At 39.4% G+C, this 57,671-nt stretch carries 63 protein-coding genes, 1 tRNA gene and 1 riboswitch; of the genes, 7 read left to right on the top strand and 57 right to left on the bottom strand.

The annotated features are described in order from the left end of the window. Positions 1-84 precede the first annotated feature (84 nt). From AC13EX_RS18700 to AC13EX_RS18430, 55 genes are all read right to left on the bottom strand, one after another. Entirely contained in the window at positions 85-570 is a 486-nt protein-coding gene (locus tag AC13EX_RS18700; RefSeq protein WP_014022542.1) for a hypothetical protein, read from the bottom strand. A gap of 4 nt (positions 571-574) precedes the next feature. Next, positions 575-1,408, bottom strand: a complete 834-nt coding sequence (locus AC13EX_RS18695; protein ID WP_014022543.1) for a universal stress protein — start codon at positions 1,406-1,408, stop codon at positions 575-577. After that, complete coding sequence (locus tag AC13EX_RS18690; protein WP_014022544.1) at positions 1,405-1,749, bottom strand: P-II family nitrogen regulator; 345 nt, start codon at positions 1,747-1,749, stop codon at positions 1,405-1,407. Before AC13EX_RS18690 ends, AC13EX_RS18695 begins: the two co-directional genes overlap by 4 nt. Further along, the gene (locus AC13EX_RS18685; protein ID WP_014022545.1) at positions 1,746-1,958 is read right to left on the bottom strand and encodes an SHOCT domain-containing protein; all 213 of its coding nucleotides are present in this window, start codon (positions 1,956-1,958) and stop codon (positions 1,746-1,748) included. The genes AC13EX_RS18690 and AC13EX_RS18685 overlap by 4 nt, the downstream gene beginning before the upstream one ends. Before the next feature lie 226 nt (positions 1,959-2,184). Next, positions 2,185-2,412 carry a YHS domain-containing protein gene (locus AC13EX_RS18680; protein WP_157466845.1) on the bottom strand — a complete coding sequence of 76 codons (228 nt, stop codon included), beginning with the start codon at positions 2,410-2,412 and terminating at the stop codon, positions 2,185-2,187. Between the two features lie 51 nt (positions 2,413-2,463). Beyond that, positions 2,464-2,853, bottom strand: coding sequence for a DUF302 domain-containing protein (locus tag AC13EX_RS18675; RefSeq protein WP_014022547.1), 390 nt, complete (start codon positions 2,851-2,853; stop codon positions 2,464-2,466). A gap of 16 nt (positions 2,854-2,869) precedes the next feature. Next, on the bottom strand, positions 2,870-3,178 hold the full coding sequence (locus tag AC13EX_RS18670; protein WP_014022548.1) for a hypothetical protein: 309 nt from the start codon (positions 3,176-3,178) through the stop codon (positions 2,870-2,872). Between the two features lie 405 nt (positions 3,179-3,583). Then, positions 3,584-4,447, bottom strand: a complete 864-nt coding sequence (locus AC13EX_RS18665) for a helix-turn-helix domain-containing protein (protein ID WP_014022549.1) — start codon at positions 4,445-4,447, stop codon at positions 3,584-3,586. Positions 4,448-4,830: 383 nt separating this feature from the next. Continuing rightward, positions 4,831-5,265, bottom strand: a complete 435-nt coding sequence (locus AC13EX_RS18660; RefSeq protein WP_339714102.1) for a hypothetical protein — start codon at positions 5,263-5,265, stop codon at positions 4,831-4,833. Positions 5,266-5,411: 146 nt separating this feature from the next. Beyond that, positions 5,412-6,068, bottom strand: a complete 657-nt coding sequence (locus AC13EX_RS18655) for a DUF2231 domain-containing protein (protein WP_014022551.1) — start codon at positions 6,066-6,068, stop codon at positions 5,412-5,414. 250 nt (positions 6,069-6,318) lie between these two features. Beyond that, positions 6,319-7,230 carry an ion channel gene (locus AC13EX_RS18650; protein WP_482893868.1) on the bottom strand — a complete coding sequence of 304 codons (912 nt, stop codon included), beginning with the start codon at positions 7,228-7,230 and terminating at the stop codon, positions 6,319-6,321. Between the two features lie 68 nt (positions 7,231-7,298). Beyond that, positions 7,299-8,810 carry an FMN-binding glutamate synthase family protein gene (locus AC13EX_RS18645; protein WP_482893867.1) on the bottom strand — a complete coding sequence of 504 codons (1,512 nt, stop codon included), beginning with the start codon at positions 8,808-8,810 and terminating at the stop codon, positions 7,299-7,301. 11 nt (positions 8,811-8,821) lie between these two features. Further along, positions 8,822-10,129: an APC family permease gene (locus AC13EX_RS18640; RefSeq protein WP_149394680.1), complete on the bottom strand. Its 1,308-nt coding sequence runs from the start codon at positions 10,127-10,129 to the stop codon at positions 8,822-8,824. Positions 10,130-10,236: 107 nt separating this feature from the next. After that, positions 10,237-10,800 carry a DUF305 domain-containing protein gene (locus tag AC13EX_RS18635; protein WP_149394679.1) on the bottom strand — a complete coding sequence of 188 codons (564 nt, stop codon included), beginning with the start codon at positions 10,798-10,800 and terminating at the stop codon, positions 10,237-10,239. Positions 10,801-10,847: 47 nt separating this feature from the next. Continuing rightward, positions 10,848-13,172, bottom strand: a complete 2,325-nt coding sequence (locus AC13EX_RS18630) for a multicopper oxidase domain-containing protein (RefSeq protein WP_482893866.1) — start codon at positions 13,170-13,172, stop codon at positions 10,848-10,850. A gap of 158 nt (positions 13,173-13,330) precedes the next feature. After that, positions 13,331-13,909 carry a helix-turn-helix domain-containing protein gene (locus AC13EX_RS18625; RefSeq protein ID WP_482893865.1) on the bottom strand — a complete coding sequence of 193 codons (579 nt, stop codon included), beginning with the start codon at positions 13,907-13,909 and terminating at the stop codon, positions 13,331-13,333. A 1-nt stretch (position 13,910) separates the two neighbouring features. Next, a complete protein-coding gene (locus AC13EX_RS18620; RefSeq protein WP_482893864.1) occupies positions 13,911-14,300 on the bottom strand; it encodes a hypothetical protein in 390 nt (129 codons plus the stop codon). Between the two features lie 89 nt (positions 14,301-14,389). Continuing rightward, positions 14,390-14,917: a DUF3347 domain-containing protein gene (locus tag AC13EX_RS18615; protein WP_482893863.1), complete on the bottom strand. Its 528-nt coding sequence runs from the start codon at positions 14,915-14,917 to the stop codon at positions 14,390-14,392. A gap of 195 nt (positions 14,918-15,112) precedes the next feature. Further along, complete coding sequence (locus tag AC13EX_RS18610) at positions 15,113-15,565, bottom strand: heme-binding domain-containing protein (RefSeq protein WP_198249240.1); 453 nt, start codon at positions 15,563-15,565, stop codon at positions 15,113-15,115. 3 nt (positions 15,566-15,568) lie between these two features. Continuing rightward, entirely contained in the window at positions 15,569-16,147 is a 579-nt protein-coding gene (locus AC13EX_RS18605) for a DUF3347 domain-containing protein (protein WP_482893862.1), read from the bottom strand. A 140-nt stretch (positions 16,148-16,287) separates the two neighbouring features. Continuing rightward, complete coding sequence (locus AC13EX_RS18600; protein WP_482893861.1) at positions 16,288-18,087, bottom strand: efflux RND transporter periplasmic adaptor subunit; 1,800 nt, start codon at positions 18,085-18,087, stop codon at positions 16,288-16,290. Between the two features lies 1 nt (position 18,088). Further along, positions 18,089-19,336 carry a TolC family protein gene (locus AC13EX_RS18595; protein ID WP_014022567.1) on the bottom strand — a complete coding sequence of 416 codons (1,248 nt, stop codon included), beginning with the start codon at positions 19,334-19,336 and terminating at the stop codon, positions 18,089-18,091. Continuing rightward, on the bottom strand, positions 19,333-23,157 hold the full coding sequence (locus AC13EX_RS18590; protein WP_014022568.1) for an efflux RND transporter permease subunit: 3,825 nt from the start codon (positions 23,155-23,157) through the stop codon (positions 19,333-19,335). The genes AC13EX_RS18595 and AC13EX_RS18590 overlap by 4 nt, the downstream gene beginning before the upstream one ends. Before the next feature lie 102 nt (positions 23,158-23,259). Continuing rightward, the gene (locus AC13EX_RS18585; RefSeq protein ID WP_014022569.1) at positions 23,260-23,679 is read right to left on the bottom strand and encodes an HYC_CC_PP family protein; all 420 of its coding nucleotides are present in this window, start codon (positions 23,677-23,679) and stop codon (positions 23,260-23,262) included. 152 nt (positions 23,680-23,831) lie between these two features. Then, complete coding sequence (locus tag AC13EX_RS18580; RefSeq protein ID WP_482893860.1) at positions 23,832-24,407, bottom strand: YceI family protein; 576 nt, start codon at positions 24,405-24,407, stop codon at positions 23,832-23,834. Positions 24,408-24,431: 24 nt separating this feature from the next. Next, positions 24,432-24,620: a hypothetical protein gene (locus AC13EX_RS18575; RefSeq protein ID WP_482893859.1), complete on the bottom strand. Its 189-nt coding sequence runs from the start codon at positions 24,618-24,620 to the stop codon at positions 24,432-24,434. A 59-nt stretch (positions 24,621-24,679) separates the two neighbouring features. Next, positions 24,680-25,948 carry a hypothetical protein gene (locus AC13EX_RS18570; RefSeq protein ID WP_482893858.1) on the bottom strand — a complete coding sequence of 423 codons (1,269 nt, stop codon included), beginning with the start codon at positions 25,946-25,948 and terminating at the stop codon, positions 24,680-24,682. Positions 25,949-25,961: 13 nt separating this feature from the next. Further along, entirely contained in the window at positions 25,962-26,504 is a 543-nt protein-coding gene (locus AC13EX_RS18565) for a YceI family protein (protein ID WP_482893857.1), read from the bottom strand. Positions 26,505-26,832: 328 nt separating this feature from the next. Beyond that, complete coding sequence (locus tag AC13EX_RS18560) at positions 26,833-27,171, bottom strand: mercuric transporter MerT family protein (RefSeq protein ID WP_482893856.1); 339 nt, start codon at positions 27,169-27,171, stop codon at positions 26,833-26,835. A 16-nt stretch (positions 27,172-27,187) separates the two neighbouring features. Beyond that, positions 27,188-27,670 carry a heavy-metal-associated domain-containing protein gene (locus AC13EX_RS18555; protein WP_482893855.1) on the bottom strand — a complete coding sequence of 161 codons (483 nt, stop codon included), beginning with the start codon at positions 27,668-27,670 and terminating at the stop codon, positions 27,188-27,190. Positions 27,671-27,688: 18 nt separating this feature from the next. Then, positions 27,689-28,525 (bottom strand): hypothetical protein, encoded by an 837-nt coding sequence (locus AC13EX_RS18550; RefSeq protein WP_482893854.1) that lies wholly within the window; start codon positions 28,523-28,525, stop codon positions 27,689-27,691. 9 nt (positions 28,526-28,534) lie between these two features. Continuing rightward, entirely contained in the window at positions 28,535-28,846 is a 312-nt protein-coding gene (locus tag AC13EX_RS18545) for a hypothetical protein (RefSeq protein WP_482893853.1), read from the bottom strand. Between the two features lie 94 nt (positions 28,847-28,940). Further along, on the bottom strand, positions 28,941-29,267 hold the full coding sequence (locus AC13EX_RS18540; protein ID WP_482893852.1) for a four-helix bundle copper-binding protein: 327 nt from the start codon (positions 29,265-29,267) through the stop codon (positions 28,941-28,943). 85 nt (positions 29,268-29,352) lie between these two features. Continuing rightward, positions 29,353-29,622: a thioredoxin family protein gene (locus AC13EX_RS18535; RefSeq protein WP_482893851.1), complete on the bottom strand. Its 270-nt coding sequence runs from the start codon at positions 29,620-29,622 to the stop codon at positions 29,353-29,355. A 217-nt stretch (positions 29,623-29,839) separates the two neighbouring features. After that, complete coding sequence (locus AC13EX_RS18530; protein ID WP_482893850.1) at positions 29,840-30,211, bottom strand: metal-sensitive transcriptional regulator; 372 nt, start codon at positions 30,209-30,211, stop codon at positions 29,840-29,842. Positions 30,212-30,287: 76 nt separating this feature from the next. Then, a complete protein-coding gene (locus AC13EX_RS18525) occupies positions 30,288-31,631 on the bottom strand; it encodes a dihydrolipoyl dehydrogenase family protein (RefSeq protein ID WP_482893849.1) in 1,344 nt (447 codons plus the stop codon). Next, entirely contained in the window at positions 31,628-31,849 is a 222-nt protein-coding gene (locus tag AC13EX_RS18520) for a GDCCVxC domain-containing (seleno)protein (RefSeq protein WP_482893848.1), read from the bottom strand. Before AC13EX_RS18520 ends, AC13EX_RS18525 begins: the two co-directional genes overlap by 4 nt. A 1-nt stretch (position 31,850) precedes the next feature. Then, positions 31,851-32,765 carry a mercuric transport protein MerTP gene (merTP, locus tag AC13EX_RS18515; RefSeq protein WP_482893847.1) on the bottom strand — a complete coding sequence of 305 codons (915 nt, stop codon included), beginning with the start codon at positions 32,763-32,765 and terminating at the stop codon, positions 31,851-31,853. Beyond that, the gene (locus AC13EX_RS18510) at positions 32,762-33,136 is read right to left on the bottom strand and encodes an ArsR/SmtB family transcription factor (protein ID WP_482893846.1); all 375 of its coding nucleotides are present in this window, start codon (positions 33,134-33,136) and stop codon (positions 32,762-32,764) included. The genes merTP and AC13EX_RS18510 overlap by 4 nt, the downstream gene beginning before the upstream one ends. Before the next feature lie 654 nt (positions 33,137-33,790). Next, positions 33,791-34,081 (bottom strand): DUF4221 family protein, encoded by a 291-nt coding sequence (locus AC13EX_RS18505; RefSeq protein WP_482893845.1) that lies wholly within the window; start codon positions 34,079-34,081, stop codon positions 33,791-33,793. 102 nt (positions 34,082-34,183) lie between these two features. Beyond that, complete coding sequence (locus tag AC13EX_RS18500) at positions 34,184-34,480, bottom strand: hypothetical protein (RefSeq protein ID WP_482893844.1); 297 nt, start codon at positions 34,478-34,480, stop codon at positions 34,184-34,186. Between the two features lie 38 nt (positions 34,481-34,518). Continuing rightward, positions 34,519-34,752 (bottom strand): DUF4221 family protein, encoded by a 234-nt coding sequence (locus AC13EX_RS18495; RefSeq protein ID WP_482893843.1) that lies wholly within the window; start codon positions 34,750-34,752, stop codon positions 34,519-34,521. Positions 34,753-35,325: 573 nt separating this feature from the next. Further along, positions 35,326-36,246, bottom strand: coding sequence for a helix-turn-helix transcriptional regulator (locus tag AC13EX_RS18490; RefSeq protein WP_198249242.1), 921 nt, complete (start codon positions 36,244-36,246; stop codon positions 35,326-35,328). A gap of 6 nt (positions 36,247-36,252) precedes the next feature. Further along, positions 36,253-36,816 (bottom strand): GNAT family N-acetyltransferase, encoded by a 564-nt coding sequence (locus AC13EX_RS18485; protein ID WP_149392922.1) that lies wholly within the window; start codon positions 36,814-36,816, stop codon positions 36,253-36,255. A 584-nt stretch (positions 36,817-37,400) separates the two neighbouring features. Beyond that, complete coding sequence (locus AC13EX_RS18480; RefSeq protein ID WP_149392921.1) at positions 37,401-38,276, bottom strand: toprim domain-containing protein; 876 nt, start codon at positions 38,274-38,276, stop codon at positions 37,401-37,403. A gap of 211 nt (positions 38,277-38,487) precedes the next feature. After that, entirely contained in the window at positions 38,488-39,723 is a 1,236-nt protein-coding gene (locus AC13EX_RS18475) for a VapE domain-containing protein (protein WP_482893842.1), read from the bottom strand. A gap of 84 nt (positions 39,724-39,807) precedes the next feature. After that, entirely contained in the window at positions 39,808-40,089 is a 282-nt protein-coding gene (locus tag AC13EX_RS18470) for a helix-turn-helix domain-containing protein (protein WP_014022577.1), read from the bottom strand. A 663-nt stretch (positions 40,090-40,752) separates the two neighbouring features. After that, positions 40,753-40,839 (bottom strand) — tRNA-Ser (locus AC13EX_RS18465). Positions 40,840-40,999: 160 nt separating this feature from the next. Continuing rightward, positions 41,000-42,076, bottom strand: a complete 1,077-nt coding sequence (locus tag AC13EX_RS18460) for an asparaginase (protein ID WP_048642765.1) — start codon at positions 42,074-42,076, stop codon at positions 41,000-41,002. Continuing rightward, positions 42,066-42,848, bottom strand: a complete 783-nt coding sequence (locus AC13EX_RS18455) for a TatD family hydrolase (protein WP_482893841.1) — start codon at positions 42,846-42,848, stop codon at positions 42,066-42,068. The genes AC13EX_RS18460 and AC13EX_RS18455 overlap by 11 nt, the downstream gene beginning before the upstream one ends. Next, on the bottom strand, positions 42,845-43,945 hold the full coding sequence (locus AC13EX_RS18450; protein ID WP_482893840.1) for a glycosyltransferase: 1,101 nt from the start codon (positions 43,943-43,945) through the stop codon (positions 42,845-42,847). Before AC13EX_RS18450 ends, AC13EX_RS18455 begins: the two co-directional genes overlap by 4 nt. 3 nt (positions 43,946-43,948) lie before the next feature. Continuing rightward, positions 43,949-44,575 carry a polysaccharide deacetylase family protein gene (locus AC13EX_RS18445; RefSeq protein ID WP_482893839.1) on the bottom strand — a complete coding sequence of 209 codons (627 nt, stop codon included), beginning with the start codon at positions 44,573-44,575 and terminating at the stop codon, positions 43,949-43,951. 1 nt (position 44,576) lies between these two features. Then, positions 44,577-45,794, bottom strand: a complete 1,218-nt coding sequence (locus AC13EX_RS18440) for a PP2C family protein-serine/threonine phosphatase (RefSeq protein ID WP_482893838.1) — start codon at positions 45,792-45,794, stop codon at positions 44,577-44,579. Between the two features lies 1 nt (position 45,795). Continuing rightward, positions 45,796-46,047 (bottom strand): hypothetical protein, encoded by a 252-nt coding sequence (locus AC13EX_RS18435; RefSeq protein WP_482893837.1) that lies wholly within the window; start codon positions 46,045-46,047, stop codon positions 45,796-45,798. A gap of 43 nt (positions 46,048-46,090) precedes the next feature. Continuing rightward, positions 46,091-47,206, bottom strand: a complete 1,116-nt coding sequence (locus AC13EX_RS18430; RefSeq protein WP_482893836.1) for a glycosyltransferase — start codon at positions 47,204-47,206, stop codon at positions 46,091-46,093. A gap of 52 nt (positions 47,207-47,258) precedes the next feature. Here AC13EX_RS18430 and ruvC point away from each other — a divergent pair, with 52 nt between their 5' ends. The 4 genes from ruvC to AC13EX_RS18410 all read left to right on the top strand — a co-directional run bounded on the left by ruvC (position 47,259) and on the right by AC13EX_RS18410 (position 50,329). Then, entirely contained in the window at positions 47,259-47,834 is a 576-nt protein-coding gene (gene ruvC, locus AC13EX_RS18425; protein ID WP_482893835.1) for a crossover junction endodeoxyribonuclease RuvC, read from the top strand. A gap of 69 nt (positions 47,835-47,903) precedes the next feature. Beyond that, positions 47,904-48,320, top strand: a complete 417-nt coding sequence (locus AC13EX_RS18420) for a nucleotidyltransferase substrate binding protein (RefSeq protein ID WP_482893834.1) — start codon at positions 47,904-47,906, stop codon at positions 48,318-48,320. 134 nt (positions 48,321-48,454) lie between these two features. Next, on the top strand, positions 48,455-49,732 hold the full coding sequence (locus tag AC13EX_RS18415) for an LVIVD repeat-containing protein (RefSeq protein ID WP_482893833.1): 1,278 nt from the start codon (positions 48,455-48,457) through the stop codon (positions 49,730-49,732). Continuing rightward, entirely contained in the window at positions 49,733-50,329 is a 597-nt protein-coding gene (locus AC13EX_RS18410) for a hypothetical protein (RefSeq protein ID WP_482893832.1), read from the top strand. Positions 50,330-50,734: 405 nt separating this feature from the next. Here the strand turns inward: AC13EX_RS18410 and AC13EX_RS18405 are convergent, their stop codons facing one another. Both AC13EX_RS18405 and AC13EX_RS18400 read right to left on the bottom strand, forming a co-directional pair. Continuing rightward, positions 50,735-51,778 (bottom strand): YncE family protein, encoded by a 1,044-nt coding sequence (locus AC13EX_RS18405; protein WP_482893831.1) that lies wholly within the window; start codon positions 51,776-51,778, stop codon positions 50,735-50,737. Continuing rightward, positions 51,775-53,661 carry a TonB-dependent receptor gene (locus AC13EX_RS18400; protein ID WP_482893830.1) on the bottom strand — a complete coding sequence of 629 codons (1,887 nt, stop codon included), beginning with the start codon at positions 53,659-53,661 and terminating at the stop codon, positions 51,775-51,777. Before AC13EX_RS18400 ends, AC13EX_RS18405 begins: the two co-directional genes overlap by 4 nt. A 185-nt stretch (positions 53,662-53,846) precedes the next feature. Continuing rightward, a riboswitch (cobalamin riboswitch) is annotated at positions 53,847-54,059 on the bottom strand. 115 nt (positions 54,060-54,174) lie between these two features. On the opposite strand from AC13EX_RS18400, the gene AC13EX_RS18395 reads away from it, so the two are divergent. Genes AC13EX_RS18395 through AC13EX_RS18385 form a run of 3 tightly spaced genes read left to right on the top strand, consistent with a single transcriptional unit; the run spans position 54,175 to position 57,363 of the window. Next, entirely contained in the window at positions 54,175-55,308 is a 1,134-nt protein-coding gene (locus AC13EX_RS18395) for an ABC transporter substrate-binding protein (protein ID WP_482893829.1), read from the top strand. Positions 55,309-55,351: 43 nt separating this feature from the next. After that, the gene (locus AC13EX_RS18390; RefSeq protein WP_482893828.1) at positions 55,352-56,335 is read left to right on the top strand and encodes an iron chelate uptake ABC transporter family permease subunit; all 984 of its coding nucleotides are present in this window, start codon (positions 55,352-55,354) and stop codon (positions 56,333-56,335) included. 11 nt (positions 56,336-56,346) lie between these two features. Next, entirely contained in the window at positions 56,347-57,363 is a 1,017-nt protein-coding gene (locus AC13EX_RS18385) for an ABC transporter ATP-binding protein (RefSeq protein ID WP_482893827.1), read from the top strand. The last annotated feature ends 308 nt before the right edge of the window (positions 57,364-57,671 follow it).

The raw sequence follows: 57,671 nt of genomic DNA, 5'->3' as shown, positions 1-57,671 counted from the left end.
CCGGCAATAAGAAGAGCAGCAGGAAGATGCCCAGGCATCCAACCAGCATCCATATCATATGATTATTTCTCATAGTTTAGTTTTTTAGTGGTGACCAGGATGAATATCTACTCCCATATTTTTTTTATTTCTCATCATTGTTTCTTTGTCCATCATGCCTTCTTTGTGCATCATGTCCATCATCTGTCCCATCATATTGGGTTTACCTTTCATCGTGGTCATCATGTGGGCACACATGGACGAATCCGAGTCAGCCATGTTCATCATTTTGGTCATCATACTATGCATCATATCAGGCTTATCTTTCATCATAGTCGTCATTTGATCATTGTCCGACATCATCGCATTCATCATCTGCTCATTGCCTTTCATCATCATTTGGGTATGATCATCCTCCATCATTTTGGTCATCAATTGTTCAGCGTATTCATGATCGGAAATGATGGTATTAAATATTTCATTTCGGGTGTCATCATTCTCTAACATTGTGCTTACGTCCTGTTGCTGACAGGCAGATAAAGCCGCTATCAGTAAAGTGAGTGTCACCACTGTTTTTAACATATTTTTCATATCGTTATCGGTTAAGGTTAATACTTAGTATAGGTATATCGGCATGGTTTGCCAGGTTTTCGGTAATGCTCTTTCCTATCAGGTTAAAAAAGCCGGTCCTCCCATGTGTAGTTAATGCAATAAGGTCAGCATTTACAGATTCGGAAAACTTTAGAATGCCGCGTTCTTCATTTAGCGAATTGTAGATGTTGGTGGTGCAGGTTCCTCCGCGAGGACAGGTTTCATGAAAAGCATGCATTTTCTCAAGGCTCCTGTCCGTCTCCTCAAATGAAAACGGCACATTGACATAAAGAAGATGCATATTGGATTCGTTGAGATCAGCGAACTTCACCACTGTCTTGAAAGGTTCTTTGACATCTTCTTCAAAATTGGATGCAAAAACCACATTGTTAACGGGCCACTTAGACTTTTCTTTGATGATCAAAACGGGTACAGTAGCATCTCTTAGTACCTTTTGCGCATTCGATCCGATAAACATTTCTTTTGCACCCGATGCACCATGCGAACCCATGACGACAAAATCATGATGGTGGAATGGGATATGTTTGAGAATTTCCTCTCTACCCACATCAAATACGAGAAACTGTTTGCCCTTCAAACCTTTGGTTTCCACTTTATTTACCAGCTTATTAAGCTCGCTCTTCGCATGCCCGATTTCCTTTAATGTTTCGGGAAATCGCTGCTCCTTCTCCTTATCAAGTTTAACCCACGGCACAGGCGTGATTTGTAGGTGCAAAAAATGAATTTCCGCACCTGATTTTTCTGCTATGGCAATGGCAATATCTGCCGCTCGATTAGCTGTTTCTGAAAAGTCGGTAGGTACTAAAATATTTTTCATAAGTCTCTGTTCTCCAAGTCGGGTTCTAATGATTTTACTTTGACCATCTCACTAACCTCTGTGATATAAATAATGCCGTCCCCTGAGTGGGCTGTTTTTCCATTTTGATGTATAATCTCTAGTGCTGTCTTCACTTCCTTATCTGGTAAAACAACTTCCAGTTTTGCTATTTTAGCATGTGAAAATGGGTGCCTCAAAGACGGAAAATCCTTGCGCTCATCCGTGTAGTGCCCTGTTCCCTCTCCTTCAAAGACGGTTAGGCAACAAATTCCTTCTTGACGCAAATGATTTACAATATCAGGTAATCGATTCGGCCTGACGAAAGCTTTTATTTCCTTCATTTTAACAAGGTCTTTTTTATGTCTTCATATTCTTCTTTACTGATTTCTCCTTTAGCGTACCTCTTTTTCAAAAGATCCAATGGAGTTTCCTTTTTCGTTTTTTGCCCTGGTATTTCCCAGGGCGTTGCAAAAATCCAAACGATAAAAATCACCCAAATCACCCACCAGATGATGTGCATACCGCCATAATGTCCTTCAAACCAATGCATAATATTTATTTTTAAATTTTATTAACTTTTAAAATTACAGTATCAAGCCACTAAGGACTTGCACTTATTCAAATTTAGCATATTGCCCCGCTCTCTTTTTTTGAAATCTTGACTTTGATGTATGATATTCTGCTATCAAAACATCAATAGCTTAGTGGTTATAATCACCCAGGATCATAACTGTACCCATACCTACTACCCTCAATCCGGCCATTACAGGAACCCTTCATTTACCACGAAAAAGTCCGGGTCTGCCCCCTAGAGCCATACTGAATTTTTCAGGATTCTTCTTAAATACCTGGAGACATTCTTCACTGTTGAAGTAATACATCTCATCATTATTTGAATACAGAAGTGCTGCATTTACGTCAACGCTATTCTCACAAACAGGATCAGCATGTTTCTTAGATGTCTGGTGATGATGACCCACCGAGCAGGAGGTATTTATGATCATTGTAAACCACGCCAAAGTATATAATATTGCTTTTCTTAAGGTTAACATGACCTATACATTTTGTAAGACATCGAGTAATTTCTGGCGAGTATTCAAAGCCACTATTTCAAGTTCTTCATTGGCAATTGCCTGCATAGAGCTTATCGGGTCTACAACTGACACCTCGATATGACCATCCATAAGATCCTGCACAAACACATTACAGGGTAACATGGTGCCTATTTTATCTTCGGCCTTTAATGCTTTAAATGCGTACTCGGGATTACATGTCCCTAATATCTTGTAGGTATTAAAATCAATGTTAAGTTTGTGTTTCATAGTTTCCTGAACATCGATCTCGGTTAATACTCCAAAACCCTCTCTGCCCAATTCTTTAACCACATGATCTACTACATCCTGAAAAGAACTGTTTTTAACAAGTTTACTGTGATAATACTCCATGAAAAATCTTAATAAATTATAGTGTTAGATCTAATACCAACTGGTGAATATGTACTTTAATATTTTTGCTTTCCGAAAGCCTGTTTTGAAGAAATTCTGCACTAACCTCAAATGTTAACCCAAGCACACATTTGAGGTGTGACCCTCCTTCAATATGTTCCAGGGAACCTATTCCACTTATTGGCAGATCTGACGTTTTATAGTTAAGGGTTGCCCTAAACTCAAAAGTTTTAGGTGAATGCTTGCCTGTATCTATCTTATCTTCACCTTCACCACTTTTTGTGATGTTCAGCTGCCCCGCCAATATAATTTTAGCATCCTCCATAGAGGAAATGACGCGTCCAGAGAATCTACACCGGAATACAAAGAATTGGCGGGAAGGGTCATTTTAAAACAAGCCTCTTTGTAACCCAGTTCTGCAATAGTTCTTGAGAATGCAGGTTGATTACAGAGTCACCAACTGGAACAATCAGCAACACACGGCCATTAGCTGTATGATATAAATCCTGAGCTTTTGCCATATTTACGCTAAAGAAAATCATACATATAATAGCCAATGTGTAAAGTATATTCCTTGTAAAAGAGTCATTTCCCCTTTATGACCGAAATGTTAAAATTGGTTTGATTCATAGCTTTTCTTTTTATTCAGTCTTTATCAAAAATAAGTGGATTAATGCATGATCTTTTTTCGAAATCTTGTCTTTATTGTATGAGAGTAAGGTTATCATTTTCAACCCATTTTTTCACCAGACCCATCTCTCAACTTGTCAGAAAGTCTCCTGAATAGTGCCTTGTTTTGAAGGTTACTATTGTCAATGAGTAGTCCTTTCAAACCATCTTTTGTTTCGATCCCATAAATAACAGACTTACCTGCTGCATCTTCATTTTCATCAAACCGGTAGAACTCTGAAATATTCAATTCCTCAATTTGAAAGCTGGCACACAGATCCTTACATTCCAGGCAATCTTCCTTCCTGTTGAAATTATAGGTGTAGCCTTTTTCTCTTAAGTCGCCCAGTGCTTCAGATAAGTTCTTGTAGTACCGGTTCTCGTTTTTCATTACTTCTTTATAATCAGATACAGAAAGACCGGTAACACGCTTAAATTGACTGGATAGGTAATGGACGGAACTGTATCCGAGCTTAACAGCAATCTCACTTAAGTTCAGTTCATCATACTTTATCAGTTCTTTCACCCTGTCCACTCTTTTGTTTATGTAGTAGGTCTCTATCGTAAGCCCCTCAATTTTTGAAAAAAGCTTGCTAAGAAAATTGTAGTTTTTACCTATTTCGTGTGCCAGAAAATCAGACAACATCACCTCTTTGGTAGATTTTTCAAGGATTTCTATATAGTGTTGAATTCCAAGCTTAATCTGTTCCATCAGGACTTCTTCTTTGTCTTCAAGAAGTTCAAATCCATACGAATTTAATCTGCTGGCTATTTTTTCCTTGCTAAGATTATCTGGCACTTGGATAGCAACATACCCAAGCCGTATCGTTGAAATTAATGCTCCAAGTTCCTCTAATTCATTTTGTACAACCAAAATACATCTTGGGCATACCATATTTTTTATATTAAGAATTAATGTTTTCATCTGTTCAATGGGTTAAACTGAAAATATGCAATCGCCAATATTACTCGTGCTTAAATCACATTAAATCAACAAATTCCTTGCTGTTTTCCTGTGATTGCAATGCCGCTCCATTCAATACTAGGAAGGCTATTACGAATACGATTGCATAATTCGAGTTAATCTTTTTCTAATTCTGAATAGAATCCAGTGATCGCGAAAGTCTATAACCGGTCAAAATTATATTTTTCATTCACAAATGAATGTTTTTAACGATAACTTAAGGCCGAAAATACTTTGCTCTGCATAGAAAAAACGGTTAAGAATAATTGAATAAATTTAAAAATGACGGCAAAGTTTCCGAAACAGGATAACGCAGACTTCACCACCTACTTAACAGATGAATGCTAATTGAGGAAGGATTGAATAAAAATACGAATATGGATACCACTTAAAGGTGGGGGCAGATTCGTAAATAAAAATGGAAGTAATTGTTGATTAAAGGTTTTTTCTTTAAAATTTATTGCAAAAACCTGATAAAACATGTGAAAGACAGGAGTCTCCACAGGCAGTTCTCTTATCTCATATTTGATCAACGAAGCATATAGGTTTTTCACTTCTTCGTCACAGCACTCGTCTTCCTCGCTACCATCATCTGGCTGACTATCTTCGTGATGATGATCATTAGCCACATCATATTGCTCATGCTCCTGGTCTTTTATAGAATGATGATCCGCTTCTTTAACAAAAGTAGGGTAATTTCCCCAAGAAATTAATCCAAAATCACAAAGGGCATCGCAAACAAACACACTTATAAACCCAGCAAGAAGCAGGGTTATCACAATTTGTTTTATATTATGCAATTTCTTTATCAAAACCGTTGGGCATTAAATAATTATAGCATAAAGATCGTGAAAATCAGGTATAAATCAAAAGATGAAAATTATGTAAAAACATGATTATTGTCACTGTTTCGAAGCATTATCCTTCAATGACTATGACTTTCTTCTAAATCAAGGAAATTGCCTTGGGGTCCTACCGCTTCTATATGTACCAATTGAGCCCCATAATGACCTGCACGTGACACAGAATAGCCAGATACAATAAGAAAAAAGGCAACCACTACAACGGCCCAGCGTTTTTGTTTGAAGATAAACTGACTGATGATTTGTGTCACAAAACCAATTATACTTAAGTATATGGTCCAATCGGCCCATAAATCATGCTGTGCGAGCACTTGCTTGGCATGCAAGGTTAAATCATGGGTATGTGGGTGAAAAGTTCTTCCCGAAAGATAGGCTCCCAGTGCACCAAAAAAAACAAGCCCGGTGATTACCCAATCTATTTCTATTTTTAGAAAAAAAACATTCACAAAGGCCAAAATAGCACCAATTAATAATAATACTATAGGAAAATGAACCATGAGCGGATGCAGATTTGGGAAATCATTCAAACTCGCAGTTAGTTTTTTTTCCTCATTTAGGATAGTCTTCTCCTCTGGTGTATCTATAGAATGTGAATCGTTTACTAGCCTTTCAGCGTTGATGGTGTCTTGATGAGCATTTTCCTCATGCTGCTCGCCATCATGGGCCAAAACTGTAAAAAGCGTAAAAGTTAAAAATATTATGGTCCAAAACTTCTTCATATCTGTTGTATTTTATTTACTTATAAATATACCCTTTTTTATAAGTAAGCCCTTTACAAAATCCCATTTAAAATGTATAATATTACTACCTATCTACGACTACCTGGCATTTATTTGGATTCACTTGCCCATCTTAAAATTTCTTCAATATAAGCTCCTTGATCCACTCTCAATCCATTTAAATTACCCTCTTTTATACTACTGGTCTAGGCCCCTTTAAAAGGACAATTTGAGAAGAAAGCTGTAATTTTCAATACATTTCTATTTGATTAAGATGCCAACCATCACTTTTTAATAAATTCTGAAGTTGTTTTCTACGTTTCTTTACCGAATCTTCTCCTTCATTTTCACTATTGCTTTGAACTTTAGGAATAAATGCCTCCCCCATTGAACTTAAATAATTATCAATAGCCTGATTGAGAGGTTTCAGTTTATTTAATGGTTGAGTAGGATCATTTTGAAGGGAGGTAAGCATTGCATTTAGCTCCCACAAGCCAACCGAAAAAGAAGCTTTTTTATCTAAACTATAAAAGTAATTCACCACAGGGTAGGCCAAATGATTCTGATTATGTTGGTTGATCCTATTTCTTATGTTATCTGTGTTTTCATATAAGCAGTTTATCCTTTCATCATAATTATCAAGCCCCATTATGTCGGTAATAGAATGTGCAAGTGACCTTTTAAAAATAACAGCAGAAGACACAGAGATAAGATAGGTCATAGCAGTGGTGATAAAAATAAATCCGGAAAAAGGAAAGAATGCAATAACTATTTGCCAAGTAGACGAACCAGGCTTAAAGTCTCCATTGCCCATAGTAGAAAGTACGTACCCACTGTAGTAAAATTTATCTGAAATAGAAGCCATTTCATGAGTAGAAGTGTTCACAACTGAATCGCTATCGCTTACAAGAAGTAAAAAAAAACCAAGCCACAACCCACCAATCCACCATATAATAAGAGAGAGAATTACCGAAACCCCAGAATAATTAAGCACTTCCCTATTCTTCAGCAAACGGCTTAATTTTAGAAATACTGTCGATATTAGGGCTGATATCATCGATGAAACAAAACCTGCTCCACTTATGGATAGAACTGTAATGAAAAAATCCCATATAATTATTAATAGAAGCAAAGTTGCCAAAAACAGTAAAATAGTGTTCATTCTCGTTAAATTCTATTTTTATGTTAAGCAATGTACTCAATGGTTTCAAATGTCGAGTTTATAATTTGTTAGCATAATACATCATTATCCAAAGGATATATTTCGCTTAATAAAACTGTTTCCCGCTCATTCAACTTTCTAGCAATCATAGCTTTGGAAATTTGTTGGATATTTGTGATTCCTGTGGCTATCAATATTTCCTTCAATCCATCAATGGTGTTTTTGTGATAATTAGCCACTTTTTGCTTTTTATCACTGACTACAAGTGAAGCTACCCGACCAGCATTCATTGTAGTGATCCCTGTAGGACAGGTATTAAGGTTACACTTCAGTGATTGTACACATCCAAGAGCAAACATCATTCCCCTTGCACTGTAGCATGCATCTGCGCCAAGTGCAAAAACCTTAAATATATCAAAAGAGGAAATGATTTTTCCACCAACAAATAATTTTATTTCCTTTCTTAGACCATAGCTAATCAATGTTTGGTTGGCCAAGTGTAGGGCTCCATCTAAGGGTGAACCAACCCATTGAAGTGAGTCAAGATTTGCTGCTCCAGAACCACCTTCCCCACCATCTATCGTGATAAAATCAGGAAATTTACTTTGTTTTGAAAAGGCTTCTATCATAGACTTGAAATCAGATTCTCTTCCTATGCAGAGCTTAATTCCAATAGGTTTTCCCTTAGATAAATGTCGACGTTTGTCCAAAAACCTGATTAACTCATCATTTGTTGAAAAAGAACTATGGTAGGCAGGAGAATAAATTTCTGTATGTGCTTTAATTCCCCGGTATTTGGCTATTTCATCAGTGTTCTTTTTAGCTGGTAAAATGGCACCAAAACCCGGCTTAGCGCCCTGTGAGATTTTTACTTCAATCATTTTAACAAATTCATTTTGACAAATCTGTTCAAACTTTTCATCATCAAAGTCTCCATTTTCATCCCGGCAGCCAAAATATCCAGTACCAAACTGGAAGATGAGATCTGCCCCATATTTATTATGGTAGGCTGTTAGACCTCCTTCTCCTGTGTTCTGAGCGAAACCACCAATTTTTGCACCACCATTTAAAGCAAGCGTTGCGTTTTTACTTATAGAGCCATAACTCATCCCTCCAATGTTTAGAATACTACATAGATAGGGTTTTTCACAGAGTGAACTGCCTACATTTATTTTAAAATTCTCTTCAACATTCTGTTTTGGATATTGCGAATGAAGGATCCACTCCCGTCCAAATTTCTTGTATGAAATTTGGGTACCAAAAGGTTGGCTTACCACTGTAATGGAAGCACGCTTGTATACTAATTCCTTTTGAATCCAATTAAAGGGTTTTCCTTCAGTTCTATTTAGAAGCAATACTTCCTGCAATACATGTCTTTGTTTTTCGAGGAAATTAGATAGTCTTCCGAACAATGGGTAAGTTCTTCGAATGGTATCGCCCCTTTGAAAGAAATCAATAGTCCCTAAAATAATAAGGGGTACAAATAAAAGTGCGAGCCACCAATGATAGGGCTTCCAAATAATTAAAATGCCAATAATCAGCAGGACAAAAATGGTAGTAGGAATAAAATATTTTCTCATGGGTCTAATTATCAATTTTCTCTATTATTGCTATTCGTTTTTAAAAACCATTTCTCATAAAAGAAAACTAAAAGCAGGAAAATCATAGCTACAGCAATTAAAAATAAATCGGTATTACCTTTGTTCCATATAAAAGCACTTAACACCACAAAGTCCAAGACTATTGTTGTTAAAAGAATGGCTCCATTTGCTTTAATTTCTTTCCTTAAGTGTTTAAATACGCCCCATTGAATAATTACATCCATAATCAGGTACAAAATTGCCCCTAAAGAGGCAATACGACTCAGATCAAAAAAGATAGTGAGCACGATAGCTATTACCACAGTATAAACCAACATGTGTTGCTGGACGTTACCAGGCATCCCAAAGTGACGATGAGGAATCAGTTTCATGCTTGTTAACATTGCTGTCATCCTGGAAATCGCAAAAATATTAGCCAATACACTAGATACGGTAGCGATAATGGCAATCCCCACGGTAAACCACAAGCCATACTTTCCAAATGCAGGTTTTGATGCTTCCGCCAAAGAGTAATCTTTCGCCTCAATTATTTTTGGAACCGAAAGGTTTATGGATACTGCAAAGGCTACCAACAAATAAACCACTGTGCAAATTATGAGTGAAATCACTATGGCCCTACCTACATTTTTGTGTGGTTTTACAATTTCTTCTCCACTATTTGTAATGGTGGTAAAACCTGCATAGGAAAGAATGGCTAAGGCCAATGCACCCAAGTAGTTAATCGTTGAATAATCGTTTGAAACACCTTTTGGTACAGCTTCTGAGAGTGAAAAGCCTGCTACCCATAATCCCCCTACAGCAAAAATAACGATACCACCAATTTTAACAATGGCCATAATGAAGGAGACCCTATCGACTACTTTATTACCTAATATATTGATAATAAATACAATCACTAACAAGGAAACCCCTAAGGTAGGGATCCATGGGCTATTTTTACCCACATCAAATAACTGAAGTGTGTAAGAACCGAAAGTTCTAGCTACCAAGCTTTGGTTGATAATCATTGCAAATGCCATTAAAAGAGCAGCAAATGCAGTTGTTAATCCTTTTCCATAGGCTTTATTGAGGTACATGGCGATTCCACCTGCTGAGGGATAGGCGTTTGACAATTTAATATAAGCATAAGCACTTAAACCCGAAATAATTGCGCCTACCAAAAATATGAAGGGGAACAATGCACCGGATAGTTCCGCCACCTGCCCCAATAAGGCAAAAATGGCTGCTCCAATCATAACCCCAGTTCCAAGCGAGATAGCTCCTGTGAGTGATAGGCTGTTCTTTTTATATTTTCCCATAATTAAATTGACAACTTATTTATGTTCCAATTGTAGAGGGAATCCCAGTGTAAACCAGTCATGCATTTCTCCTCTGTAGTTCAATATTTTATCGGGAGGATTGCCTGCTATTCAGTAAGGTTTTGTGTTTCTTTTTGAAGGGAACCTTCAAACTTAGGCAAGGGTCTATTTTTCTTTTCCGCTTCTGTTGCTACTACCCCATTTTTTCGGATATCGTTAATCAACCATTGCATTTCCATAATTTCCCTACGTTGTGCTTTAATGATTTCATCAGCGAGTTTCCTTACTCTTACATCCTCTATTTGAGCACGCTCACTTGTCAAAATAGCAATTGAATGATGCGGAATCATTCCTTCCATATAGTCTACCTCAGTGACGGTGACCTGACTTCTTACCAATCCTATACCACCGATAATAAATACAATGCCCAACCCGATTATTGCTATGTTTGCCCCTCGGTTTTGATACATATTCAACATATACAAGAGCATTATGATAATCATGGCTCCAGTCATTATTATCGTCATAAAAAGCCTTGTTTCGCTAAACCAGAAATGATCAATAATCTGGTAAGAATGGGTGTACATTAAAAAGAACATGGCCACCATTGATGTAGCAATCATTGCAAAAAACTTAAAATAATTGCTGTTTTGATTTTGACTATTTTCCATCTTTTTAAAATTTTAGAGTTTAATTAATTTAAAATATAATAAATTCGTTAAAACCTCATCGATAATCCTCCACCAGCACCAAAGCGATTGTCATAACTACCCATAAGTGAAAAATTTCTGGATAGAAAATATTCCACACCGGCAGACCAGGTTGTTTCTCCTCTATAATTAATTGGTTCATTGGTGCCTTCCTTGGTGAGTGTGTTTACCCAACCAAAATCGGCCTGATATTCGTAGTTACCAAAAATCACCGTACGAGGAAAAACCATGATTTCCCGGTTTATTCTTATCCCTGGACGAAGCAAATTATCCATTCTGACATCCAAATTGAACATGTATGGTGTGAAAAAACGTATTCCAGCAACTGCTGTAGTAGAGAGTTCATCAAGACTGTTCGCTATTTCATTCTCCATATTAACCCCAGCAAACACGCGAAAATAATCGTACAAATAGCGTTCATACGTAAATTCCAACTCCATATTTTGGTTGTAGCCAAACTCAGCAGCCAGATTGAACTGATTTCTTATATTTGAAGCTACTAAATTGAGTTCAGTCATATGAGAAGCAACATCCACCATACCCCATTTGTAAAACTGATCTGTTTCATGAATAAGTTTAGAAACAGGAAACTCGGCCATTCTTGAGTCTCTCGGTGTATCGTAACTATAAATACGTGCCATGCCACCCATCATGTGATACAGTACGTGGCAGTGAAAAAACCAATCACCGTATTCATTGGCATCAAATTCTATTACCATTTTTCCCATGGGAGGCACATTCACCGTATGTTTTAAGGGAGAATACTCTCCATTCTCATTAATTACGCGGAAAAAATGGCCATGCAGGTGCATAGGGTGATGCATCATGGTGAGGTTGTTTAGGGTTATACGTGTTACCTGACCTTTTTCAATTTTAATTTTATCAGCTTCTGCTAAAGGCACGCCATTCATGCTCCAGATGTATCTCCACATATTACCCGTTAAATTTAACAGTACTTCTTTAACTGGTTTATCATCCTCAAAGTCTGTTTTCGCAGCAGATTTCAGGTAGTCATAATTGTATTCAGAAAACATATTCATACCTTCCATCGGATCTTCTGTTACAGACTTATCCATGACCATGCTCTTTTCATGATTCATTTTGGAATGATCCGTATCTTCCTTATCTGGTCTCATTTCCATTCCTTCACCTTCTCTCTTATTATGCTTCATATTAGAATGATCCATGCTTTTCATATCCATTTCATCATCCATCTGCATACCCCAATTATCCATCATTTGGTAAGGTTCCTCATTCCCTGAATTAAATTTCATGGCAGGAGCACCCATACGCATATCCATTTTAGCCATATTCATCATCATCAATATTTTATCTGGTCTTTCGACCACTGGTGCAGAAAGTATTTCTCCCTGCCCCAGGTATGCTGTGGAGTAACCAGAACCATCCTGCGCCATGGCCCTAAACTCTATTTTACCTTTTTGAGGTATCGTAACGATAAAATCATAGGTTTCAGCAATTGCAATAAATGTCTTATTATGCTCAATGGGCTCCACGTTTAATCCATCTGCAGCTACCAATAGTGGATCCTTACCTCCAAAAGTCATCCAGAATTGGGAAGAAGCAGAGCCATTTATGATGCGTAGACGTACTTTATCTCCAGGTTCAAATTGAGGATATTCCTGAACTTCCTGCCCATTGTTTAGAAAAGCCGGGTAATATATATCTGCTATATCGGCACTTTCCATACGTTGCTTCCAGAAATTGAGCTGAGCCCCAAAACCTCCTCTTGCAATGACCTGATTTAATGGGGTAGCAGTCCCTTTTTTAATATTGTACCATTCATTGCCTCGTTTAAGGTTTCTCAATACGTTCATTGGCTTTTGATTGGTCCAATCAGAGAGCACCATAACTAATTCTTTATCATATTCTAAGGTTTCCTCAATGGGATCTATAATTATGGAACCATACACGCCACTTTGCTCTTGCAGCATAGTGTGGCTATGGTACCAGTAAGTGCCAGATTGTATTAGTGGAAACTCATATTTTTGAGTTTCACCAGGTTTAATGGGCGGAGTGGTAAGATAGGGCACCCCATCATAAAAGTTAGGCAATAACAGACCATGCCAGTGAACTGATGTTTCCACATCCATTTCATTTTTCACATAAATCACGGCATAACCACCTTCCTTAAACCTGAGGTTTGGTCCGGGAATATCACCATTGACCGTCATTCCCTTGATTTCCTTTCCAGCCTTATTAACTAGTTCCTGTTTAATAGTCAGGTTATAAACTGAAGTATCTGATTGTGCTGTTACAGCTACCCCTGATAGTAAGAGTAAAATTGTTAAAGCAAGGCTGCGTTGTAATGGCATAATTAATTTTTTTATTCTTTTAGTTATACAATAAGGTTTTCAGTAAATCAATAATCATTCCTTTATTCAATTTTAAAGATGTAAATGAATCAATCTTTCCTTATATTTTTTATGATATTTTGATTTAAATGTATAAAATTTTATCTTTTTTTTAAAAATTAGTTTTTTGGCAAACCTTCCCGAGAATTAGAATCAGTTCCTCTGCTTTTTTTATACGCACTAATAGAAAAACCAGTAACTTTTTTGAATTGGTTAGATAAATAATGAACGCTGCTGTACCCCAATTTTATGGCAATTTCGGAAACATTAAGCTGACCATATTCCAGAAACTCTTTTACTTTTTCAATGCGAATATGGATATAATATTTCTCCAGGGTATAACCTATTTCTTTAGTGAACACTTTGCTGAGGTAATTGTAATTCTTACCAATTCTTGATGAAATGTATGCTGATAATTTTATATTATTTTTAGGTTTTTTTTGCACGAGCTTCAGGTAATCCAATACTGCGATTTTGATCTGCTCTATTAAAATTGTCTTCTTGTCATAAATAAGTTCAAATCCAAACTTTTTTATTCTTAAATCGATTTCTTCCAGTGAGACGGTAGCCGATATTATCACTTCGGCACAACCCAACCTAACAGAGTGTATATCAATATCAAAAACCTCCAATTCATTTTTGACAACCAAAATGCAGCTTGGAGAAACCATATTTTTTATATGGAGCTTGGTTATCATATTATTTAAAATAAGACCGCATGTTTTTTTCAGAAATGAAATAGTAAACCCCTTTATCCTGACCAGGCCTTAGTGTTATAAATGCATTTGCTTTATTTACTTTTTCACCCGAAAAAGGATCTGTAGCGTACCGAACATTATCGGAGTTCTCTTGGATTTTACTTTTACACATTTGGCAGCAGCCATAGTAAGTTTTACCTTCTGCTTCAACAGGAATTTGTTCTACTCCCATAAAGGCATCATTCACCATGCAAACCAGTTCCCTAGGTATTTGCTCATTTTCATTCACACCCACCGGAATTTGATTAAACGCATTTGAAAATTGCCAGAAAAGGCCTCCCATGATTAAAAGGCCAAATCCAGAAAGTATTATTATTGATTGTCTGTCCATAATTGAAAAGATTTATGGTATCTGTGGGAATGCAATGACCATCATCTGATTGATGAAATAACTGCAACCTTTCCCACAGGGTTTGAGATTTAATTGATCGTTTCCTTCACACTTCCACATTTCAACATTTTGTCACCGAAATAAGGATTTTTGATCTCCTTCTCATTTGATAACCAAAAAGCACCGGTGTTTCCATTGGCCATCGGGCAATACTCCAGGTATATTTCACCCATTGAGAGTGTACTGGCTTTAACCAATGTTGTCATTTCATTACTTAACACGGCAAAGGCTTTTCGCTGCTCATCCAGGATAGAAGCCGAAGCTACCTTACCTGCTTCGGCCTGTGCAGATTTAGTATTCCCTAAGGAAGCCAAAGACTTTTGAAGCTTATCAGCAGCCCCTTTAGCTTCATCCGGATGAGATGCTACCAATGCTTCTTTGGGGTGAATATAATGGCCGTAAGCTTTGCTCATCGCTTCATCTTTGAACATTGGATCCATCTGTTGTCCATCGGATTGTTTACCATGCCCTGCATGATCGTGTTGTGCCAAGGCCCCGAAGGTTGCGAAAGCCAGAGCCATCATTAGAACTGCCTTTTTTCTCATTACATTTTTCATATTATTGATTTTTAAAGGTTAAACATTTGTAGAATGGCTATCCCGACCACTATAAGAATGACGATTCCCCAGATGATCCGAAAACCCTAATTTTCTTTCCGTTTTGCAACATTCATTTGATTTTTTCGTCTGGTTTTGTTGATATGTATAGAACTAGTGGCGAGCAGTAGTTTCCAGAGTATGATTTTTAGGTTATTAGTCGTTTCCATCATTGTTGATCTGAGTCAAAAATTCTGTCAATTGCTTTTTTTCTTGTTCATTCAGGTATGCCTCAGGGTGCATCCAAAGGTATTCCTTCAGAGGCATCTCTCCATCTCGTATTTGCGAAATCATAGAGCGGATCTTTTCTCTTTTCATCCGGTCAGAATACTCCTGAAAGGTGGAAAAGTTGAGCTCTTCCTTACCTTCATCTATGTGCTTTTGAAGGAACCAAGCCAAAGGACGAACCCTGCCATACCAAGGATAATCGGTATTCTTGCTATGACAGTCATAGCAAGAAGCCCTTATCATATTTCGGATGTCAACAGGAGCTCCTACTGACTGGAAAAAGTCCGTTTCTGGTAGTTCATCACTTTGATTTTTGGGCACGGGAATAAACTGCATTCCCACACCCACTATCAAAATGGCTATTAATACTTTTTTCAGCATGGTTTAAAGGTTGATGACCTCTTCTACCTTACCACACTGGAGCATCTTTGAGCCAAACAATGGATTTCTGATTTCTTCCGATGCGCTCAGCCACATTCCTCCTTTGTGGTCATTGTACATTGGGCAATATTGCTGGTAAAGCTTGCGATCGGTTCCGGTAAAGGCGATGAGATCTTTCATGTCTTTACCAAGTGCTTCGAAATGCTCTCGCTGGTGATCAATTTCGCTTTCAGCTATGTGCTCACCATGATTTTTTGCCACGTCTATGATCTCCTTGGCTTCTGCCGTTTGATCTTCTGCCACCTGGCTCATGTTCATTTCGCCCAAAGCATTGGCAAGTGTTTTACCTGCGGAAGCGGCTGTTTCCTGATCGTCATTGACCAGTGCGTCTTTGATGGAGAGGTAAGCCTCAATTACCGCGCTTACATCTGCGTTTTTGTCTGCCGAAGATGCTTCTTCCTCCATCGCTGTCTGTTCAGATTTTGCAGTGGTTGTTTGCTCGGCTTTTTCTTCTGATTTGTTGGATGATCCACAGCTTGCAAGAACTGCTGCGATACCAAGTGTTAAGATTACATTTTTCATAATAATTGATTTTTAAAGATTAAACATTTGAATGATGGCCACACCGATTACCAGGAGAATCACAATCCCCCAGATGATCCGAGAAAACCATATTTTTAATTTTGATGGGGGCTTTTCATCCTCCGTTTTACAACATTCTTTCATTTAATTGTTGATTTCACTTCACCACAAGTAAGCATGGCCTCTCCGAAATACGGATTGCGAATCTCCTCTTCGGTGCTTAGCCAGTTAGCTCCTTTATTATTATCCGCCATAGGACAAAACTGGACATATAGGGTTTGGTCCAATGGGTTGAAAGCTTTGGTCAAATCAATCATCCCTTCAGACACCTGTTGGAATGCTTTACGCACAGCCTCAATATCTTTCAAATGCTGTACGTGTTGCAAGGCATTTTTCAAATCACTGCTATGGTCCATCCACGCATTATGTGATGCTCCGGTAAAAATTGACATATTCACTGCATCCAGTTTTGCTTTCAACTCATTAGCCGCACTCTGAGCCTCAGCTAAATTATCAGCCACTAGTGCATCCTTGAAATTCAGGTATTCCTCATAAAGAGGCTTTAATGCATCTTTAGCTTTTTGGTTGATTGAAACAGATTTTACTTCCGCTTTTTTTCCAGGTGTGGAGGTTGAAGAAGAAGCCGACATCTCCATACCCCCATGATTATGGCCTGTCATGGCCGGGCCACCTTCAGGGTTCATCATGCTCGGTTTCCCTGCCAGTTGAGCCGCTGCGTCTATACTGAAGGTACCATTCACGGCTATTTCCTCACCTTCCTCCAGGCCACTCTCCACAATAAAGCTGTCACCTAAACCCGGCCCAAGCGTTACATCACGCATCATGAAACTTACTCCACTGCCGGAGGTATTTTTCACATAGACTACAGAGCGTTTACCCGTCCACATTACGGCTGTTTTCGGAACGATAACATTGTTGGACTTTTTCGGCAATGTAGCTTCTACCGTACCGGATGCAAACATTTCAGGTTTTAGCTGATTGTCTTTATTGGGTACTTCCACCCGGGCCTTGGCTACCCGGGTTTTTGGATTAATTACCGGATCTAAAAAGCTTATCTTGCTTTCAAACGTTTGGCCCGGGAGTGATTGAACTGTAAACCGCACCTGGTCTCCCTTATTTATCCAGGGCATATCCGACTCATACACATCAAACAGCACCCATACGCGTGATAAATTTGCAATCTCATAAATAGGTTCCCCTCGCTTGATGTAGTCACCCACATTAACATTTTTGCTCAACACATAGCCTGAAATGTCTGCCGTAATTGGAAATTCATCGGAAGGGGTACCACTTTCTAATATTTTATCTATCTGACCGTCTGAAAGCTTCCAGTTTTTGAGTTTTGCCCGGGCTGATTTAAATAATTGTGGTTGTGTATCTTTGATTTTTTGCGCTTCAAACAATTCCTCCTGAGCAGTAACTAAATCAGGCGAATAGATATAGGCAATTACCTGTCCCCTGCGCACATATTCACCTGTGAAGTTAACATTCAGTCGTTCAATTCTACCTGGAATGTGACTGGATTGAGAGGAAACAAGCCGCTCATCTTCCTGTACCTTCCCGTTTAATCTAACTGTTTTCACTGGATCCATGGTACCCACAGTGGCAGTTCTAATATCAGCTAGTTGCATGGCGGTAGGCGACATACTTACTGCCATTGGGTCAAGTACTTCATCCTGATCATCCTCCAAAGGAATGAGGTCCATTCCACAAATAGGACAGTCTCCGGGTTCACTCTGACGGATCTGTGGGTGCATAGAGCAGGTCCATACGGTCTCTCCGGCTATTTCTGTCGTGTGCTGGTGCTCATCATCCATTTTACTCTCAGATGATGAACCACCAAAAATCAACCAACCCAGCAATAACCCTATTGCCAGTGTTGACAGTGCTATGATTATTATTTTTTTATTCGTATTCATCTTAATATGTTTTTGCAGTTAAGTAATTGAGTCTGGCCAGGGCAATTTGATACTGTGTTTCGGCCGTTGCCTTCATCTTTTCATATTTTAGTAACTGTTGCTGCATACGCAGCACTTCTTCAAACTCCTTTCCCGAATTGCCATATGCAGTAAAAAGCAGGTTAAGTGCTTGATTGGATTCCTGAATTTGCTGATCATACAGCTCAAGCAACTCTTGCTGTTGTTGAATTTCAAACCAAGACATTTCATAGTTTGACGTAAGGGTATTGGCAAAATCCTCTTTTTGGAGCGCAAAGCTTTCCTGCATGAGCTGTGCTTCTTTTACAGCCGCTTTATATTTGCTTCGGAAAATGGGAATGCTGACAGAAACCATCGGCATCAAGGCATTTTTACCATTGTCTTGGGGAGCTGCCATATCAGAAGCCAGATCTGTACGTTCTCCGACCATTACATAATCCAGCCCTACTCCAAACTTTGGAAGCCCTTGCTTATAGGCTACCTCCTCACTTGCCTCACTGGAGGCTATTTTTAAGTCCAATTCTTCCAACATAGGGTTGTTCGTAAGCAAAGAGTCCTTTCTAAAATTATCAGGCAAGGCTTGAGCAAAGAGAGAGTCCTCTACAATTACCAATGCGTCTTCCTCTCTGTTGAGCAGTTTATTAAACCGGGTCAGCAGAGGAACTTCCTTATCGTTCAGAATGGAAAGGTTGGTTTTGGCATCTTTCAACATAATATCAACACGCAAGAAGTCAACCATAGTACCCGCTCCATTTTCAAACTTCTTATTGGTAATGGTTTTATAAGACTCCAGTATTTCAATATTCTCCCGCTCAATCTCTTTCCATTGATTGAGCTCATAAAGCGGATAGTATGCTGCTGCGACCTGATAATACAAGCGGTTCCTGGCATCCAGAAAAGACTGGTATTTAGCTTCAGCCATCAAAGCCGCAGCATCACCCTGTGCTTTCAAGGTACCAAACCAGGGAAACATCTGTGTTAAAGAAAACCTGGCCCGTTGCGGTCCCACCCTCGTTTCTACCGGTGAAATGAAATAGCCAAAAGAGAAATTAGGATCCGGCAAAGTATTTACCTGTTCCACTTTCTGAATAGCCGCTTCAAATTCCCGGTATTTCGCTTGTAGACCGGGATTGTTTTCTGCTGCTATTTTTAAATAGTCATCCAGGGTCTGCGCTTCACTCACGCTGGTTCCGAAAAAAACAAGTATTATGATATTTACAATGATCTTCATGATTGTATCTTATTAAGTTTTCTTTCCTCTCTCATACAGTATAAAACCGGCACTATAAAGTAGGTGACCGCAGCGAAGAACATACCTCCAAATGCGGGAATAGCCATCGGGATCATGATGTCCGCACCACGTCCTGTTGAGGTTAGTATAGGAAGCAAAGCAATGATGGTTGTGGCAGACGTCATCACAGCTGGTTTTATTCTTCGTTGACCAGCTTCCACTGTTGCCGCTCTTATTCCTTTCAGATTATCTGTTTTATTTCTATCAAAACTTTGATCTAAATAAGTTGCCATTAACACACCATCATCTGTAGCAATGCCAAACAAGGCAATAAAGCCTACCCAAACAGCCACGCTCAAATTGATAGTGTGTATCTGGAACAGGTCACGGAAATTGGTGCCGAATATGGAGAAGTCCGCAAACCAGGTCTGGCCATACAGCCATAACATGATAAAGCCCCCGCTAAATGCCATGGCAATACCAGTAAATACCATCAATGAAGTGGCTACAGATTTGAATTGGAAGTAGAGAATAAGGAACACAATACCTAGAACGAGCGGTACTATAATAGTCAGCCTTTTCTCTGCCCGCACCTGATTTTCATAGCTCCCAGAGAACTTATAGCTGATCCCGGCAGGAACAATTAATTCCCCTGAATCTATCTTGGCCTGGATAGCCGCTTGCGCGTCATTGACTACCCCAACTTCAGAGTATCCATCCCTTTTATCAAACAGTACATAGCCTACCAAAAAGGTTTCCTCACTTTTGATCGCCTGTGGCCCCCTCACATACTCAAAGTCCACTACCTGGCTGATCGGTATTTGTGCTCCTGTAGGTGTAGGCAGCAGGATTTTACCTAATGACTCAGGGTCGTCCCTGAGTTCACGGGGGTAGCGTACCCTCACTGGAAAACGCTCGCGTCCTTCCACGGTAGAAGTAATCTTCATTCCTCCGATAGCAGTTTCAATGGTTTGCTGTACATCTTCCACATTCAATCCATAGCGAGATATTTCATCACGGTTAATATTCAAATGAAGGTAGGGTTTACCTACAATCCGGTCGGCAAATACGGCCTCTGCTTTTACCGAAGGAACATTCTTAAGTACTTCTTCCAGTTGTAGCCCGAAATCTTCAATGGTTTTCAGGTCAGGGCCGTACACTTTGATTCCCATTGGGGCTCTCATACCTGTTTGAAGCATGACCAGTCGGGTTTCAATAGGCTGCAGCTTAGGTGCTGAAGTTACTCCCGGTATTTTGGTGACCTTCACGATTTCATTCCAGATATCATCCGGGGACTTTATCTGTGGCCGCCAGTTGCGGAAATAATTCCCGTTATCATCAGGTATGAGTTCCTCCAAGATAACCCCTCGGTTAATGGCTTCCTCATTAGAAAGACTATCACCGCTGTTTAGTATGAAGCGATCTTCCTTATCAACTTTAAACCTTACCCGATGCCCTTTTTCACTGAGCATGTACTCCGGTTTATAGTTGATAATATTTTCATACATGGAAATGGGTGCCGGATCCAAAGCAGATTCTACACGTCCAAGTTTTCCCACCGTGAGATCTACCTCGGGAATATTAGTCAGTAACATATCAAGTTGTCCAACCACTTTGCGGTTATACTCAATGCCGGAATGAGGCATGGAGGTAGGCATAAGTAGGAAACTCCCTTCATCAAGGGAAGGCATAAATTCTTTGCCCACACCCGGGAAGGTATGGGTCAGGCCAGACCAGACTGTAGTAGTCTGAAGATCCCAGCCGAGCTTATCAAACGCTTTAGGTATAAACCCAAAAACAGTATTAAAACCCAACCAGACATTAGCGCCAAGCAAAATCAAGAAAGTAGGTATTAATAGAAACTTAACTTTATTATCCAGGCACCATTTTAATATAGATTTATAATAATACTCTAAAAGCGTAAACGACCCCAGGATAAATCCTACCAACAAGGTCACAAATATAAAGTTGAGTAATAGAGACTTTGAGGCTCCTAGTGGTAGCCAATATTTGGCTAAAAGCCATGTTGCACCAATGAGTACAATGATCAGCTCGGCATAATTGTAGAGAAATAATACAGGTTTAGAAAAGTTTGCTTTTTTAGTGTCAAAAATATTCTTTAAAATTCCGATTGTACCAAATAGTACCAGCAATACGCCACCCCATATCTGACCGATAACAAGTCCTATAATTCCCAGTACTACTAAAGCGTAGCCGCCATATTTCTTTACAAATTTATTATTGATTTTGAACCCAAAGAACCAATGTGCCAAAGTAGGCATGATCAATAGACTCACCAACAGGGCAGCTATCAAGGCAAAGGTTTTAGTGAATGCCAAAGGCCCAAAGAGCTTTCCTTCGGCAGCTTGCATGGTAAAGACCGGAATGAAGCTGACAATGGTGGTAGAAACAGCAGTGAGAATAGCAGTACCCACTTCTGAAGCTCCATTGTAAATGGTTTCTATCAGTCTTTGACCGGGAGGAGCTTCATCTATATGCTTGATAATATTTTCGGAAAGTATAACGCCCAAGTCCACCATTGTACCAATTGCAATGGCAATTCCTGACAAGGCCACTATATTGGCATCCACGCCAAAGTAGCGCATTGCTATAAACACCATCAAGACCGCGATAGGCAAGATACTTGAAATGAGAAATGAAGCCCTAAGATTATACACCATCACGATCACTACCAAAATGGTAATGAGCACTTGAAGCGAAATAGCTTCTTCCAGGGTTCCCAATGTTTCATAAATGAGTTCGGAGCGGTCATAAAATGGAACGATAGTCAACTGGCTTTCCCTTCCATTTTCCAACGTTTTTTTAGGCAGGCCTGGGGCAATTTCTTTAATCTTATCCTTGACGTTGTTAATGACCTGTAAGGGGTTAGCACCATAGCGGGCCACCACTACTCCACCTACCACTTCAGCACCATCTTTATCCAGCAGTCCTCTTCGGGTGGATGGGCCCAGGGTAACTACACCAATGTCTTTAATACGGACGGGAACATTTTCCTGAACAGCAACTACGGCCTTTTCAATGTCTTCCACTTTTTTGATGTAACCCAAACCACGCACCAGGTATTCTGCCTGGTTGATCTCAATGGTTTTAGCCCCTACGTCTTTATTTGATTTCTGTACTGCCTGCATTACTTTATGCAAGGGGATATCATAAGCTTTTAGGGCATCGGGATTAACATCAATCTGATATTCCTGTACAAAGCCTCCTATGGAAGCTACTTCCGAAACGCCTTCCGTTGCATTTAGTCCATATTTGACGTAGAAGTCCTGTACGGTACGGATTTCGTGCAAATCCCAACCCCCAGTAGGGTTTCCATCTTTATCTCTGCCCTCAATGGTATACCAATACACCTGGCCCAGGGCAGTGGCATCAGGCCCGAGTGCCGGCTGTACCCCTTCCGGCAATAAGCCTGAAGGCAAGGAACTGAGTTTCTCAAGGATACGGGAGCGAGACCAGTAAAACTCTACATCTTCACTGAAAATGATGAAGATACTGGAGAAGCCAAATATGGAAGAACTCCTTATAGATTTTACGCCCGGTATACCCAATAGATATGTAGTCAATGGATAAGAAATCTGATCCTCAATATCCTGTGGAGACCGGCCTTGCCATTGGGTAAATACAATTTGCTGATTCTCCCCAATATCTGGTATGGCATCCACGGGGACGGGGTCGGAAGGCAATGCCCCTATTTGCCAGCCGAAAGGGGCGGTAACAATGCCCCAGGCAATAAAGCCAATTAATATGAGAACGGTAACCAACTTGTTCTCAAGAAAATATCTTATAATTTTATTAAGCATATTATTTACATTCAATTTTTAAATTGATTTAAAAGGCATAGAAATAATGCCTCCAGGCCTTAGCGAGCTATGCCCTTGATCACGATTAATTGAATGAAATGCTTAAATAAGGAAGGACTGAACGAGTATAGGTATATCGCGTTCAATCAAAGGAGGGGAATAGTTTTTATATTCTGTTTTGTCTGCTTCAGAAGAATATGTTATGCCGATAAAGGTTGCAAAAAATGCGGCTACAAATTCTAAGCTTAACGAACTACCAATAACCTGAGCTTGAAATTCATCTTCTACCTCAAGAGATTGATACTCATTTTCACAGCAGGGTTTTTTCTTGAATTGATTTTCTTTTGACGTTTCGGTTTCACAACCGCTTTCCATATCGGACATACCACAATGTAATTCTGTATGGCCAACTACTATTTGCGTTTCCATTGCCATTCCTCCACAATAGTGTGTTACCATTGCAAAGCCGGAATTGCCAGCCAGAAAAATTAAAAGTAGCGATATGGAAATTATTCTTTTCAAGAAATTATCTTCTTTAGTAATTTTGATATACGCAAAGTAAACCTAAATGATTCCTGTTCCTGTTCAATATCTTGTTTTAAATGTATGAAATTTCTCTTCCTTTCAGGTAGCAAAGGTAAACTCACCTTGTTTTAAGCATTTTAAGCAATTAATCAAGTATTACATTTTTTCAATTTCAAGTGAAAATCCACAGATACTTCATCTCTCACTTTTATCGTTCCAAATAGCTTTTGAGGAGGTTGCAGACCAAAATCTGAAAAAAGAAAAGTCCGGCTGCCCTCCAAATGCTTATGATTCTCACCTTCTTCTTTTACTATGCATGAAACTGTGTAGACATTAGACTTTCCTGCCAGGGTGATTTCTACTTTGCCGAATAGTCCGTTTTCGTGGGAGGAACTCTCCTTCAACTCAATAAACCTAATACTTATCTCCGGAAACTCATTAGCCCTGAGGGTCTTGGCAAAGTCCCGGGTCATCATAGAGTTATGGCAATCAAAGCCAGCTGCCTTCATAAAAATCTCACCATTAAATGAAGGGTTTTCAGCACCTTGAGGATAGTTTTCCATCATGGTATCCTCTCCTTCATAATTCACTGAAAGGCAGTGAAACTGATTGATATTAGTTGTTCCTGATATCTCCACCCGACTTTTACCTGTAACCCGCCATTGTGTTTCTTTGCATGTCTCGGCACTACAGGAAAGAATTGGGTTGAAATTTATGACTACCATGAGTAAGCAAAACGCCATTGTTTATTACTTTTTCTTGCTGTTGTCTGATTGCTGACCGTTATTATTCCTAAACTTTTCGTTGTACCAAAGGTCCAGTGCATCGGCTTCCTCACCTGACAGCAATTTCAATGCTTTTTCATATTCCTTCCTTAAAAGCTCTTTATCAAAGCTTACTTTTTCAAGAATTTTTTTGCAATACTGCAGTTTGTCCATTTTTACTTTAATACTCAGAAAAGTGCCGGATAAATGTTCCGGCACAAAAATACTTTTGTTTAAAAACTTATTACTGCTTCTATGTTTATGCCATCAAATTCACCTCCATTGTATTTGGTGCCTGTCCAGCCTTCGCCTTCATACTTTTGAGATACATATTCCAGCTTGGCCATTACATTTTTAGTCATGTACCAACCACCACCAATATTCACCCGATTAATTTCTTGTGTTAAAGCATTTTCAAGCATCTCTCCTGAAACAGTGTTATACCTTCCACCTAGATAAAATTGTTCAGTATTGCCAAAACGATAGAGAAGTTCCCCTGCTAACTGTGTAAAAGCCCCTCCACCTTGATCGTCACTGCTTGAGGCTACTTCGTAAATCCCGAAAAACTCCAGTCCTTTATATTTTATGAATGGGTTGATTTGAATGGCTGTTAGTTCTCTGAATCTTGGGTTGAACCGTCCTTCAAAGGGGCCTCCATCACCGTCCAGCGTTTGCATGACATTGTAATACCGCGATCCTGCCCGATCTCCACCGTAAATCCAGGAGCCTGTCGTAGTACCTTTATTGATATACCAGGAACCTGTTAAACGTAATCTGAAGTCATCACTTAGTTGATTGTCATAACCGAGTTTTCCATAGAAAGATGCCTTGTTGTCAGAATTATCGTTGACCACTACGCTCTGATTAAGTTTCCCATTCGTAATTCCAATTACTCCTAAAAAACCATTTTTCATTATAGTAAGCTCACCGAAAGCCTCCGTTGAAAAAGCATCCATAATATAATTGCCCACAAATGGGTTAAAAATAGCCCTTGCATTATCGCTTCTTCTGAAGTGGGCATCTCCATAATTAAACTCATCTAAGCCAATAGTTATACGGGCTACATCCATAAAGCCCTGCATAAAACCCGGTTTTATAAAGTCCAATTTGTCAATTTGAAGATAACCACCTTTCACCCATGCTTCCCTGTGATTTTGGGATGAAAGATAAGTCCTCAGGTGCATTCTCAACCCATCATACAGCTGAACATCAATGTTGAGGTTAGCTGTGGGAAGATTGAAGTTTGTTCCTAATTCTACCAAACTGTCTAGCGAATTGGTTTGATTGATACTTTGAAATTGCATAGCAAAATCACCTCCTATACGTACTTTCACTCCATCAAACTCCACGGTGTCTTGCTTGGATGGTTCAAATACGTTAAGACCGGCTTTGTCATTAGGCCGAAAATACTGCAGGGCAGGTTGCTGTGCATACACTATACTTGATGTCAGAAGTATTAGTGATAGTATGGTAATTCTATACCCATTGTTTCTTGTTTTCATATTTATAAGCGTTTTAGTTTATTAACTTAAAAGTTGTTTCAAAAGAAATTTGTAGTTTGTCCCCCGTTTTAATTGTGCCTAATAAGGCTTTGGGAGGCTCTATATTAAATTGTGTAAAGGTGATAGGGAATGATCCGGAAAACTGTACAGTATTCCCGGTAATTACATAATCCACTTGAAGGGAAACCAAACTTTTAGTACCGACAATAATCAGATTACCCTTTGCCCGTAACGACTGATCGGTAATCGTCTCAATTTCTATCAGCTCAAATTGTATTTCGGGGTATTTTTTTGCAACAAGTGCTTCATAGGCATTGTCATCCATGCTGCCTTTTCCACTCTTTAATGATTTAGTAGGCAAGGTGACTACAAGTGAATTGATGCGAGTGATTTTTTGGTTTTCAATGGTTATTTGCCCCTCTCCAGTGGCATCATCCGATACCATATCCCAATCGTGAAGAGTAGAGGTGCCTGATACTTTAAATTCTTGATTAATGATGAGTGTATAGGCATTTTGGGCAACTGTTTCTCCACCAACTATTAATAATATGGCCAATAACAACGCCCACTTTAGTTAACTTTTTGGTTTTACCTGACTCTGTATATACATATATCCTCTCTTTTTGAAATATTGAATCCAAAAGTATTGAGAGAGGCTGGGGTGATCTGTACAGTATTATGGCTTTTATGTATGAATTCTTGTTTTGAGAGCACTTTGTTGAATGAAATGTCTATTGAAGCTATTTCGGACGAATTAGCCAAATAAAAAACGGTAGGCGTGAAAGAGGACGAGCAGGTACAATAACTTTACATACTGACTGATTATATCTAAGGAATTTTATTCCGAAACTACTATTTTGGAAAAAAAATTGGGTGTGTTTTCATCAGAATAGATTGGAACTATAGTTCAACACAAACATGGAAAATACAACCAAAGCAGTAATCCACAAAAACACCTGACTCGCCATACTTTTATTTTTTGCCTTTTTACAATTCTCACACCTTTGATTGTTCTTTTTATTACCATACGCCTGGTAAAATGAAAAACCTAATGATAAAAAGGCCAGTGTGTATAAATAGGGCCGCATCGGGTGTAGCCACGAAAACCACGTAACCGTGCCCGAAAAACCGGCAATACCAACAACAATAGCCGGCCCCCAGCAACAAAAGAAGGGGGCTACCGCAGAAGTCAGACTTAGACCTAATAAAACACTTTTCTTCATAAATATTTTAAAATTATTAGATTTCGGTTATCCTAATATTCCATTTACTATTTAACTCATCATCCTCTTTATCTTCTACCCATCCTTTCAGCTTAATCCTTCCGGACTTAAGTTTTGCAAGTATGTCATCAGGAGTATCTGAGCTGATTTTGAATGTCTCTCCGTTTACGCTTATACTCCACTCATTATCCTTCTTCACCAATTCACCATTTAACGTTACTACTGCATTTCTGGCTGAAAATCCGTTATTCTTAACTTCTTTCTGAATTTTTTGTAAGGTCAAATCATTGTCAGCAGCTAGCTCAAGATATGCTTTACCATCGTTAAGACTTACTTTAACACTTTGAAGCCCATCCATTTTCTTGAGCCCGCGTTCCAGGCCATATGCACAGGGCGCACAATCCATTCCAAATACTTCCTGATCTACTTGGATCAATTGAGCCATTGCACTGCTCAGGCTAATAATTGTCAACAATGCTATTATTCCTAACTTTTCCATTTTCTTCTGTTTTAATATTTATAACCAATAACTTATATTCATTGAGAGTCTGTATCGCTCTTGAGGGCCTTGCACTACATTCTGATAGACCGGAAATAATGCCCCAAAAGATATTCCCCAGGCTCCATAGAGACCGAGAAATGACGGCCCGAGCATAACTTTTTTTCCTCTTTGATCCATTGGAGACAGTTGGCCTTCAAAAGTGTTGCTTCCAGGAAACTCCGCCAGCGACTCAACAAATATTCTCCAGTCTGGCTTTGGATAGTCTCCCATGAAGATGTTGGGCTGATAGCCAACTACCAAGCTGGCATATGGAAGGTCACCTAATTGATCATTACCCTTCTCAAAATAATACTGATAGCCGCCACCTACCCAGGCGTACCAGGTTCGGGAAGCATACCCGGTAGAGATCGCTCCATGAATGGAGTTGCTTAAGTTGATGCCTCCTCTTGTTTCTTCGGTAGGCGTTGAAACACTTAATATTGCAGTAGATTCAAATCTTTTCCCCACGCCAAATGCATTGGAAAAGAAACGATACCAGACCGAAGCTTCAATATCGCCATTAGCGGGCATATTGCTGTTTCCTCTCGTCCTTGGAGGATCTGAAAGCCGGTTGATCATTGTAGGTGTAGTGATGTTTAACTGTAGGTCTTCCGTAACACCATAAGACCAGATATATCGCAGCATAAAAGACTGATCATCTTCTGTAGCCAGGCTCATGGCAACCGCATTAAAATCAACTCCTCCCTTGGCTAAAGTAGGGGTTTGTAGTCCGAAGAGCGGGCCGTGTCCCTGAGCGTAGGTTTTTGAAAGTGCCATCATGGCAACTATTACAATTAATACTGTTTGTTTCATCTTTACTTTTTAAATCCCTAAAAATTGTTGAAGCGGAAGCAGCAAATAAGCAGAGAATAAGCCAACCACGTAAAGCCCAAAAGATATCCAAAGGATAATCTTACTCCACCGAGCGGCTGTATCACAGGCCGTTTCATTTCCATATTCGTCTATTTCACATGCCTGATTACTCTTGCGACCGTAAAACAGCCAGAAGTTGAACCCGATCAAAATACTGGCTACCAGAAATGTCCACTCCTTATACTTGCTCAACCATATCAGTGCAGGGAAGTCCGAAACTAATCCAGCCACTACCGCTCCCATCCCAACAGCTACGAGCAATGAGGGCAGTGCACAGCAGAGCAGCGTTGAGACAGAAGTAAACAGGGACGCTATGCTGACGAAATCCTGCTTCAGAGATTTTAAGACTCTCATTTTATGCCGCCATTTTAGCACAACTTTCCGCACAAGCTTCACACTTTTCTGCACACTGCTTGCACACTTCACTGTCAAATTTGCCGCACTCTTCTGCACAAGCTTTACACAGATCAGCACAAATGGCGCATACTCTGTCGGCATAATCGGACTGAGATGCCAGCATTTGGACACAGGCGGTACAAAGGGCAAGGCAATCCAGACAAAGCTGATGGCATTTTTTCATATCGGGTTCACCCATATGCTGGTCCAGACAGATTCGCGTAGCGGTTATGCATTCGTTACAATTGTCAATACATTGTTGAATTTCGTTGTTCAATGGTTTCATAACTGTGTTGGTTTAAGTGAATTCCCTCGCCAGCACGGCAGCATGGGGGGAAATATATTTTGTAAGCCGTACCTTACTTCTTTTTTTATCCTTGTCCTATCCCTGCTTTGATCAGTTCTTCTTTGGTGACTCCCTGGCTTTTACAGCAGGATAAAAGCGATCCGTTTACTGCTATGGCCGGCACTTTTTTAATCTGGTATTCTTTCAGTTTGCTCAGACAAGTTTTGTCTTCACATTGCTTAACCAGATCATAGACTGTTATTTCACATTGATCACAGGCTAAGTCTTTTACCATGCTGACTACCGGATCACAAACCGGGCAATTAGCCGTAAATATTTCTACTTGACGTTTCATATTTTCCTCCTTTTGAATTGTTCTGTAAAATGATTTTGTGATTCTTTCCGGATAAGAACAATTCAAAGGTAAGCTTAGGGAGGGGGTGGTCGCCAAGAGGCGATGACTACAAAATTTGATTTATTTTTCTTGATATAAGAAAAGTGATGATGAAAAACGGAGATTTTACCACATCATACTGAGCGGAAATCCGACACTTGCAATACAGAGCAACGGTTTATGAACCGCTTTTTTCATTTACATTGCCTATTCGTTCCTTTAGCTCTGCTATTTCCTTCATTTTTTGAGTAAGGCTATCCAACTCCAGGTGGGGAAACTGCTGGCGGATAAATTCTATACGATCTTCATTACCGCAATTTCCTGGGCAGGCTTCAACGGTTTCTGAAATCTTAATGGCAAGAGCTTTCCGGTAAGCTTCATCCAATAATAAATAATGGGCTTTGTCCAACCCTTTTTGTGCTGCTTTGAACTGTAGTAAAATTTTTTCCGGATCTTTTCCTTCATCCAGCATTTTTATCAAGCCATCCACCTGGCCTTTGATGCTCTGCAAGCGTGTCTTTATATCTTTTGTTAGGTCCTTGGGTATCATAATCCTTCAGATTTTATTAAAGGTACGTTTCCGTCCGGGGTGGTGAACAAAAAGTGTGTATGTTTTTTAATTTCAATTAAACCATAGACCCGATATCCGACCCCATAGAGGGATAGGAATAGACCATGTTCCTTATATCGGCAACTTTTAGTTTAGCCCGAATAGCCATCGCAAAAAGGTTGATCATTTCTTCCGCATGAGGGCCGATGATATGAGCGCCTAAAATGTGGCCATCTTTATCCGAAATCACTTTGTAGGCATAAGTGGATTCATTAATCCGTTTGGCATTATACCCGTTGGAGGCAGAAGCACTTTTCACCTGATGTTCTTTCCCTGACCCTTTCGCTTGCTCTTCAGTCATACCCACAGCAGCCAGTGTAGGTAAGGTGAATACTGCACTTGGCATTTCGGAGTAATCTGGTTTTTTGCTATTGCCCCGAATGATATTGGCCGCCACAGCATGACCTTCCATTACGGCTACAGGCGTGAGGTTTAGCCCATTGCTATCAGCTGCATCACCTGCTGCATAAACTGCAGGGTTACTCTCACTTTGCAGATATTCATTTACCTTGATTCCTTTTTTATTGGAAGCTATATTGGCTTTTTCCAGATTCATATCATCCAATTCTGGTACTCTTCCAGCAGCATTTACTACAAGATTGGTCTTATATGTCTCTGTGCTATTCGGAGATTTGGTGATGACTTTGAATTGATCGTCATCTTCTTTAATGCCTACTACTTCAGTTTCAAGATGCAATTCAATCTCCAATGCTCTGGTTGCATCAACGAGGTGCTTGACAATATCCTCATCAAAATTTTCCAAAGGACGTTTGCCCCGATGGAATATAGTGACCTTACTACCAGCCCTGGCTGCAATGTGGGCAAACTCCATCGCAATATAACCACCTCCAATAAAAGTGATATGTTCAGGTAACTTCTCCAGATTTAGAAAATCGGTACTATCTATGGGTAAATCACCTCCTGGAATGTCCAGGATTACCGGTCTTGCACCTGTGACAATCACGATTTTATCACCTTCCAGCAAATCGTTCCCAATGCGGACAGTGTTTTCAGACTCAAAGCTGGCTGCTCCATGGTACATCTTCACACCTGCGTTTTCATATCCTTTCTCAACGCCTTTGGGCATTTTGGAGACGAGTTCATTTTTGTAAGCCATTAAGTCTTGCCAATTGATGAAAATATCTCCTGAGATGCCTGTACCACTCATTTTATTGGCCCGGTCAATAATCTCCGCTGCTCCAACCAGAATTTTCTTAGGATCGCAACCACGAAGGGCACAAGTACCACCGTAAGGTCGTGAGTCAGTGATGGCTGTTTTTAATCCTTTCTTGGCGCATTTCTTGGCGATGGTCATTCCGGCCATACCGGATCCGATGACGATTACATCATATTTTTTCATACGCAGCAGCTATTTTTTCCACCTTCCTGAATCGGAGGACAGGCGACTGTCCCATAAGAGCAATACACACAGCAATCACCATCTTTGGGCTTGATCACTTCTTTGCAATTTTCACATTCGTAGAAGTACTGACATGCGTCCGTAGGCATGGTTTCTTCTTTCTGATGACTACAGTTTGGGCAGGTGATGGTGGATTGTAATACGATTTCTTTTTCCATGTTATTGATTGTTAGGCTTTTCTACTACTTTGTATCCGGTCTTATTGATCGTTTCTATGATTTTGTCTTTTTCTACTTTATCCGGATCATATTTGACAATGGCATTACCCTTCTCGTAGGATGTTTTTACCTCTTTCACTCCGGCAAGTTCACTGACTGCATGGGTCACGTGAGACTCACATCCCGAGCAGGTCATCCCTTTGACGGGTAATTCTATGGTTTGAAATTCTACTGTTTGGAAAATATCAGACTGTCCCCGCCAATCGCTTATTTTTGAATCTATCACAGTGTATCCTGTGCCATTGATCGCTTCCGTAATTTTGTCTAAACCGACTATTAACGCATCGTATTTTACCTGAGCGCTGGCGTCTTTATAGGAAACAGATACTTCTTGTACACCATTTAAAGAGGATACCGCATGCTTTACATGCTCCTCACAGCCTGTGCAGGTCATTCCTTTGATTTTGAAATCGGCTAACTTGATTTGCGTCTGATCATTGTCGGCAATAAGACCGGTACTATCATTTTTTGGATAGAATATATGCGAATAGGTAGGAAAAGCGAGCATTAGGGCCGCAAACACTGTAACTATTCCCAGGAACTTCTTTGATTGCCAGAATGAAGGTTCTTCGTCTGTTTCACAAGCACAGTCAATTTCTTCTTGTCCCGAAAGCATTCGGGATGGCTTGAGTTTCTGATACCACGCGAAAGCTAATACACCAATTGTCAGCACAATTAAGTACGGCCTAAATGGCTCCATCCATGAAAAAGTAGCTGCGATACCACCAATTCCCGCCAACAGCGAAAATACCGGGGTGATACAACACAGCGAAGCTACTATAGCAGCCAGCAATCCGGCACCCACGCTTTTTGTTGACGTAGTAAACTGTTTAGAATGTTGGCTACTTGTACTCATGACACAGTAGATTTTTGTTCTGTAATTGCAAGGCTCTCTAAAATGGGATTGATAACTTTCAGGTTCTCTTTTTGAAGTGAATAGAATATGGTTTGTCCTACTTTTTCGCTCACTACAAGTCCTCCCTCACGCAGTTTTTTCAAATGCTGCGAAATGGCTGGTACGGTCATACCCAAAATGTCACTTAGGTCACAAGGGCACAGTTGGGATTCCTTACTAAGCAGATAAAGGATTTTGAGCCGGACTTCATTGCCTGACAGGCTCAAGGCCCTGGCGATGCTGCCAATGGTTGGCTCTACCCGGTCTATTTCGGTTTTGCATTGCTGGATTTGTGCTACATCAGCAAATACACGGATACATGATTTCGTCATACTTTAATTATTTAAGCAGTTAATTAAATAACGAGGGTAAGAAACAAAAGTTTAAGCAAATGCTTAAATTATATGTTTTAAAAATCTTCTTCATCACTTATTTGGTAAGCCAGCACATAAATAAAAATTGCTGTAAAAAGAAATTTAAAATTATTGATAATAAAGAAGTAGTAAAGTACGACATTTAGCTAGAGAAAAGAGGTATGTGAGAAATTTTTAGTTAAAAAAAATTACTGTCCTCGGACTAAACTACAAAGTTTAAAATAATGTCTTCCTTCTGAATTTAAGAGGGCTTAGTTTATGGTTTTTAAAAAGTGCCCTACCCTCAGAATTTCAAATCAGTTTGGATAATATTGAGCTTTTTTGAAATATTTTATTAAAGTAAGCTTCGGAGTAAACCAAAAACTTTTCAAGACTAATATAAGAGCATAAATTTTTCGCTGCCGCCATCACCATTTGGGGAAAATCCTCTGCCTCCTTAATCCTCTTATGGAGGACTGTAAACAGCAGATTTAGTATTAAAACCACCCAAATCTGGATTTTGATCCCGTTCTCACTGTCCGACAAAAAATATTTAAGCTCAAAGTTTTGCTTAATCTACTTAATAAGTACTTCCAAGACCATCTTCTTATAAATTAGGGCTATGGTCAGGGCTTAAATATCAATAACAATAAATCCAAGTTCATCTGAGAAATTCTGGCATATCCAAAGCTTTCCTTCTTTGGCAAAATACTTTACACGTTCATTATTCAACTCACCAATTTCAATCTCAGAGATCAGATTAAACTCGGCATCAAAAATTGGCAAAAATACTAAGGTTTTCTTGATTTCTGGGACAAAATTATTATCAATATAAGTTTCCGTGAATATTTTTTTAGAAGACAAACGCAAATAGCGCTTTTTCACACTATCCCACACTGGAAATTCAAACCGGACTTGCTCCAAAATACGCTGGTAATCCTTTCCTGCCTGATCCCTGAATTTTATCTAAGGGCCACTCGGGATTTTAGCCCGTTTAGGTGTCTTTTGTGGCTCGTATTGGACTACTTACACAAATTCTCCTTGGTTGTTAAAAAGAATTATTTCATTTGAAAACTCATGACTTATTCGAATATATTTCTTGTCCGAACTGAGGTTGACTTCGGGAGGTGCTATATTATCATCCCACCTGAATATAAAATCATGATAAGAGTTTTCAGGATCAATATCAAACCTATTAATTTTGTTATCACTAACAGAAAGAACATATAAAAACACATTACCATTTTTAAGGTCAAAATTTTCCCCGAACACCTTTAAATAATCGGTACCGGACAACACCTCTTTGTCTCTATAGAATTGCATCAATTCACTTCCATTGGAATCCCTAGCATCATCCCAATCTATCCTATAACAATCTGACCACTTTTATCGATTAATGAAGAGCGTATATTTGATTTGATGAAAAATAAGCTATCATTCACGGATTGAAGACTACGGATATAATCGCCAACGCCGTTTGGTCCTTCAGGCTCTAGTGGATAAGATTTGACTAAAATATGCCTATCGAGGTCTACTTCATCGATTGAAAGATCAAAATGATTTAAAAGGAAAAATGATTTTCTACTATCATCCAAGATAAATGTCTTAAATTTCCCCTTAAATCCAAGATTCGATTTTTTGAATCTATTAAAACCGTGTCTACCGAATATCTATTTACCTGGCTATCTTGTTTAGTTTTATTTTCTTGACATGAGAAGGATACATAAATAATTGCATAAAACCACAAATGCCTCCAGTTCCAATTTTTACATTGGCACGTCAAATAGATCCCTTCTAATTTGTTTTTGACATCAATATTAAATAAACCAAAATTAAATTTTACCATTCCCTATTTTGTTGAATAATTTTATTATTTAAAAACCACTTTAGGACATTCGGAAACTATACACTTAATGCTATTAAATTAAGGAAAATTAATCATAACTAAAAAACAAGGAATACAATAACTAAATGAAACGCACAATTTCGAGATATAGAGTTTGTATCAGCTTGATTGAATAGTAATTTTTCTCAAAAATCAGATCCATTAAACTGTTGTTTAGGATTATTTTTAAAAATACATAGTAAAAATTAGCCTCTTAATTTGTCCAGTTAAAGCTTATGTTCTTCTCAAACTGGGAGGTTTAGCCAATTTCCTCAACCTCAATTCACGCCGTCTTCACATTCTTGGTAATCTTATTCAACAAATCAAACTTGTTATTACTTTCTGCTTTTTTGAAAATATTCTGCATATGCTTATTCACAGTTCTTTCGGAGATAAACAAAGTGTCAGCTATATCCTTGTATATATGTCCTTCCCGGACCAATTCGCAGATTTCAATTTCTCGTTTTGTCAGGCCAAGCTTGTTACATCGAATAGTGAAAATTTCATCTTCATTTTTTGTTTGCAGAAGATTGAGGGTTTCCAAATCTTTTCTATTTTCTTCGACCATGTTCCGGATATACAGGACTGTGATTACCAGAAAGCCACCATTTGTCAATAAAACTTCTGTCAGCTGTGTTACTTCTAAATAGGCTAGCAGCGGCATCAATGTCCAGGGAGCTACAGCAACATAAGATAGGATAGCGTCGAAGGAGGCTTTACTTTTTTTGTAGCGTTGGCGAATGCCCCAAAGGATATTGTACACCATGTAAAAAGCATAGGCAAACGGGATGATCATTCCCACGTAGATCACTGTCATTAGATCCAATCCTAAAGGATATAATATGCAAAAGAAAAGTACAAACGGTAAGATCAAAAATATTAGCACCCCGTATTTGGCATGAAATTCTAAATGAGTAATATTGAATGCCCTGTAAAAATAATAAGGAAAATACGCTCCCATACCGAAACCGGCACCATAGGCAAGAATGTATTGCAAAGTTACTGACAGAGGTAAATCTTCGTCTGGAAAAAGCCCTCCGGCCAAATTGTAAAGGATCAGAAGAAAAAGCAAAATCAGGTAATATTTCCTCTTCTTCTCATTCGGTTTTTGGAGATAAAATACCAGTTGATGAGAAAACATCATCACCTCCAGCAAAACAAATACTAGGGTTACAATGTGAATTTCAGTATTCAGAACAGTCATAGTGTTTTAGGCAGTTTTCAGGAAGTAAAAGGGAAATCCAAACTTTTCGGAAACGGTATAAATTTCCAAACCGTGTTTTCGATACCAGGGGAGGTTGCTCTCCGTAGATGTTTCCAGATAAACAGGTCGGTCAAGTGTTTTGGAATAATCCAATACATGCCTCAGGATCTTAGTGCCAAAGCCATTTTTTTGCTTTTCCGGGCTGACCCCAACAAACCATAGGTAGGTAAATGGATCTTTTGGATAATGCTTCTTGATAAAGGATTCCCTGGATAAGGCTTTGGGAATATTTCCCAAACCAATGGTTTTTAAGATTAACTTTATATCCAGATATGTACTTTTCCAAGAGAACTTTTTCTTATCCTGAAACTGTATCATGGCGCAAGCATTGCCATCCTCCGAAATAAAAACTTCCCCCATATTAATGCAGTTTTCAAAAGAATACTCCATCAAATAGCGAATTTTTTCTTCTTCTTTACCAGCGATGTAGTTGACACTTTTGTTTTTTTTGAATGCTTTCAACAGGATGGTTACGACCTTTTCCCTGTCATTTTGGGTTGCTTTTCTCATTTGATTTTTTTTGTTAAAATCCGAGTTGCGAGGATTTTTCTTCTCCACTCCACATTACACAACTGTCAAACAGGAAGGGGAACGGGAGGGGCAAGTTCGTTTTTGGCAGAAAAAAACCAGCGGTTTTTTGTCGGACAAAGACACAACTTGCAAGGACCGCGCACAGCGGAATCCTAGTGGCTCCAAGGTGTTAGTTAGCCTCTAGTAGGTTAAGTAAAGAACTGTTTTAATATAAATTAATAACTAAATATTACTAATAATATTGTTAAACATATGTTTTTATCTAAGTATATGCAAATTAATGTTATATTTTTATTGAGATATATGGATCTTTAAATATATGGTCAAATGTGTATTTGGATACCTGAATAGGCATTTATTATTGGAACTCAACATTCCATTTTTCGTCATTCCCCCTCCCTTTCGGAATATAATTATGTATAGCATTATCTGAATAGGAATGTATGTAAGTATTGGTATATAGGCATATTTGCATATTTAAAAATTTGTAAATCAAAGCCTTAAGTCTCATCTAATCCTCTAAACATTTTTCTGTAGTATCCTAAAAATCTTAATTTGTTCAGTTACCTTTTTACGCCTAAATTTTCCCTACTCATCCAATACTCGTTTAAATCTTTATGGGGATGAAATAATTCTGACTGGTCTCTGCAATGAGGTAGCCTATCCATTAATTTTCTGGACGCCTCTTTCCCAGCCTTATCCCTGTCCAAAAATAAGTTTACACGCCTGTACTTATTTATTTTCGAATAATATCCCTGTAAATTGGCCAAAGAATTAAGCACCATAAAGTCCTCTCGGTATTGGTCCCCTTTTCTCATCTCCTTATAACTCAACAGGTCAAATATTCCTTCAAACAGGCATAGATCTGCTGAATTGTTACAGTAAGTAGATACACCCTGGGCAGTGCAGCCTTTCCAATATTTGTTACGAATTGCCCAGCCGTTTTCATGAGGATTACCTAGCCCAAAATACCTGTTGTCACCAATGCGGTAATAGACTTCACGGCAAAATTCTTTAGCTGTATCCAGAAGGATTCGCCTGGATTGAAGATATTCCGTTATGGCACTATTGTTTCCTAGTTGTTTGGTTTTTATAATCTTGATTCCTTCAGCTGACTCTTCGGATGATTCGGGTCGGGGAATAGCAGGCTGGTGAAGAAAAAAAGAAGACCCACTTACTGTTTTGATTTCCCTAATGGCATCAGGAACAGTATAAGCAGGATTCATTTTAAGAACCAGGTCAATCAACGTACCCCCAGCATTACCATCTCCAAAATCTACCCATAGATTTTTGCTCGGGCTTACCTTAAAAGAAGGGGTTGATTCCTCCCGGTAGGGAGAATAATAAAAGCAATAACCCGCTTTTACTTTACTTGGTCTGATTCCCATCTGATCCAGATAGGTTATTATGGGTATTTTATTTGCTTCTTTTGCATTCATTGTTTTTAAGTTTATTTTTTTTTGAAAAAACCACTTACTACAGCTACTACCTTACTACAAACACCCAATTAATTATTGATATTCAGTTGTTTATATCTATTATTGCTCAAAAAGCATCTTACTACAAAAGTACGATATGTAGTAGGCTGTAGTAACCTTAATTATTTAATCTTACTACAGGTTAATTAGCTGCATATCAAATATTTAACCCCTATTTGTAGTAAGTAGTAGGTTGGTTTTGTTTTATGTAGTATCCCTTTTCGGGGAAGGTTTGGGTTTCGTTTCTCCGTACTTGGGTCTGAACATGACCAAGCAGTTTCAAGGCTTTCCCAATCTCCACAGGGCTAATTCTTAGATTGCCGGAAATATTTAAAGCCAGCTGATGGCAGATATCCGTTGCAGTCATGAATTTGTCATGGTCCTCTTTGGTGCCTGGTGTAAAGAACTTTTGCACTAGCTCTACTTCAGGAGAAATGGTTTTGTACTGGTTGTTCATGATTTCATTTTCCCGGATTTCCTTCGCTGTCATTTCATAATGAAAATTCGTCAGGTATAACTGATAAGCCTGTGCCCAAACCCTATCGATTTCAATTTCCTTTATGTAATTCCAATTAATTTCCCTTACCGTAAAGCAGAGCCAACGCACACTACCTGTTACATCCGTGAGAAACTCAGCCTTATTAGTGGATCCCCAAATGGAAGCCCTTCTCGGTTCCATTTTAGGCTTCTTGTCATAAGGATGCCTAACTTTGACTTGTGATTTACTCATCAGCGTTTTCTGTGCGTTGATCTCTGTTTTGGAAAGTGTGGAAAGCTCATCCTGAATGATTCCGAAATTCTGACTCAAGGCGATTAGACTGTCCTTGTCCACAGAAATATTTTCAGCTTGGTAAGTCTTCAGCTGATCTGGAATCAGGAAACGTGTAAGTGTGGTTTTACCACTATTCTGTTGCTCCTGTACAAAGATCAGGGCTTGCTTATTGAAAAAGTCATCCCGGAGACAACAGGCCACACAGCGCACCAGCCATTTTTTGAACTGGATCTCAAAACGTTCTTGTCCATGTACCTGAATATATCGAGTGAATTTCCGGATATAATCCCCATGATTGGCTTCACTCCAGGTGTCCCGGACATGCTTAAAGTAATTCACGAAAGGGTTGGTTTTTGGAATAAAATCTGAAGACAGAAAGGTATTGATCTCTGCCACCGAAGTACGGTATCCCTCCTGTCGGCATTCTATGTAAAGCGTATGGGGATTGACTGGGTGGTACTTCTTTCCTTCTTTTTCTTTTGCAAAGACCTCGTTGAGTACCATGTTATTTTTAAAATCATATTTTGACATCAGGAATCTGATCATTCGAATGGTTGCACTCGAAGATTTCTCATCAATCTTTTTGATAGGGGTTTGATCGTCCATATTTCTGTAGATTTGGGTTGATTTTTCCATACAGAAATGGTATATTTATCTCACTAAAAACAGGATACCATTTCCTAATGAAATTAATTAAGGCGGATCGGGCATGATCCGCTTTTATTTTTTCCGGCCGTTTTTCTGGTGACCGGCATTGAGTATATCCGACTTTTTGAAATATACCCTGGTGTTGATTACCTGTTCCTTCAGGAAACCTTCCCTGCGCCAATTGTTGATCGTTGTGCGGGAGCGCCCTAGCAGTTTCATGGCTTCGGGGATCTGTATCAATTCATCGTCGGGAGTGGCTGGCTGCAGCTCAGGAATTATCCTGGAAGCTACTTCTTCAGCAATCTCCTGGATAAGTTGTCTTTTGTCAATTGGTGAAAAGATCATGTCATTCATATTCAGTTTTCGTTTGGTTTGTTGGCCGAATATGGTCACAAGTTGGCAGGGGTAGTTAGCTGGGGTAGTACCCCAAGTTTTAAAAAGCAACTTTAATGATCACTAATAGCTATTTTTATTAAGGAAAAAATTATGGTGAAGTTTATACTTTGGAAGGAATACAAAAAAATTTGGGTTTATAGCAAAGAAAAATGAATCACAATTATCCAGGTTCTGTAAAATTAAACCACCAAAGAAAGTAATTTTGAAAAATTCCAACTGGCAAAAAATCAGGTTATCCTAGTAAGTATTCTTAGGCTAAGTTTATTGAAGGAAACTGGGTGCAAGTTAGAATTATAAGCAAAAACTACTTTTGATCAATGGGGTAAATTCTAAAGACAATACTTTATTGAGAACTGGTTTGGCTATGTCTAATGAATATTCCAGTGGCGATAACTAAAATTTAAAATCATAAAGGTGAATGTAAATTGAAAAGGGAAGCATGTTGGAAAAGTAATTTTAAAAAATACCTTCTCACTTCATTGCATAAAAAATTCATTTCATACTATCGTCTTTGTTTAAGCCTGATGCTAAAATTTTCTCAATATAGCCCCACAAATAGCCCCCTTTACAAAATAAAAAATCCTAACTTATTGATAAACAATAAGTTAGGATTTTACTATGAAGAGAGGAAGGGATTCGAACCCTCGATACCATTGCTAGTATACACGCTTTCCAAGCGTGCTCCTTAAACCACTCGGACACCTCTCTGTGGAAATATTTCGTTTCATTGAGCCGACAAAGAAAATTATAAAAATCAGTTCTTGCAAGTTATTTAACGCTTTATTCAAGAAAAAAATCGAGGTTTTTAAACAAAAATTACGCTATCAATGCTATAAGATTGATGGTCAACTCATTGCTAATTCCTCCATTATTGGTTCAAAACTGACATTTCTCCTGCCAAAGGCATCATTAGCTTGCGCTTGATTTCCGTTTCGTCAGATTCGTTCGCCAAAAGGAACATCATTTTGGTAACCGCAGCCTCTGTAGTAATGTCTGCACCACTTAAAACCCCAACCCTTTTTAGATCCATACTGGTCTGGTATCTTCCTTGTATTACCCTACCACCGTTGCATTGGGAAACATTTAAAATCAAAATCCCCCTATCCACTGCCGCTTCCATGGCTTTGATAAACCAACTTTCGCTAGGACTGTTTCCTGAACCATAGGTTTCCAACACTACCCCTTTTAAGCCTTTCATATTGAGGCAATGTTCGATTACCTGCACAGTAATCCCAGGAAACAATTTCAATACCATCACACTATTGTCAAGTTTGTTGAGATAGCGAAGTTTTTTACCTTCCTCATAAGGCCTAATGCTTGCATAGTTATAATCTATGATAATGCCGGATTCGGCAAGAGGAGGATAATTTTCTGACTCAAAGGCATCAAAATGGACACTTTGAACCTTTTTAGCTCGGTTGCCGCGTAATAACATGTGGTTAAAGAAGATGCACACCTCTGGTACAATGGGTTTACCATTTGCTTTGGAAATGGCTATTTCCAAAGAGGTCATCAGGTTTTCCCTAGCATCGGAACGCATCGCACTAATCGGAAGTTGGGCACCGGTAAAAATCACAGGTTTATTTAGCCCTTTAAGCATAAAGCTAAGCATAGAGGCACTGTAGGCCATGGTGTCCGTACCGTGCAGTACCACAAAGCCATCGTAGGTATCGTAGTTTTCGTAAATGATATAGGCCATGTCCACCCAATGGTTCAGGTTGATATTGGAGGAATCAATGGGCTCTGGAAATGAAATTACCGTAATACTAATGTTCAGGTTATTCAGGTTAGGTATCTTTTCAAGGATTTTACCGAAATTAAACGGCACTAAAGCCCCATTTTCATCATAAGCCATACCCAAAGTACCTCCTGTATAAATAATCAATACAGAGTGTTCAATTTCCTTTTTCGCCGCTGTGTTGAGCCTTACAATCTTATAATTCATCGGGAAGCAATTTGAAAACTTTTAATGCATTCCTATTTGTTATTTCTGACACTTCTGAGATACTTGTTCCGGTAAATTCAGCCATTTTTTCAGCAATATAAGGAATGTACTCAGGGGAATTCCTTTTCCCTCTGAAAGGAACAGGAGAAAGGAAAGGACTGTCTGTCTCAAGAACCAAATGCTCAAGCCCCAACTCTTTAATTACAGCACCTACCTCACTGTTTTTGAAAGTGAGTGTACCTCCTATTCCCAAATAAAACCCCATTTCTATGATCTGCCTGGCTTGCTCCACCGTTCCTGAAAAACAATGAAAAATTCCCGAAAGATTTTTATCACACAAAGGGCCGATCAAATCCAATGTTTCATCCAAAGATTCCCTGCAATGTAAAATCAATGGTAGTTGCTTTTCTTTGGCCCAATCAACATGTACTTTGAGAGAAGCTTTTTGTTCCTCCAAGTGCGTTTTGTCCCAATACAAATCAATGCCCGTCTCTCCCACTCCGTGAAATGTGTGTTTATCCCACCATTTTTCCATCTCGGACAAGGTTTTTTCAAAGTCTTTGTCCACATCACAAGGATGCAAGCCCAACATGGAATAGCAAACATTGGGAAACTTCTGCTCCAATGCCAACATGCCGTCTATAGAATCCAGGTCTATATTGGGCATAAAAATTTTAGCTATTCCTGAATCGTTGGCTCTTTGAACAACCTCCTCAACGTCTTCACTAAATTTTTTACTGTATATATGGGCATGGGTTTCTATAAATTTCATAAATAGCTTCGGTTTTTCCAGGTAAGGGCCACAGGACAAAAATAAAAAATTACTGTTGCCCAACTCACCCACCAATTATAAATTTCAAAGTATATAAAGTCTAAAAATCGGATTTTAATTCCAGTTTTCATGGAAAAAGTGCTTATAAATATTGACTGAAAGAAAATTTTAATCAACCAGAATCCTATTGTCCACAAGGGAACATAATAGATTCCAATCAATAAGCCAATGTAAAAAACCACCTGTAGTCCCAGCAAAACCTGCCAGATCAATGGTAGTAAAAAGGCTCCACGCATCCATCTTTTGCGCTGATGGAGCAAACCCTTTATTGTTTTTTCAGCTTTTGTTTTCACCAAAGAGGCTTTATTTACCACATGTATCGGCCGGTATCCCTTGTTATACAAAGCCTTGGAAATGGCCAGGTCCTCAGTAACCTCTTGCACAACGGAGTTAAATCCACCTACTTTTAAATAGGCCTCCTTTTCCATGGCCATATTGTTGCCCATAGCGGTCAGGGAGTAGCCCGAATCTGACACTACTTTTACCTTTCCCAACGTAAGCCACCAATCCAAAGCCTGCATGCGGGCAAACAAGCTATCTCCTGCTACGGTAGTGATACCAGTAACCAGACCATAATCTTTACTATACGCCTTTACAAATGACCTGCACCAGGATGTGGGCACAATGCAATCAGCATCTGTAAAAAACAATAACTCCGATTTTACTCTGCTTGCCATTACAGCCAATGCCAGGGCCTTCCCATTTTGTCCTTTTTCAGGCCTCTTCTTAAGAGGTACCAAAATTCTGTTTTCAGCCTTAGAAGTCCAATTCTGTAAAATTTCGGCGGTTTCATCCTCGCTATGGTCATCAGCGACCAAAAACGTGATTTTTTCTGATGGGTAATCTATATTTTCAAGCGCTTTGAGGCAATCCTGAAGGTTATCGACTTCATTGCGACATGGAAGGAGAACTGATATGAAAGGCATTTCCTCCACAACATTGCTGTATTCTTTAAATTTGAAGCGGAGCAATAAGGACAAGGCAGCATACATTAGTGTAACCAAAATCACGATAAAAAGGGCTGCTTGACCTACCATGTCTTATAATAATGCCGTTTGAAATCCTTGAGAGGACAAATACTCCAAATAACCTGGTAAAATCTTCTGAAGATTATTTTTGGATTTGAGCTGGTCATGAAACAAAACAATGGAACCATTTTCTGTATGTTCCTTAATTTTATTCAGCGCAACTCCTGTATTTAAACCGTTTTTAAAATCCCATGAAATCACGTCCCAAAGAATAATTTCATAATTCTGCGACAAATGCCGAGAATAACGCCCATTTATCCAACCGTAGGGGGGACGAAATGTTTTGGTGTCAACACCAGTCTTCTCCAATATCACCTTTCGGCATTGTTCCAGGTCATCTAGGTACACGGTAAGTGGTGTTTTGCCAGCCCTCAGATGATGATAGGTATGGTTCCCGACCCCATGACCTTCCTGAATAATTTCATTGGCTAAAGCAGGATTTTTGAACACATTGTCTCCCACCATAAAGAATGTGGCCTTCATCTCCTGTTCGTCCAATAGCTTCAACACATAATCAGATACTGAAGGTACTGGACCATCATCAAAAGTCAGGTATACCGTTTTTTTGTTGCGGTCTTTGTGCCAAGTATAGCCATTAAAGAGGCTCGGTATTATACCCGGAACTTTATAGAATTGCATATCAATTGAATTGAAGGCTTAGCAAGGTAATGTCGTCCCTTCCGGGAATACCGTCTGAAAACTCGGCTAAAGCACTAAGGAATCCTTCATGAAATCGTTCAGGGTTATAGGATGGATGAGCATCTATATAGGCCAAAAATCTTTCTTCACCAAACTCCTCTCCGCTAGGGTTCAAGGCTTCTGTCAAACCATCAGTATAAAGATGAAGCATAAAATGATCAAGGTTTTCTCTCTCTCCCTGTTCCATAAAAGGCAATGTTTCGAAAGCTCCCAATATGGTGGTACCAGCTTCCAGCAGTTCTGGAGAATCGCTTGCACTGGTGCACAATACCGGAGGATTATGTCCAGCATTGACATAGCTTAGTTTCTTTTGACTATAGGAATAATGTCCTAGAAAAAAGGTAATAAACCTTTCCCCTTTTGTAGTATCAAAGGTGGAAAAATTCAATTGCTCTACAATGGTTTTCAAATCGGTTCCGCTACGAAGAAGGGTTCTAAGCGCTGCCTGAAAATTGGACATCAGCAGTGATGCCGGCATTCCTTTACCAGAAACATCTCCTACACAGAAATAGACATCATCTTCAGACCTTTCAATCAAATCATAATAATCACCCCCAACAGAACTGTGAGGGATATAGGTTACTTTAGCTTTTAGCGTATTGTGATCTGGTAGTGTAGCTGGAAATAACATGCGTTGCACATTGCTCGCAATCTCCATTTCCTTACGAAAACTTTCCTGTTCCAGCTGCTTTCTGGCAAAACGCTTGTTCTCCAATGCCACCACAAGTATGTTTGTCAATGCTTGGGTAAAATCCAGATCCAAACCTGCATCTCCATCTTTGGTACTCAAGAAGAGGATGGCAAGCATTTTATCTTTATGGTAAACGGGCACATAAATATTTACCTCCGCAAAGGAATATTCTTCAGAAAGGGAAAGGCTGAGTTTGCCTAGTTCTTTGTTTTCCTGCACATCGGCTTTCTGAATTTTTTCCGGCAGCTTTTCTTTGACCTGATGGGAAATTCTTCTTAGGAAAAATTGTTCTTGTTGGTTATAGACATAGAGCACCAGAGATTTGATATTCAAATGAACCAGACAGGTGAACTTAAAAATATTTAAAAGTACGCTCTCATTTTTATTTTCGTTGATGGCTTGGGTGATCTCCAGCAATGCTTTTAATTCCAGTTCCTTTCTTTGGTACTTAATTGTCTCTGCAGTCATTTTATAAGGTATTGTGATTGAGCAGACCCTCTTTGGTAGCAAGGTAATAGTAAGTCTTTCCTTTATCGGTTAAAGGCAGGGCATCGAAAATTTCATTTTCCGGTGCAGCATAACATCTTATCCAACCTTTTTCCACTAGCTGAGCTAAATTTTCCAATAACTTGTGGTCTTCCCATTCCAAACTAGATTTCAGGTATTGATAGGATTGAAGGAAATACAATTCATCCAAAAGGTCAAATTCGTCATTTGTCATTGTCGCCTCTCTTTTAAGTCTAATCACAAAATTAAGGGATTCATTAGCTTTTCCTTCCTTTCCAGGTATAATTTCCAAAAATCGCAAAAGGAAGAGTGCAAAGCACAAGCAAAGGATAAATCCAGCCTGCTAAAAACCAGCTTAGATTGGAAGGTTTTACCCTATAATGATCCAAAACTTTTCCTAAAACTTCTTTTTCTATTTTAAACCTTAAAACCCAAAAAACCAGCATCCCCAATGTGAATTTCCAGGAAATAAATACCAAAGGAATACTTGTCAGTAAAAGAAAACAAAAGGCAGCAAGCATTACCGCGGATAGCCAGTGTTTTAGTTCTTTGTGGGCATTCCATTTGCTGGCCCATCTTGAGCGCTGCCGTATCCAATCTTTTGGGGTCTTTAATTCATGGGTTTTTACCAAAGAAAAGGGTGTTATAAGGTAATCCAAAGCTGAAGGCCCAAATGTATTGCTTAATTTTTTAAGTAAAAATTCATCATCTCCTGAAAGAATATGAGCATTCCCTTCATATCCAGCTACGGCGTTAAAGGCTTGCTTTCGGAAAGCCAGATTGGCCCCACTGCACATTAATGGCTCTCCCTTGGCAAAAGACGCCTGTGTCATTAGAATTAAGCTGGCCCATTCTATTTGCTGAAAATCACTGAAAACACCTTTGCTAGAAATAGTCATCACAGGACCAGTCACCAATTGGATGTTTGGGTCCTGAAATGGAGCGGTAAGATGGGACAACCAGGCTTTGTTGACCCTAACATCAGCATCGGTAGTAACAATAATTTCTGATTTACTGGCTTGAATCCCTGTGCTTAGCGCCGCTTTCTTCCCTACGCCCTTACTCTTGATTAACTGCCAGTTAATTAGGTTGTGCTTTTCAATAAACCGATTCACCATCTCAGCTCCATTGTCCTCACTGTGGTCATCGATTAAGGTCACATTCACCAATGGAGGAAGGGTATCCGCAAAGTGAGGGAGCAATAGGCTTAGGTTATTTTCTTCATTTCTGAAAGGTACCAATAAAGTACATTGATTTAGGAAACTTTGGTCATCCGTTTCTAAAGGCCCTAGCTTTCTTGTCTGGTCATCCCAAACCCTTATCAAATACCTCAATCCCCAGAAGTAAGCTACGGAAAATAAAAAATAGAACATTGCAAGGACAAGCATTTTATGGGCATTAGAGGATTTATGGTAAATTGCACCGATGAGTAAAATTGTAAAAAATCCAGTCAAAGAAAAAATAATTTTGGGTATTGACCCTGGAACTACAGTAATGGGTTATGGTTTAATTTTGGTCAAAGGATCTAAATACAGTATAATTGAGTTTGGCGTCATTCATTTGAAAAAATACAGTGACCATGCATTGAAACTCAAAAAGATTTTTGAAAAGATAACTTATATTATAGAAACCCATAGGCCAGACTCCATGGCCTTGGAAGCACCATTTTTTGGGCAAAATGTACAGTCCATGCTTAAATTAGGAAGGGCACAAGGGGTAGCCATGGCGGCAGCCCTAGCAAAGGAGGTATCTATTACAGAATATTCTCCCAAGAAAGTGAAGCAATCGGTAACAGGCAATGGAAATGCTTCCAAAGAGCAGGTGGCTGAAATGCTTAAATCCTTGTTGAACTTTGAAGAGGTACCAAAATTACTGGATGCAACAGATGCTTTGGCCGTCGCATTGTGCCACCATTTTCATGATGGAAGAATTCAGACCAAAGGGAGAAGTGGTGGCTGGAAGTCATTCATTACTGAAAATCCTGATCGAATTAAAAAATAATTTTTCCCCATTAAATTAGAATTCTAGTCCATAATTGATAAATTAGTAAAGAACTAAACCCATATAGCTATGAAAAAAACGGTATTGGAATGTGAACACTGTTTGACTGATTTTATCAGCCAATTGAATGAATTACGTGATTTGATTCAGGAAGGACAAAGTCATGGAATGAATGATGCCATACGCGCCAAATTAATCGTAAGTTTTGAAAAATCCCATGATGCTGCTTTAGAAACCATAGCCTCATATTTCAAATCACAAGGCAAAGCACCTTTTTCTGGCTCTAGAGACCTAACCGTAGAAGCATTTCATGCTGATCTAATAGATGATGGACAAGGCTGGCTGGACATGATCATTCACAGAATAAAATACAATCCACTCTATCCGGGTGATTATTTGGGTTCTCTTTCTGAAAACATCGTCAAAAAATACCTGGGCTTTTTGGAGGGATTCGAAAGGAACATGGAAAAAAAACTGGATAGCTGAGTGATTTAGCCCCATTCAATTTTTTTTATTTTTTTTTCAAACCCTTGTAGCACAACAGCAAAAAATTTCGTCTTGGCTGAGAATAGTAAAATAAATCATTCAGAAATTATCCTTTTACCTTTTCCCAATATGCCATGAAAACAAAATTACACCCTCATTTTATTTTAGGGATGCAGTTTATGCTCTCCCTAATGATGGTCTTGGTGCTTCCATCCTGTGAAGATCAAATTGAGACCACCTATACCTATCAAACACAGGTACCTGTTTTTATAGAGGTAAACTCGTTTAGGGAAGCTGACATTGTCATTGAACCGGGCATACCACTGGATCAGCCGGGAAAAATTTACATTTATGGTGATTACCTTTTTATCTCAGAACCCGGGGAAGGCATCCATTTACTTGATAATTCAGATCCATCGAACCCTCAAAACCTAAATTTCATCAATATCCCTGGCACAGGGGACATGGCTATCAATGAAAACATTTTGTATGCCGACAATTATATTGACTTATTGGCCTTTGATATCTCGAACCCTGAAAACATTCAGTTGGTAAAAAGGGAAAAAGATGTTTTTCCTAACCTCTATTCCAATGAAGAAACAGGTACCATTATGACTTATAAGGACACCGTCATTACCTCCACTGAGTCAAATATGCGCTGGAATAGTTGGGGAAGACCTACTTTTAGGACGGACATGATGACATTTGAGTCTGTTTCATACGCCAAATCTGATGGTGGGCAGAGCTATGGACAAGGTGGATCCATGGCGAGATTCACCCTTTTAGGTGGGCACCTCTATACAGTGGACAACAATAGCATGAGGATTTTTAATGTAGAAAAGCCTATGGACCCCAAATACCTCAGCGATATAAACTTAGGTTGGGGTATAGAAACAATCTTTCCATTTAAAGGAAACCTTTTTATTGGTTCTATGTCGGGCATGCACATTTATGATGCCAGCAACCCTGCAGAACCTAGGGAAATGGCTGTTTATTCTCACATAACCTCTTGTGATCCGGTGGTAGTCAATGATGATTATGCCTTCGTGACCTTGAGAAGTGCGGCCATTTGCCAAAATGGAGCCAATGAACTACATGTATTGGACATTAAAGACCTTAACTCCCCTACCCTATTGAAGGCTTATCCTATGGACAATCCACATGGCCTGGGACTTTCAGGGGATTACCTTTACTTGGCAGAAGGAGATCAAGGATTAAAGAGTTTCAATGTTTCAGATGTAATGGAGATCACAAACAACCAGTTGGAACATCTTAAAAACCTCGTTTCCATAGACATTATTCCCGGACCGAAATCGCTTATTGTTATAGGGCCTGATGGGGTTTGTCAATTTGATTACTCTGATCCGGAGAAACTTAAAAAATTAAGCTGTATTAATGTTTCCAACGATTAGATGAAAAATCTTTTGTTACTTTTCCTAGCAGCATTCATTTGGTCCTGTCCCCTGATCAGCAAGGGGCAGGATTTAACCTTTGTAAACCATTCCGAATTGGGTCTGCTTACAGGTTCTGATAACTTTGGACCCCGAAACAATTTCACCTTTCAAACTTTCAATGGTTTTCAACTCACCCGCAGACATGCTGTTGGCTTCGTGACGGGACTGGACCAGTATGCAAACTATTCTGTCCTTCCCTTAGCTTTAGGTTGGCGAGGAGTTTTAAATCCTCAAAACAAATGGCAGATGTATGGAGCTGGGGAATTAGGTTATGGTTCTGCCGTTTTTGAAAGAGAAGAAGTAAATGAGTGGGGCCAACACAATTGGCGCAAAGGAGGCGTGATGGGACAAGTAACTATTGGCTTCAGATACAAAACCAAAAAGGCCAATTTCTGGACCTTAAGTGTTTCATTGAAGCGACAGATCGGTTATTTTTATACTGGCAACCCCTCCAGACTATCCCCAAATCGTAACCGACCCGAAGATTGGAACTACTTTGAAGTAGACAAAGTCACCTTCAATAATCTTGTCTATAGAATTGGGTATTGGTTTTAAAAGGTATACAATCAATTCCATTTTCTTTGGCAACTGATCAAACTATTTCGATTAATTGAATGTCTTTCCAAGCCTTTATTCAACCCACTTCTATGTTGCTTTCCTAATTTCCGAGAACATTTTTTTCATGAAAGAGTTTTTTTTTAACTTCAGAGCATGAACCTGAAGGGGAAATGGGCTCTGCTGGAGAGCAACCTATTAGCAATAAGGTTCATGACGGAGAATATACTTCCAGGCCCCTTTAAATAGGGGATGTTTTAATCTTTATAATTCTTTGTCTTTTGATAGCTTAAAAAAATAGCGAAACCACTATTCAATCCAATGATTAAGTGGTTTCGCTACAAATTATAGTAGGTAGGTAAGTCAATTTAGCTTTAACAGCTAAACCTGAAAAACTTAGAGCACTTAAGGGAAATAAAATCCATTTGGCCCTCTGCCTACAGCTGTCTGATCGATAAGATCTCCCTGGGCATTGATACGCATCACCGTACCATTGCCTTGCCAGCCATTGTGCTCTCCGATATACAAGGTTTGCGTGTCGTTATCAAAACCCAAACCATAAAAGTTACTTCCGGAATAAAAATCCGCATCCACAACCGAAGCAGAAGCTATGGACAGTTTCACTACCACATCTTCCGTAGTCTGATTGCTAATGACAAACAATTCACCACTATTATTGATGGTGAAATTACCATTGTAAATGCTATTGCTCACAGGAAATTCAAGGGTCTCTACCACTTCAAAGGTAGCTGAATTCAGCTTGTGTAGATAGATCTTCTCACTGTCGTTGGCATAGAGGTAATGACTTCCCTGAAATTCAAAAAAGAAAAATGGCGTTCCATCTACATCTACAGTTTTCTCTACCTCATCCTCTCCAACTTCTATCACAGCTATGGTTCCCAGTTGACAAGCTACCAATACTCTGTCCCCAACAAAAGCAAGCCCCTCAGGCCTAGAAGGTGTAGGGATTTTATAGGCAATCTCCCCTCCTGTTACATTCTCAACAACAGCCACAAAAGATTCGGTGTTGCTCCAAGTGGCATCATAAGGTCCCCAATCACTAATGTACAATTTACCATCAGCCTTAACCATACTCCGGCTATTTACCAGGTCATTATTGACTGCCCCCACAGAAATAAAATCTGCAGATTGAACCACTTCTACTTTTCCGGTATTGGCTACCAGGTAAGTATAGTCTTCATAGCTAATCAAATCCTGAAGCAACCCCGCAAAAGGTCTGGTATTAATGTTTTCAAAAACATTGGCTTCTGCCTCTGCTGTATTTTTATCAAAATGGTAAACTTCACCATCGTTGGCACCAAATGCCCCTTCATTGATTATCAGCACACCATTTTCATAGGCCCCCTGAGGAATTTCAACTGGATCCGTCCCGCAGGATACCAAAAGGGCAAACAAAAACAACTTACAGGCTAACTGCATTTTTTTCATAACACTACATTTAAATTAAATTGAAAATTTCTTCCAGGCATGGATCTCAGGCGAACCACCTGATAATCCACATTGAAAATGTTATTTGTATGTAATCCCAGATTCCCTTTTAGTTTTCCTTTCCAATCGAAGGCAAAAGTGAACCCCATATCCCACAAGTTGTAAGAAGCCAAAAGGGTTTGGTTATCCGTGGTCACATACCTTTCACTTGTCCATTGCTGTTGAATGTAGATCTTGTAGGGGCCATTTTGAAGGTTTCCTTGGGTACGAACTTTATGCTTTGGAACATAGGGCAATTGCTTTCCTTGACTAAGGGGATTTCCTTGATCTCCAGATTGATTGATTGCGCTATTCATACTGTAGTCCACGTTCAATCCCCAGCTATTTCGACCTTGCTTGAATTGACCTTTAAAAAAATACTCAAGTCCCTGATTGACTACTGAACGTACATTCTCCGCCTGCCAATACGTGCTATTTGGCAACCATAAAATCCAATCATCTACACCCATATGAAAATAGGTAAGCCTTTTTTCGATACTAAATGCGGATAATTTGGCCTTGCTGGTAAGTCCAATTTCTTTACTAAGACTTTTCTCAGGAATCAAATCAGGATTGCCACCCGGCACCCACAACCTATCGTTTAAAGTAGGGATTTTAAAGCTTCTCGACAGGTTACTTATTAGTTGCCAATTCCACCTTTTTGAAGTGAGAAAAGCCCATTCCACACCCAAGGAAGGAGTAAAAGGCGCTGCTTCTCCTTCATGGATTAGCTGCCTGAGTTGCATGGAAATTCCCAAGTTTTGCCATGGTTTGAAATTGGTGGCCTGATACAATTCTAACCGTTGTTCCTGACTGTCGTAGGTTGCCAACTGCCCTTTGATATGGGAATATCGTATGCCAGCTAGGGTCTGCCATTTTTGAGAGAAAGAGTAATCCAATGAAGTACCTAGCAAAAACAAGCGGGTTTGGTTTCTATCTGTATTAAAAACCATCACATCACTGGATATCCCAGTATTAGCGGCCCAAGTAAAATTTTCGCCTGTAAAGGCATAATCTATCACAGTCCTGACGCTGCGGTCTTCTTGCACATCACTTACTGCTGAACCCAACAAAGGTTGTATTTGCCTGTCATTGGAATTGATCCATAGGTTGGCATTTAAAGTCTGTTTCCGGCTTATTTTAAAAGCAATATCCTGCACCAAACCAATTTGCGAAACCCTGGCATGAGCCTGCCGTTTTTCTGGGGTACCGGGGCTTGCCCAATCCTTATAGGTGAAATTATTTGCTGTATAATTTCTATAGACATTGGTTCGGAAGGCAAATTTTTCAGCTTCCTGACGGTAGCTCACCTGCTGGTGCCAGCGACCAAAACTGCCCAAAAGTGTCCCTATTTTCAATTCATTGCCGGTATTGAAATCCAGATCAGAAGACATATGAACAGATCCACCAATGGCATCAGTACCGTACAAAGCCCCTGAGCTACCATAATGAATATTCACTTCATCAAAGCCACCTATCGGGAAAATCGAATAATCAGCCTGCCCTAATGAAGGGCTATTCACTGGCAATCCATTCCAAAACAAGGCATTGTGTCCGGCTGAAGTGCCGCGCATACTTAGGGAAGCTAACATCCCCGATCCGTACTGTCTTAAAAACAAGCCAGTCTCCTGCTGTAAAACCTCCCCCAGTGAATATCCGGACAATTGGTCTAACCTGTCCGAATCAAGGGTTCTTACATATTGACCGAAAGCATACTTTCTTAAAGCAGCGGCATGCACTTCCACCTTGGCAAGCTCCAAAGTATCTTGTCGGAAGACCCTTGCGGAATCAGGTTCGCTCTGCCAACCCGTTATAAAGAAAACCAAACAAGCAATTAATGACATCCTCTTTCTTTTTATTAAGTATCCATGATTTTACACATTTCGGAATAAATAGAGAATGGAATAATAACTGTTGGACAAGCCAAAATAACCTTTGAGGCGCATCTGGCTTGGGTACCAATATTCAATAAATGAAAATATTGAAAACAGCTAAAACTTTCTTCTCAGCTTTTCTCCCGAAAGCCATGAATGGTAAGATTTTAATGGCAGGTCTCCTGACTTCCCAAGGTAAATCCGCCTTCTCACCCCAAATGGGACAATGGCAAAGGATGGATTTCCATTTTCTTTATTGCTACAAAGATTGGGTTACAGTTGCGGGGACAGTTTCGGTTTCACACCGAATTCCCTATTAATCCCGAGGGCCTGGTTAAGGATCGGGAACCATAAATCGGCACAAACATACGGCAAAAACTCTATTCAAAAAACTTTTGATAAAATTAAGCTGTTGGAAATGGACGCTGCAATGGTTTACTTTGAGCTGAAAATCAAATCCTGTTTATTCATTTTTATTAAGAAATGACTGTTATCCGTCTATTAATTTTTGTTTTATTAATTCTTCCGGCATGCCAGCAAGCCAGTCAAGAAGGCACTATGGATGCCCTGGAAGAAGTCCCCTTAATGCACGCAAAAGGTTTTTCACTTTTCCGCGGGGAAAATTATCATATAATTGAAATTGTCCAACAGGAAGGTGAAAACCAACGCTTTTTGGTTTATGATTCACAAAAAGAAATTGATTTTCTTGACATCCCCATTGATGCAAAAATTGTTTCAGGCAGCCATAAAATAATATTGTCTGCCACCCCACAAGTTGCTCATTTGGATTACCTCAATGCTGAAGTAAGTCTAATGGCATTCCCGGATCTTGACCTAATAACTTCTGAAAAAGTCAGAAAAAGAATCAATGACAACAAAGTCATCGACTTGGGAAAAGGACCGACCTGGGATTTAGAAAAAATCATCGACCTTCAACCAGACTGGGTCATGGTTTCAGGATTTGGAGAAACCTCTAAAATGGTAGAGCGATTGAAATCAGCAAAAATACCGGTTATTGTCAACAAGGAATACCAGGAAAAGCACCCTTTGGGAAGGGCCGAATGGATTAAAGTAACTGGGATATTGTTGGGAAAACAGGAAGAGGCCTCAGCAGTATATTCAAAAATAGCCACCAATTATAAAGCTGCTCAAGAACGCGCCAGCCTTGTTGCTGCTGAAGAAAAACCTTCTGTTCTCTCAGGCTCCATGTACAAAGACATTTGGTATGCACCTGCTAAAGACAGTTGGGGCGCTAAGATCATAGCAGATGCGGCAGGACAATACCTTTTTGACAGTATGGAAGGAACCGGAAGTTTGACTTTAAACTATGAGTTTGTTTTGGACAAGGCCAGCCAAGCAGATTATTGGATAGGGGCAGCCGATTATGCCACTTTGGGCAGTATGGTTGCTCAAAACCCCAAGTACAGTGACTTTGAGGCTTACAAAAAGAAAAATGTATATACCTACACGCTGGGCAAAGGGGAAACCGGTGGATTTAGGTATTTTGAAGAGGGATACCTGCGGCCAGATTTGGTGCTTTTGGACATGATCAAAATTCTCCATCCTGAAAAGGCGGTGGACCATCAATTTAGGTATTTCCAAAAATTAGAGGATTAGGCATATGACTCACCGCGTTAAATTTACTTTTTGTCTGATTTTAATGGTCCTACTGTGGCTATTAAATCTAAGTCTTGGTTCCCTGTCTATTCCGGTAGTCTCCTTTTTGGAAAGACTGGTGGGAATTCCTTTCCCTAGGGAGAGTTGGGAAATAATTGTTATGGACTACAGGATCCCCAAATCGTTTACTGCGATATTGGCTGGAATAGGACTTTCGGTGAGTGGCTTGCAGATGCAGACATTCTTTAGAAATCCTCTGGCGGGACCCTTCGTATTAGGCATCAGCTCTGGAGCAGGCCTAGGGGTGGCCTTATTGTCTATGGCAGGAACGGCCTTTGGTTGGCAAATTTTGTCCGGCACACCCAATTATTGGGCAGCCATCATCGCCTCAAGTGCTGGGGCTATCGGCGTATTGGTATTGATGGGACTAGCAGCGTGGAAAGTAAAAGACAGCATGACTTTGTTGATTGTAGGCTTGATGTTTGGAAGTGCCGCATCTTCCATCGTTACCCTATTGTCTTATTTCAGCTCTGCTGAAGAATTGAAAATGTTTACCCTATGGTCCATGGGCAATCTTGGAAATACAGGTTGGCCTGAACTGGGAATGTTATCAGGAGCTATATTTATAGGTCTGTCATTGGTAATATTTTCCGTGAAATCATATAATGCCATGCTTTTGGGAGAGGCTTATGCCAAAAGCATGGGTATAAATTTCCAAAAATTGCAGTGGATAATGATTGTCAGTACGGGTATATTAACCGGAGGTATTACCGCTTTTTGCGGGCCAATTGCCTTTATTGGTATTGCCGTTCCCCACCTTGCCAGACTTCTATTTAAGACCAATGACCACAGGGTATTGTTTCCTGCAACCGCTCTGCTAGGGATTTTGGTATTGTTGGCATGCGACACCTTAAGTCAATTGCCTGGCTATGCCTCCAGCCTACCAATCAATGCAGTAACCACTGCATTTGGTGCACCCTTAATCATCTGGTTAATTATGAAAAGGAATTTTAGTGAGGCATTTTAATTATTGACGCAATGGAGATCCATCAAAATAGCCACAGACAAGCTAAGCCTTGCATCCATGCAAAAAATTTGGTATTAGGATATGTCGTAGAACAGCAGGTCAACACCATAGCAAATGATATTTCCTTTGATTTATATAATGGAGAATTAACCTGCATGATGGGGCCCAATGGAGTTGGGAAATCCACTCTATTGAAAGCCATTATGAACCAAAACCCGCCATTAAAAGGTGATATATGGTTGGATAAGAAAGAAATCCGGCTAATGAATGAGCAAGACAGGGCTAAAAACATTGCTGTTGTGTTAACAGAGAAAATCCGTTCTGGCCTTATGACTGTTCGGGAGCTCGTAGCGCTAGGCCGAACACCTCATACAGGATGGTTGGGGCACTTAAGTAAGGCTGACAATAAAATTGTTAATCAAGTATTGGAAATGACCCATCTTGAAGTGATAGCTCAAAAGAAATTGTCCGAACTGAGCGATGGACAAAGGCAAACAGCTATGATAGGCAGAGCCCTGGCGCAAGACAGTAGTATTATGATCTTGGACGAGCCCACCGCTCACCTGGACCTCACCAATCGTTTCGAAATAATGTATTTGCTAAAAAAATTAGCAAAGGAAGCAGGCAAAGCCGTTTTGGTTGTTACCCATGACCTTGAAGTAGCCATGGAAACAGCCGATCAACTTTGGATCATGACCAATCAGGAACCTCTGGTTTCTGGAAGCCCAGAAGATTTAATGCTGGAAGGTCAAGTTCAAAAATTACTGCCAGGAAACAAATGGGAGATTGATGCTAGTAATGGCAAAATTCGATTAAAGAACCCAGGTGTTTTACCTGAAATAGTCGGTCCTGAACATTTGGTCTATTGGCTTAGGAATGCATTAAGGAAAAATACAGAAATCCCAATGCCAGAAAAAATAAGCCTCACTGAGAATCCATTTGAGATAACAATTTATAGGGATCAATACAATTTTACTTTTTCAAAGATTTCAGAAATGGTTAGATTTTTAAAAACCACAAACAACTAAAAAACTTTTATATTATTTTGTTTATAAATTATAAAAACATTTATTATATTGTTAACTATATAACCGCAAATTAAAATTCTACACATAAAGATTAAGTCGATTTAACCCGGATTATGTAATAGAATTTCTCCGCCCTGACAAGGTCAGGGGTGATGCCTTTCCCGTGTTTACGGGAAGTGTTGCAATCGCAAGAAAATCGGTCGTGTACTGAAATAGGTTGACACAATTTAATTAAAAATTGTAAACCTATAATCGGACAAAATGAGTGAATTACAAAAGTTCTCCGAAGATGCAAGGAGAAAAATCGT

The organism is Cyclobacterium sp. L-R (genome assembly GCF_056859355.1).
The sequence above is the reverse complement of the archived record's forward strand: the minus strand, read 5'-3'. Positions and strand labels throughout refer to the sequence as shown.

What these genes read in the sequence shown, in the direction of transcription:
- AC13EX_RS18415 (WP_482893833.1), top strand. Translation starts at nt 48,455, where the DNA reads ATGAAAACAAAATTACACCCTCATTTTATTTTAGGGATGCAGTTTATG.
- AC13EX_RS18595 (WP_014022567.1), bottom strand. Translation starts at nt 19,336, where the DNA reads ATGAAGATCATTGTAAATATCATAATACTTGTTTTTTTCGGAACCAGC.
- AC13EX_RS18700 (WP_014022542.1), bottom strand. Translation starts at nt 570, where the DNA reads ATGAAAAATATGTTAAAAACAGTGGTGACACTCACTTTACTGATAGCG.
- AC13EX_RS18440 (WP_482893838.1), bottom strand. Translation starts at nt 45,794, where the DNA reads ATGACTGCAGAGACAATTAAGTACCAAAGAAAGGAACTGGAATTAAAA.
- AC13EX_RS18620 (WP_482893864.1), bottom strand. Translation starts at nt 14,300, where the DNA reads ATGGACAGACAATCAATAATAATACTTTCTGGATTTGGCCTTTTAATC.
- AC13EX_RS18670 (WP_014022548.1), bottom strand. Translation starts at nt 3,178, where the DNA reads ATGGAGGATGCTAAAATTATATTGGCGGGGCAGCTGAACATCACAAAA.
- ruvC (WP_482893835.1), top strand. Translation starts at nt 47,259, where the DNA reads ATGAGTAAAATTGTAAAAAATCCAGTCAAAGAAAAAATAATTTTGGGT.
- AC13EX_RS18450 (WP_482893840.1), bottom strand. Translation starts at nt 43,945, where the DNA reads ATGGTAGGTCAAGCAGCCCTTTTTATCGTGATTTTGGTTACACTAATG.
- AC13EX_RS18430 (WP_482893836.1), bottom strand. Translation starts at nt 47,206, where the DNA reads ATGTTCTATTTTTTATTTTCCGTAGCTTACTTCTGGGGATTGAGGTAT.
- AC13EX_RS18510 (WP_482893846.1), bottom strand. Translation starts at nt 33,136, where the DNA reads ATGACGAAATCATGTATCCGTGTATTTGCTGATGTAGCACAAATCCAG.
- AC13EX_RS18625 (WP_482893865.1), bottom strand. Translation starts at nt 13,909, where the DNA reads ATGATAACCAAGCTCCATATAAAAAATATGGTTTCTCCAAGCTGCATT.
- AC13EX_RS18590 (WP_014022568.1), bottom strand. Translation starts at nt 23,157, where the DNA reads ATGCTTAATAAAATTATAAGATATTTTCTTGAGAACAAGTTGGTTACC.
- AC13EX_RS18635 (WP_149394679.1), bottom strand. Translation starts at nt 10,800, where the DNA reads ATGGAAAATAGTCAAAATCAAAACAGCAATTATTTTAAGTTTTTTGCA.
- AC13EX_RS18405 (WP_482893831.1), bottom strand. Translation starts at nt 51,778, where the DNA reads ATGAAAAAAATGCAGTTAGCCTGTAAGTTGTTTTTGTTTGCCCTTTTG.
- AC13EX_RS18475 (WP_482893842.1), bottom strand. Translation starts at nt 39,723, where the DNA reads ATGGAAAAATCAACCCAAATCTACAGAAATATGGACGATCAAACCCCT.
- AC13EX_RS18605 (WP_482893862.1), bottom strand. Translation starts at nt 16,147, where the DNA reads ATGAAAAATGTAATCTTAACACTTGGTATCGCAGCAGTTCTTGCAAGC.
- AC13EX_RS18395 (WP_482893829.1), top strand. Translation starts at nt 54,175, where the DNA reads ATGACTGTTATCCGTCTATTAATTTTTGTTTTATTAATTCTTCCGGCA.
- AC13EX_RS18410 (WP_482893832.1), top strand. Translation starts at nt 49,733, where the DNA reads ATGAAAAATCTTTTGTTACTTTTCCTAGCAGCATTCATTTGGTCCTGT.
- AC13EX_RS18555 (WP_482893855.1), bottom strand. Translation starts at nt 27,670, where the DNA reads ATGGAAAAGTTAGGAATAATAGCATTGTTGACAATTATTAGCCTGAGC.
- AC13EX_RS18480 (WP_149392921.1), bottom strand. Translation starts at nt 38,276, where the DNA reads ATGAATGCAAAAGAAGCAAATAAAATACCCATAATAACCTATCTGGAT.
- AC13EX_RS18600 (WP_482893861.1), bottom strand. Translation starts at nt 18,087, where the DNA reads ATGAATACGAATAAAAAAATAATAATCATAGCACTGTCAACACTGGCA.
- AC13EX_RS18550 (WP_482893854.1), bottom strand. Translation starts at nt 28,525, where the DNA reads ATGAAACAAACAGTATTAATTGTAATAGTTGCCATGATGGCACTTTCA.
- AC13EX_RS18490 (WP_198249242.1), bottom strand. Translation starts at nt 36,246, where the DNA reads ATGACTGTTCTGAATACTGAAATTCACATTGTAACCCTAGTATTTGTT.
- AC13EX_RS18645 (WP_482893867.1), bottom strand. Translation starts at nt 8,810, where the DNA reads ATGAGAAAATATTTTATTCCTACTACCATTTTTGTCCTGCTGATTATT.
- AC13EX_RS18575 (WP_482893859.1), bottom strand. Translation starts at nt 24,620, where the DNA reads ATGGACAAACTGCAGTATTGCAAAAAAATTCTTGAAAAAGTAAGCTTT.
- AC13EX_RS18695 (WP_014022543.1), bottom strand. Translation starts at nt 1,408, where the DNA reads ATGAAAAATATTTTAGTACCTACCGACTTTTCAGAAACAGCTAATCGA.
- AC13EX_RS18540 (WP_482893852.1), bottom strand. Translation starts at nt 29,267, where the DNA reads ATGAAACCATTGAACAACGAAATTCAACAATGTATTGACAATTGTAAC.
- AC13EX_RS18615 (WP_482893863.1), bottom strand. Translation starts at nt 14,917, where the DNA reads ATGAAAAATGTAATGAGAAAAAAGGCAGTTCTAATGATGGCTCTGGCT.
- AC13EX_RS18650 (WP_482893868.1), bottom strand. Translation starts at nt 7,230, where the DNA reads ATGAACACTATTTTACTGTTTTTGGCAACTTTGCTTCTATTAATAATT.
- AC13EX_RS18535 (WP_482893851.1), bottom strand. Translation starts at nt 29,622, where the DNA reads ATGAAACGTCAAGTAGAAATATTTACGGCTAATTGCCCGGTTTGTGAT.
- AC13EX_RS18690 (WP_014022544.1), bottom strand. Translation starts at nt 1,749, where the DNA reads ATGAAGGAAATAAAAGCTTTCGTCAGGCCGAATCGATTACCTGATATT.
- AC13EX_RS18485 (WP_149392922.1), bottom strand. Translation starts at nt 36,816, where the DNA reads ATGAGAAAAGCAACCCAAAATGACAGGGAAAAGGTCGTAACCATCCTG.
- AC13EX_RS18400 (WP_482893830.1), bottom strand. Translation starts at nt 53,661, where the DNA reads ATGTCATTAATTGCTTGTTTGGTTTTCTTTATAACGGGTTGGCAGAGC.
- AC13EX_RS18610 (WP_198249240.1), bottom strand. Translation starts at nt 15,565, where the DNA reads ATGCTGAAAAAAGTATTAATAGCCATTTTGATAGTGGGTGTGGGAATG.
- AC13EX_RS18655 (WP_014022551.1), bottom strand. Translation starts at nt 6,068, where the DNA reads ATGAAGAAGTTTTGGACCATAATATTTTTAACTTTTACGCTTTTTACA.
- AC13EX_RS18570 (WP_482893858.1), bottom strand. Translation starts at nt 25,948, where the DNA reads ATGAAAACAAGAAACAATGGGTATAGAATTACCATACTATCACTAATA.
- AC13EX_RS18500 (WP_482893844.1), bottom strand. Translation starts at nt 34,480, where the DNA reads ATGCAATTCTATAGAGACAAAGAGGTGTTGTCCGGTACCGATTATTTA.
- AC13EX_RS18520 (WP_482893848.1), bottom strand. Translation starts at nt 31,849, where the DNA reads ATGGAAAAAGAAATCGTATTACAATCCACCATCACCTGCCCAAACTGT.
- AC13EX_RS18640 (WP_149394680.1), bottom strand. Translation starts at nt 10,129, where the DNA reads ATGGGAAAATATAAAAAGAACAGCCTATCACTCACAGGAGCTATCTCG.
- AC13EX_RS18530 (WP_482893850.1), bottom strand. Translation starts at nt 30,211, where the DNA reads ATGATACCCAAGGACCTAACAAAAGATATAAAGACACGCTTGCAGAGC.
- AC13EX_RS18460 (WP_048642765.1), bottom strand. Translation starts at nt 42,076, where the DNA reads ATGAATTATAAGATTGTAAGGCTCAACACAGCGGCGAAAAAGGAAATT.
- AC13EX_RS18470 (WP_014022577.1), bottom strand. Translation starts at nt 40,089, where the DNA reads ATGAATGACATGATCTTTTCACCAATTGACAAAAGACAACTTATCCAG.
- AC13EX_RS18680 (WP_157466845.1), bottom strand. Translation starts at nt 2,412, where the DNA reads ATGATCATAAATACCTCCTGCTCGGTGGGTCATCATCACCAGACATCT.
- merTP (WP_482893847.1), bottom strand. Translation starts at nt 32,765, where the DNA reads ATGAGTACAAGTAGCCAACATTCTAAACAGTTTACTACGTCAACAAAA.
- AC13EX_RS18675 (WP_014022547.1), bottom strand. Translation starts at nt 2,853, where the DNA reads ATGGAGTATTATCACAGTAAACTTGTTAAAAACAGTTCTTTTCAGGAT.
- AC13EX_RS18390 (WP_482893828.1), top strand. Translation starts at nt 55,352, where the DNA reads ATGGTCCTACTGTGGCTATTAAATCTAAGTCTTGGTTCCCTGTCTATT.
- AC13EX_RS18525 (WP_482893849.1), bottom strand. Translation starts at nt 31,631, where the DNA reads ATGAAAAAATATGATGTAATCGTCATCGGATCCGGTATGGCCGGAATG.
- AC13EX_RS18445 (WP_482893839.1), bottom strand. Translation starts at nt 44,575, where the DNA reads ATGCAATTCTATAAAGTTCCGGGTATAATACCGAGCCTCTTTAATGGC.
- AC13EX_RS18665 (WP_014022549.1), bottom strand. Translation starts at nt 4,447, where the DNA reads ATGAAAACATTAATTCTTAATATAAAAAATATGGTATGCCCAAGATGT.
- AC13EX_RS18630 (WP_482893866.1), bottom strand. Translation starts at nt 13,172, where the DNA reads ATGCCATTACAACGCAGCCTTGCTTTAACAATTTTACTCTTACTATCA.
- AC13EX_RS18385 (WP_482893827.1), top strand. Translation starts at nt 56,347, where the DNA reads ATGGAGATCCATCAAAATAGCCACAGACAAGCTAAGCCTTGCATCCAT.
- AC13EX_RS18455 (WP_482893841.1), bottom strand. Translation starts at nt 42,848, where the DNA reads ATGAAATTTATAGAAACCCATGCCCATATATACAGTAAAAAATTTAGT.
- AC13EX_RS18420 (WP_482893834.1), top strand. Translation starts at nt 47,904, where the DNA reads ATGAAAAAAACGGTATTGGAATGTGAACACTGTTTGACTGATTTTATC.
- AC13EX_RS18435 (WP_482893837.1), bottom strand. Translation starts at nt 46,047, where the DNA reads ATGACAAATGACGAATTTGACCTTTTGGATGAATTGTATTTCCTTCAA.
- AC13EX_RS18580 (WP_482893860.1), bottom strand. Translation starts at nt 24,407, where the DNA reads ATGGTAGTCATAAATTTCAACCCAATTCTTTCCTGTAGTGCCGAGACA.
- AC13EX_RS18685 (WP_014022545.1), bottom strand. Translation starts at nt 1,958, where the DNA reads ATGCATTGGTTTGAAGGACATTATGGCGGTATGCACATCATCTGGTGG.
- AC13EX_RS18560 (WP_482893856.1), bottom strand. Translation starts at nt 27,171, where the DNA reads ATGAAGAAAAGTGTTTTATTAGGTCTAAGTCTGACTTCTGCGGTAGCC.